This is a genomic window from Mycolicibacterium agri, from assembly GCF_002553505.1.
Classification (GTDB): Bacteria; Actinomycetota; Actinomycetes; order Mycobacteriales; family Mycobacteriaceae; genus Mycobacterium; species Mycobacterium agri.
Genome location: NZ_PDCP01000017.1, coordinates 56,871 through 107,114, shown reverse-complemented (window position 1 = coordinate 107,114; position 50,244 = coordinate 56,871). Strand labels below are relative to the sequence as shown.

The 50,244-nt window shown below is 66.1% G+C and carries 53 protein-coding genes and 1 pseudogene (1 of these 54 cut by a window edge); 28 read left to right on the top strand and 26 right to left on the bottom strand.

Features of this window, described 5'->3' with window-relative positions; all coding sequences use genetic code 11:
• Positions 1-118: 118 nt before the first annotated feature.
• The 3 genes from CQY20_RS12085 to CQY20_RS12075 all read right to left on the bottom strand — a co-directional run bounded on the left by CQY20_RS12085 (position 119) and on the right by CQY20_RS12075 (position 4,402).
• On the bottom strand, positions 119-1,261 hold the full coding sequence (locus tag CQY20_RS12085; RefSeq protein WP_097940320.1) for an acyl-CoA dehydrogenase family protein: 1,143 nt from the start codon (positions 1,259-1,261) through the stop codon (positions 119-121).
• A gap of 164 nt (positions 1,262-1,425) precedes the next feature.
• Positions 1,426-2,865, bottom strand: a complete 1,440-nt coding sequence (gene pntB / locus CQY20_RS12080; protein WP_097940319.1) for a Re/Si-specific NAD(P)(+) transhydrogenase subunit beta — start codon at positions 2,863-2,865, stop codon at positions 1,426-1,428.
• 1 nt (position 2,866) lies between these two features.
• Positions 2,867-4,402 (bottom strand): Re/Si-specific NAD(P)(+) transhydrogenase subunit alpha, encoded by a 1,536-nt coding sequence (locus CQY20_RS12075; protein ID WP_097940318.1) that lies wholly within the window; start codon positions 4,400-4,402, stop codon positions 2,867-2,869.
• Positions 4,403-4,649: 247 nt separating this feature from the next.
• Here CQY20_RS12075 and CQY20_RS12070 point away from each other — a divergent pair, with 247 nt between their 5' ends.
• Positions 4,650-5,156, top strand: coding sequence for a hypothetical protein (locus CQY20_RS12070; RefSeq protein ID WP_133119061.1), 507 nt, complete (start codon positions 4,650-4,652; stop codon positions 5,154-5,156).
• A gap of 45 nt (positions 5,157-5,201) precedes the next feature.
• Positions 5,202-5,351: a hypothetical protein gene (locus CQY20_RS34810; RefSeq protein ID WP_163701028.1), complete on the top strand. Its 150-nt coding sequence runs from the start codon at positions 5,202-5,204 to the stop codon at positions 5,349-5,351.
• A 52-nt stretch (positions 5,352-5,403) separates the two neighbouring features.
• Here CQY20_RS34810 and CQY20_RS35450 read toward each other — a convergent pair.
• Positions 5,404-5,511: pseudogene (locus CQY20_RS35450) on the bottom strand (CAP domain-containing protein); the annotation flags it as partial.
• A gap of 146 nt (positions 5,512-5,657) precedes the next feature.
• Between CQY20_RS35450 and CQY20_RS12060 the strand changes: the two are divergent.
• Positions 5,658-6,314 (top strand): TetR/AcrR family transcriptional regulator, encoded by a 657-nt coding sequence (locus CQY20_RS12060; protein WP_097940315.1) that lies wholly within the window; start codon positions 5,658-5,660, stop codon positions 6,312-6,314.
• A complete protein-coding gene (locus CQY20_RS12055) occupies positions 6,314-6,754 on the top strand; it encodes an SRPBCC family protein (RefSeq protein ID WP_097940314.1) in 441 nt (146 codons plus the stop codon). Before CQY20_RS12060 ends, CQY20_RS12055 begins: the two co-directional genes overlap by 1 nt.
• Before the next feature lie 7 nt (positions 6,755-6,761).
• On the opposite strand, the gene CQY20_RS12050 is transcribed toward CQY20_RS12055, so the two are convergent.
• The 12 genes from CQY20_RS12050 to CQY20_RS11995 all read right to left on the bottom strand — a co-directional run bounded on the left by CQY20_RS12050 (position 6,762) and on the right by CQY20_RS11995 (position 13,602).
• Entirely contained in the window at positions 6,762-7,049 is a 288-nt protein-coding gene (locus CQY20_RS12050) for a gas vesicle protein K (RefSeq protein ID WP_097940313.1), read from the bottom strand.
• A complete protein-coding gene (locus CQY20_RS12045) occupies positions 7,046-7,240 on the bottom strand; it encodes a gas vesicle protein (RefSeq protein ID WP_097940312.1) in 195 nt (64 codons plus the stop codon). The genes CQY20_RS12050 and CQY20_RS12045 overlap by 4 nt, the downstream gene beginning before the upstream one ends.
• 1 nt (position 7,241) lies before the next feature.
• Positions 7,242-8,021 (bottom strand): GvpL/GvpF family gas vesicle protein, encoded by a 780-nt coding sequence (locus tag CQY20_RS12040; RefSeq protein ID WP_097940311.1) that lies wholly within the window; start codon positions 8,019-8,021, stop codon positions 7,242-7,244.
• The gene (locus tag CQY20_RS12035; RefSeq protein WP_097940310.1) at positions 8,011-8,385 is read right to left on the bottom strand and encodes a gas vesicle protein; all 375 of its coding nucleotides are present in this window, start codon (positions 8,383-8,385) and stop codon (positions 8,011-8,013) included. Before CQY20_RS12035 ends, CQY20_RS12040 begins: the two co-directional genes overlap by 11 nt.
• Entirely contained in the window at positions 8,385-8,705 is a 321-nt protein-coding gene (gvpO, locus tag CQY20_RS12030) for a gas vesicle protein GvpO (RefSeq protein WP_097940309.1), read from the bottom strand. The genes CQY20_RS12035 and gvpO overlap by 1 nt, the downstream gene beginning before the upstream one ends.
• A 5-nt stretch (positions 8,706-8,710) precedes the next feature.
• On the bottom strand, positions 8,711-8,968 hold the full coding sequence (locus tag CQY20_RS12025) for a gas vesicle protein GvpG (protein WP_097940308.1): 258 nt from the start codon (positions 8,966-8,968) through the stop codon (positions 8,711-8,713).
• Positions 8,969-8,970: 2 nt separating this feature from the next.
• A complete protein-coding gene (locus CQY20_RS12020) occupies positions 8,971-9,759 on the bottom strand; it encodes a GvpL/GvpF family gas vesicle protein (RefSeq protein ID WP_097940307.1) in 789 nt (262 codons plus the stop codon).
• Complete coding sequence (gene gvpJ / locus CQY20_RS12015; RefSeq protein WP_097940306.1) at positions 9,756-10,169, bottom strand: gas vesicle protein GvpJ; 414 nt, start codon at positions 10,167-10,169, stop codon at positions 9,756-9,758. The genes CQY20_RS12020 and gvpJ overlap by 4 nt, the downstream gene beginning before the upstream one ends.
• Positions 10,166-11,299 carry an SRPBCC family protein gene (locus tag CQY20_RS12010; RefSeq protein ID WP_097940305.1) on the bottom strand — a complete coding sequence of 378 codons (1,134 nt, stop codon included), beginning with the start codon at positions 11,297-11,299 and terminating at the stop codon, positions 10,166-10,168. The genes gvpJ and CQY20_RS12010 overlap by 4 nt, the downstream gene beginning before the upstream one ends.
• Before the next feature lie 5 nt (positions 11,300-11,304).
• Positions 11,305-11,985 carry a hypothetical protein gene (locus CQY20_RS34805; protein WP_163701025.1) on the bottom strand — a complete coding sequence of 227 codons (681 nt, stop codon included), beginning with the start codon at positions 11,983-11,985 and terminating at the stop codon, positions 11,305-11,307.
• A gap of 1,090 nt (positions 11,986-13,075) precedes the next feature.
• Positions 13,076-13,378: a hypothetical protein gene (locus CQY20_RS12000; protein WP_097940303.1), complete on the bottom strand. Its 303-nt coding sequence runs from the start codon at positions 13,376-13,378 to the stop codon at positions 13,076-13,078.
• 20 nt (positions 13,379-13,398) lie between these two features.
• Positions 13,399-13,602: a hypothetical protein gene (locus CQY20_RS11995; protein WP_097940331.1), complete on the bottom strand. Its 204-nt coding sequence runs from the start codon at positions 13,600-13,602 to the stop codon at positions 13,399-13,401.
• A gap of 239 nt (positions 13,603-13,841) precedes the next feature.
• On the opposite strand from CQY20_RS11995, the gene CQY20_RS34800 reads away from it, so the two are divergent.
• On the top strand, positions 13,842-14,003 hold the full coding sequence (locus tag CQY20_RS34800; protein ID WP_165789253.1) for a DUF7218 family protein: 162 nt from the start codon (positions 13,842-13,844) through the stop codon (positions 14,001-14,003).
• 39 nt (positions 14,004-14,042) lie between these two features.
• Here the strand turns inward: CQY20_RS34800 and CQY20_RS11990 are convergent, their stop codons facing one another.
• Positions 14,043-14,735, bottom strand: a complete 693-nt coding sequence (locus CQY20_RS11990) for a GntR family transcriptional regulator (protein WP_371871041.1) — start codon at positions 14,733-14,735, stop codon at positions 14,043-14,045.
• 107 nt (positions 14,736-14,842) lie between these two features.
• Here CQY20_RS11990 and fadD5 point away from each other — a divergent pair, with 107 nt between their 5' ends.
• The 17 genes from fadD5 to CQY20_RS11905 all read left to right on the top strand — a co-directional run bounded on the left by fadD5 (position 14,843) and on the right by CQY20_RS11905 (position 34,870).
• Entirely contained in the window at positions 14,843-16,477 is a 1,635-nt protein-coding gene (gene fadD5 / locus CQY20_RS11985) for a fatty-acid--CoA ligase FadD5 (RefSeq protein ID WP_097940302.1), read from the top strand.
• A 212-nt stretch (positions 16,478-16,689) separates the two neighbouring features.
• On the top strand, positions 16,690-17,490 hold the full coding sequence (locus tag CQY20_RS11980) for an MlaE family ABC transporter permease (protein ID WP_097940301.1): 801 nt from the start codon (positions 16,690-16,692) through the stop codon (positions 17,488-17,490).
• Between the two features lies 1 nt (position 17,491).
• Complete coding sequence (locus CQY20_RS11975) at positions 17,492-18,367, top strand: MlaE family ABC transporter permease (protein WP_097940300.1); 876 nt, start codon at positions 17,492-17,494, stop codon at positions 18,365-18,367.
• A 3-nt stretch (positions 18,368-18,370) separates the two neighbouring features.
• Positions 18,371-19,678: an MCE family protein gene (locus CQY20_RS11970; RefSeq protein WP_097940299.1), complete on the top strand. Its 1,308-nt coding sequence runs from the start codon at positions 18,371-18,373 to the stop codon at positions 19,676-19,678.
• Positions 19,675-20,706 (top strand): virulence factor Mce family protein, encoded by a 1,032-nt coding sequence (locus CQY20_RS11965; protein WP_097940298.1) that lies wholly within the window; start codon positions 19,675-19,677, stop codon positions 20,704-20,706. The genes CQY20_RS11970 and CQY20_RS11965 overlap by 4 nt, the downstream gene beginning before the upstream one ends.
• Positions 20,703-22,298 carry a virulence factor Mce family protein gene (locus CQY20_RS11960; RefSeq protein WP_097940329.1) on the top strand — a complete coding sequence of 532 codons (1,596 nt, stop codon included), beginning with the start codon at positions 20,703-20,705 and terminating at the stop codon, positions 22,296-22,298. The genes CQY20_RS11965 and CQY20_RS11960 overlap by 4 nt, the downstream gene beginning before the upstream one ends.
• An 11-nt stretch (positions 22,299-22,309) precedes the next feature.
• The gene (locus CQY20_RS11955; RefSeq protein ID WP_097940297.1) at positions 22,310-23,953 is read left to right on the top strand and encodes a virulence factor Mce family protein; all 1,644 of its coding nucleotides are present in this window, start codon (positions 22,310-22,312) and stop codon (positions 23,951-23,953) included.
• Positions 23,953-25,104: a virulence factor Mce family protein gene (locus tag CQY20_RS11950; protein ID WP_097940296.1), complete on the top strand. Its 1,152-nt coding sequence runs from the start codon at positions 23,953-23,955 to the stop codon at positions 25,102-25,104. The genes CQY20_RS11955 and CQY20_RS11950 overlap by 1 nt, the downstream gene beginning before the upstream one ends.
• Before the next feature lie 3 nt (positions 25,105-25,107).
• Entirely contained in the window at positions 25,108-26,652 is a 1,545-nt protein-coding gene (locus CQY20_RS11945; RefSeq protein ID WP_097940295.1) for an MCE family protein, read from the top strand.
• Positions 26,622-27,293 (top strand): Rv1363c family protein, encoded by a 672-nt coding sequence (locus tag CQY20_RS11940; RefSeq protein ID WP_097940294.1) that lies wholly within the window; start codon positions 26,622-26,624, stop codon positions 27,291-27,293. The genes CQY20_RS11945 and CQY20_RS11940 overlap by 31 nt, the downstream gene beginning before the upstream one ends.
• Entirely contained in the window at positions 27,290-28,273 is a 984-nt protein-coding gene (locus CQY20_RS11935) for an RDD family protein (RefSeq protein ID WP_097940293.1), read from the top strand. Before CQY20_RS11940 ends, CQY20_RS11935 begins: the two co-directional genes overlap by 4 nt.
• Entirely contained in the window at positions 28,270-28,821 is a 552-nt protein-coding gene (locus tag CQY20_RS11930; RefSeq protein WP_097940292.1) for an Rv1363c family protein, read from the top strand. Before CQY20_RS11935 ends, CQY20_RS11930 begins: the two co-directional genes overlap by 4 nt.
• A 365-nt stretch (positions 28,822-29,186) precedes the next feature.
• Positions 29,187-30,005 carry a mammalian cell entry protein gene (locus tag CQY20_RS11925; protein WP_234816212.1) on the top strand — a complete coding sequence of 273 codons (819 nt, stop codon included), beginning with the start codon at positions 29,187-29,189 and terminating at the stop codon, positions 30,003-30,005.
• 11 nt (positions 30,006-30,016) lie between these two features.
• Positions 30,017-30,703: a YoaK family protein gene (locus tag CQY20_RS11920; protein WP_097940291.1), complete on the top strand. Its 687-nt coding sequence runs from the start codon at positions 30,017-30,019 to the stop codon at positions 30,701-30,703.
• Positions 30,704-30,712: 9 nt separating this feature from the next.
• A complete protein-coding gene (locus CQY20_RS11915; protein WP_097940290.1) occupies positions 30,713-31,558 on the top strand; it encodes an SDR family NAD(P)-dependent oxidoreductase in 846 nt (281 codons plus the stop codon).
• Positions 31,551-32,321, top strand: coding sequence for a fructosamine kinase family protein (locus CQY20_RS11910; protein ID WP_097940289.1), 771 nt, complete (start codon positions 31,551-31,553; stop codon positions 32,319-32,321). Before CQY20_RS11915 ends, CQY20_RS11910 begins: the two co-directional genes overlap by 8 nt.
• Before the next feature lie 392 nt (positions 32,322-32,713).
• Entirely contained in the window at positions 32,714-34,870 is a 2,157-nt protein-coding gene (locus CQY20_RS11905) for a hypothetical protein (RefSeq protein WP_133119060.1), read from the top strand.
• Between the two features lie 5 nt (positions 34,871-34,875).
• Here the strand turns inward: CQY20_RS11905 and CQY20_RS11900 are convergent, their stop codons facing one another.
• The 3 genes from CQY20_RS11900 to CQY20_RS11890 are packed head-to-tail and all read right to left on the bottom strand — an operon-like array spanning position 34,876 to position 39,045.
• Positions 34,876-37,041 (bottom strand): acyltransferase family protein, encoded by a 2,166-nt coding sequence (locus CQY20_RS11900; protein WP_097940287.1) that lies wholly within the window; start codon positions 37,039-37,041, stop codon positions 34,876-34,878.
• Positions 37,042-37,091: 50 nt separating this feature from the next.
• Positions 37,092-37,934, bottom strand: coding sequence for an alpha/beta hydrolase (locus CQY20_RS11895; RefSeq protein ID WP_097940286.1), 843 nt, complete (start codon positions 37,932-37,934; stop codon positions 37,092-37,094).
• A gap of 7 nt (positions 37,935-37,941) precedes the next feature.
• A complete protein-coding gene (locus CQY20_RS11890; protein ID WP_097940285.1) occupies positions 37,942-39,045 on the bottom strand; it encodes a phosphodiester glycosidase family protein in 1,104 nt (367 codons plus the stop codon).
• 171 nt (positions 39,046-39,216) lie between these two features.
• Between CQY20_RS11890 and CQY20_RS11885 the strand changes: the two genes are divergently transcribed.
• The gene (locus tag CQY20_RS11885) at positions 39,217-39,504 is read left to right on the top strand and encodes a GlsB/YeaQ/YmgE family stress response membrane protein (protein WP_097940284.1); all 288 of its coding nucleotides are present in this window, start codon (positions 39,217-39,219) and stop codon (positions 39,502-39,504) included.
• Here CQY20_RS11885 and CQY20_RS11880 read toward each other — a convergent pair.
• The 4 genes from CQY20_RS11880 to CQY20_RS11865 all read right to left on the bottom strand — a co-directional run bounded on the left by CQY20_RS11880 (position 39,501) and on the right by CQY20_RS11865 (position 43,770).
• Positions 39,501-40,823, bottom strand: coding sequence for a PQQ-dependent sugar dehydrogenase (locus tag CQY20_RS11880; protein ID WP_097940283.1), 1,323 nt, complete (start codon positions 40,821-40,823; stop codon positions 39,501-39,503). The two genes, CQY20_RS11885 and CQY20_RS11880, sit on opposite strands and share 4 nt — an antisense overlap.
• On the bottom strand, positions 40,801-41,526 hold the full coding sequence (locus CQY20_RS11875; protein ID WP_097940282.1) for a pirin family protein: 726 nt from the start codon (positions 41,524-41,526) through the stop codon (positions 40,801-40,803). Before CQY20_RS11875 ends, CQY20_RS11880 begins: the two co-directional genes overlap by 23 nt.
• Positions 41,527-41,547: 21 nt before the next feature.
• Positions 41,548-42,672 carry an NDMA-dependent alcohol dehydrogenase gene (locus CQY20_RS11870; RefSeq protein ID WP_097940281.1) on the bottom strand — a complete coding sequence of 375 codons (1,125 nt, stop codon included), beginning with the start codon at positions 42,670-42,672 and terminating at the stop codon, positions 41,548-41,550.
• A gap of 84 nt (positions 42,673-42,756) precedes the next feature.
• Positions 42,757-43,770 carry a sigma-70 family RNA polymerase sigma factor gene (locus CQY20_RS11865; protein WP_371871113.1) on the bottom strand — a complete coding sequence of 338 codons (1,014 nt, stop codon included), beginning with the start codon at positions 43,768-43,770 and terminating at the stop codon, positions 42,757-42,759.
• A 69-nt stretch (positions 43,771-43,839) separates the two neighbouring features.
• Between CQY20_RS11865 and CQY20_RS11860 the strand changes: the two genes are divergently transcribed.
• From CQY20_RS11860 to CQY20_RS11840, 5 genes are all read left to right on the top strand, one after another.
• Positions 43,840-44,682, top strand: coding sequence for an alpha/beta hydrolase (locus tag CQY20_RS11860; protein WP_097940279.1), 843 nt, complete (start codon positions 43,840-43,842; stop codon positions 44,680-44,682).
• Positions 44,661-45,668 (top strand): alpha/beta hydrolase family protein, encoded by a 1,008-nt coding sequence (locus CQY20_RS11855; protein WP_174814701.1) that lies wholly within the window; start codon positions 44,661-44,663, stop codon positions 45,666-45,668. The genes CQY20_RS11860 and CQY20_RS11855 overlap by 22 nt, the downstream gene beginning before the upstream one ends.
• Before the next feature lie 125 nt (positions 45,669-45,793).
• Positions 45,794-46,543 carry a DUF2786 domain-containing protein gene (locus CQY20_RS11850; RefSeq protein ID WP_097940278.1) on the top strand — a complete coding sequence of 250 codons (750 nt, stop codon included), beginning with the start codon at positions 45,794-45,796 and terminating at the stop codon, positions 46,541-46,543.
• Positions 46,540-47,034, top strand: a complete 495-nt coding sequence (locus CQY20_RS11845) for a TIGR04338 family metallohydrolase (RefSeq protein WP_097940277.1) — start codon at positions 46,540-46,542, stop codon at positions 47,032-47,034. Before CQY20_RS11850 ends, CQY20_RS11845 begins: the two co-directional genes overlap by 4 nt.
• Positions 47,035-47,044: 10 nt before the next feature.
• Positions 47,045-47,707 (top strand): O-methyltransferase, encoded by a 663-nt coding sequence (locus CQY20_RS11840; RefSeq protein WP_097940276.1) that lies wholly within the window; start codon positions 47,045-47,047, stop codon positions 47,705-47,707.
• A gap of 4 nt (positions 47,708-47,711) precedes the next feature.
• Here CQY20_RS11840 and CQY20_RS11835 read toward each other — a convergent pair whose 3' ends face one another.
• Both CQY20_RS11835 and CQY20_RS11830 read right to left on the bottom strand, forming a co-directional pair.
• Positions 47,712-49,007 (bottom strand): LLM class flavin-dependent oxidoreductase, encoded by a 1,296-nt coding sequence (locus CQY20_RS11835; RefSeq protein ID WP_207767266.1) that lies wholly within the window; start codon positions 49,005-49,007, stop codon positions 47,712-47,714.
• Between the two features lie 2 nt (positions 49,008-49,009).
• A protein-coding gene (locus CQY20_RS11830; protein ID WP_097940274.1) for an acyl-CoA dehydrogenase family protein crosses the window boundary here: on the bottom strand, positions 49,010-50,244 show its 3' portion. 1 nt of this gene lie beyond the right edge of the window; only the last 1,235 of its 1,236 coding nucleotides appear in the window; its start codon straddles the right edge of the window (only 2 of its three bases are visible, at positions 50,243-50,244); its stop codon occupies positions 49,010-49,012.

The window sequence follows — 50,244 nt, the reverse complement described above, 5'->3', positions numbered from 1 at the left end:
ATAATCCAGGGATAAGCCTTCAGATACACAACAACCTCCAACAAGGTGGCTGTTGCAATCACCCCCAGAAATCGCCCCAGGAAAGCCCGGACTTTAGCGTCTGCTCGCGCTAAGAAGGTCAGGAGGTGGCCAGGCCGCGGGCGATGACCAGCCGCTGAATCTGATTGGTGCCCTCGAAGATCTGCATGATCTTGGCTTCGCGCATGTAGCGCTCGACGCGGTAGTCGCGGGTGTAGCCGGCGCCGCCGAACACCTGCACGGCGTCGGTCGTCACCTTCATCGCGGCGTCGGTGGCGGTCAGCTTGGCGATGCTGGCCTGCGCGGAGTACGGCCGGCCCAGGTCGCGTCGACGGGCCGCGTCCAGATAGGTGGCCCTTGCGCCGGCCACCGCGGCCGCCATGTCGGCGAGCAGAAAGCCGAGGCCCTGGTGATCAATGATCTTGCGGCCGAACGTTGTTCGCTCGTTGGCGTAGCGAACCGCTTCGTCCAGCGCCGCCTGCGCCAGCCCGGTAGCGACCGCGGCGATGCCCAGCCGGCCGGAATCCAGTGCGCTGAAGGCGATCTGCAGGCCTTGGCCTTCGTCGCCGATGCGGCGATCGACGTCGACGCGGGCGTTGTCGTAGAACGCCGATGTCGTCGGCACCGCGTGCAGGCCCATCTTCTGCTCGGGCTTGCCGAAGCTCAGCCCCGGCAGGTCGCCGGGCACAAGGAAGCACGACACGCCGCGCGAACCCTCGCCCGTGCGGGCGAACAGTGTGTAGAAGTCGGCGCGGCCGCCGTGGGTGATCCACGATTTCGAGCCGTTGATGACATAGCCGCCCTCGGTCGGCGTCGCCTTGCACTGCAGCGCGGCGGCGTCCGAGCCGGCCTGCGGCTCGGACAGGCTGTAGGCGCCGATCTGCTCGCCGGACAACATGCCGGGCAGCCAGCGCTGCTTCTGCTCGTCGCTGCCGAAGGCCAGCAGCGGATGCGACGACAGGCTGTGCACGCTGACGGCGACCGCGACGGCCGCCCAGCGCGCCGCGATTTCCTCCAGCACCTGCAGGTACACCTCGTAGGGCTGGCCTCCGCCACCCCACTCCTCGGGCTGCGGCAGGCTCAGCAGCCCCGCCGCGCCCAGCTGCTCGAACACCCCTTCGGGGTACGTCTCGGCCTTCTCGTGCGCATCGACGATCGGGTCGAGCACCTTGTCGGCGAGGTCACGCGTCAGCGCGATGAGATCCTCGGCTTCTTGAGTCGGCAGCAACCGGTCGACAGGCATGGGACGACGATATGCGGGCCGCACCCGACTCAGCCAACCGACTTACACCCGCGAGCAGGCACGTATGCCCGCAAAAGCCCCCAGGAAAGTGCGAACATTTGCGTCTGCTCGCGGGGAAGGGGTGACCCAAGCGCTGAACAAGGCCGACGCTGAGAGGTTGTGTGTCAGACCTTTTCGGTGACCGAGAGCGCCGCGTTGATCGCGTCGACACGGTCCTTGGCGTCACCGAAGAGCATCTGCGTGTTCTCCCGGTAGAACAGCGGGTTCTGCACGCCGGCGTAGCCCGACGCCATCGACCGCTTGAACACGATCACGTTGGCGGCGTTCCATACCTGCAGCACCGGCATGCCGGCGATCGGGCTGCTGGGATCCTCTGCGGCGGCCGGGTTGACGGTGTCGTTGGCGCCGATGACCAGGACGACGTCGGTGTTCTCGAAGTCGTCGTTGATCTCGTCCATCTCGAGCACGATGTCGTAGGGCACCTTGGCCTCGGCGAGCAGCACGTTCATGTGGCCGGGCAGCCGTCCCGCGACGGGATGGATGCCGAACCGCACGTCGATGCCGCGCTCGCGCAGCTTGCGGGTCAGTTCGGCGACGCCGTACTGGGCCTGCGCCACGGCCATGCCGTAGCCGGGCGTGATGATCACCGAGTGGGCCGAGGCGAGCAGTTCGGCCGCGCCTTCGGCGTCGATCTCCCGATAGTCGCCGTAGTCCTTGTCGCCTGCCGGTCCGGCTTCGATCCCGAAGCCGCCTGCAATCACCGAGATGAACGACCGGTTCATCGCCTTGCACATGATGTACGACAGGTAGGCACCCGAGGAGCCGACCAGTGCGCCGGTGATGATCAGCAGGTCGTTGCCGAGCAGGAAGCCCGACGCCGCGGCGGCCCAGCCGGAGTAGCTGTTGAGCATCGACACCACCACCGGCATGTCGCCGCCACCGATCGAGGCGACGAGATGCCAGCCCAGCAGCAGCGCCAGCACGGTGACCACCACCAGCACCCACAGCTGCGGGTCGATGACGAACCACACCGTCATCGCAAAGAACACCACCAGCGCGCCGACGTTCAGGAAGTTCTTGCCGGGCAACATCATCGGCGCTGACTTGATGCGTGCCGACAGCTTGAGGTTGGCGACGATGGAGCCGGTGAACGTCACGGCCCCGATGAACACGCCGATGATCACCTCGGCCGAGTGGATGCCGAGCATGCCCTCGCCGGCCAGCGTCGCCGCCTCAGAGCCGGTGGGATCGCCTTCGACGTGCAGATAGCCGTTCCAGCCGACGAGCACGGCGGCGAGGCCGACGAACGAGTGCAGCAGCGCGATCAGCTCTGGCATGCCGGTCATTTCGACGATCTTGGCTCGCCACAGGCCGATCGCGGCGCCGATGGCCATGGCGCCGAACAGCAGTGCGACGCCGAGGGGTTCGATGTGGCGCGCAAAAGCCAGTGCGATCGTTGCGATGAGCGCGACCGCCATCCCTGCGATGCCGAAAGTGTTTCCGGCCTTTGACGTTTCGTGCTTCGACAGGCCGGCCAGCGCGAGGATGAACAGGATCGCCGCGACGACGTACGCCGCGGTTGCAGTGGTTTCCAGGATGGACACGTCAGCTCCTCGAGAACATGGCCAGCATGCGGCGGGTCACGGCGAAACCGCCGAAGACGTTGATACTGGCGAGCAATGTCGCCAACGTGGCCAGCACGGTGACGATGACCGGGCCGTGGCCGATCTGCAACAGCGCGCCGACGACGATGATCCCGGAGATCGCGTTGGTCACCGACATCAGCGGGGTGTGCAGCGCATGGTGCACGTTGCCGATGACGTAGTAGCCGATCACGATCGCCAGCGCGAACACCGTCAGGTGCACCTGCAGCGCGGACGGAGACAGCGCGATGAGCGTGAAGAGCACCGCCGCGGCCGCAAAGGTCAGCCCCAGCCTGCGGCCGGTGGTCAGCGGCTTCTTGGCGGGCTCCTCGACCTTGGGCGCGGTCGCCGCCGCGGCCGCGGGGGCCGCCGAGACCTGGACCGGCGGCGGCGGCCAGGTGATCTCACCGTCGCGCACCACCGTCACCGAGCGCTGCACCACGTCGTCCCAGTCCAGCATCAGCTTGCCGTCCTTTTCCGGAGTCAGCAGCTTGAGCAGGTTCACCAGGTTGGTGCCGTACAGCTGGGAGGCCGTCGCGGGCAGCCTGCCCGCTAGATCGGTGTAGCCGATGATCTTCACGCCGTTGTCGGTGACGACCAGCTCGTCCTTGACGGTGCCCTCGACGTTGCCGCCGTTGGCCGCGGCCATGTCGACGATGACGCTGCCCGGCTTCATCGAGGCCACCATGTCGGCGGTGATGATGCGCGGCGCGGGCTTACCGGGGATGAGCGCGGTGGTGATGATGATGTCGACGTCCTTGGCCTGTTCGGCGTAGAGCTGCGCCTCACGAGCCTTGTAGTCGTCGCTCATCTCCTTGGCGTAGCCAGTGGCCGAGACCTCGGCCTCCGGTGATTCGATCGAAAGATATTCGCCGCCAAGCGATTTGACCTGGTCTGCCACCTCGGGCCGCGGGTCGGTGGCCCGCACGACCGCGCCGAGGCTGCCCGCGGTGCCGATCGCCGCGAGACCGGCGACGCCGGCGCCGACGACGAGCACCTTGGCGGGCGGCACCTTGCCTGCCGCGGTCACCTGACCGGTGAAGAACCGGCCGAATTCGTGGGCGGCCTCGATGACGGCGCGGTAGCCCGCGATGTTCGCCATCGACGACAGCACGTCGAGCGACTGGGCCCGCGAAATCCGCGGTACGGCGTCCATGGCCAGCACCGTGATCGGGCGGGTGGCCAACTTCTCGACGAGTTCCGGCTTGAACGCGGGGGAGATGAGGCTGATCAGGGTGGCGCCGTCGCGCAGCTTGGCGATCTCGGCGTCGTCCGGCGCATTGACCTTGAGCACCACGTCGGCGCCCCACACCTGCTCGGCGGACCCGACGCTGGCGCCGGCGTCGGTGTAGGCCTCATCGGAGAAGCTCGAGGCGGCGCCAGCGCCGGACTCGACCACCACCTCATAGCCCAGCTTGATGAGTTGGCCGATGGTTTGCGGCGTGGCGGCGACGCGTGTTTCCCCGGGCAGCGACTCGCGCGGAATCCCGATGATCATCGATTTCGATCCGATCTAGGTTCTTGTCACGGTCCGGTCGCAGCGAGAGAGCGCTGCGACGCAGCCTCGTCGTGGGACGAGGGGGATACGTCAGTCTAAGAGCCCACCGAATCCGACAGCGCGCCCCACCCTGCTCCGGGGTTTCGAGGGGCGGGTCGCAGGGAACTTGAAATTGGCGGGCACGTTAACGGGCGTGCGGGCGCGTCACCGACGTCCCGGGATTCCCGCAAAGATGAAAGGGACCGCCATGGACAACACCACCGTCGTCTGGATAGTCGTCGCCATAGCGGCGCTGATCGTGATCGCGGCGCTGATCTTCGCCGCGCGCAACGCTCGGAACAAGCGCAGGCACGCAGAGGCCCAGCGGATTCGCGAAGACGTCAACGCGCACAGCTCGAAGCTGGAGAAGCGGCAGGCCATCGCCGACGAAACCGCTGCTCGTGCACGCGCCGCCGAGGCCGAGGCCGAGGCGAAGGCCGCCGAGGCCGCACGGCTCAAGGAGCAGGCCTCCGATCACCACGACGCCGTGAGCACCACGCGTGAGGAGATCGAGGAGCGGCGCAGGCATGCCGACCGCATCGACCCGAAGACGAAGGTCAAGGGCGACCGCGTGGACAACCCCGACACCCCGGGCCATCAGAAGGGCGCCGCGGACTCGCACGGGATGACCGATCCGCACATCGTCACCGATCGCGACGCCGCGCAGCGCCAGGGCGATACGCGGCCCCAACCCGACGTGCGCAAAGTGAGGTAGTCGTCTACTTACGTCCCCGCACCGCGGACCGGAAACGATTGCTTTATGCAAACAACTCCGGACGAGGTGCGGGACGGTGCGCCTCCCACGCTGAAAGAGTCGACGATCAAAGCGCTTCCCGCCGACGGCGAACTCGACCTGCTGCGCAAGCAGCGGATCCGCTTCGACGGGTATTTCACCGGCCCTACCTGGTAGACCCTGGTAGACCCGCCTACCTGGTAGGGCGGTAGATGCTCAGCTCGACCGATCAAACCGGGGGATACGCCGGCGGTGGATAGACGCCGCGAAGGATCCAGCCGAACCAGTTGGCGCCATACTCGAGCTCATCACTGGCGTCATAATCAGGGTTCGGATCCATGAGCTCACCCTCTCGCGGTTCGGCCGATGCGTTTGCAAGTCTAGACCCGCGGCGTCGGCATAGACACCCTCTGCACTTAGACTGGCCAACCAGTTGATTGATTAAATCCCGGACGGTCCGGGCCTGCTGCAGAGTGAGTCGCAATGTCGGATACGCCGAACGGAATGTCGCGCCGCGAGGAATTGCTGTCCGTCGCCACCAAGCTGTTCGCCGCGAGGGGCTACCACGGCACCCGGATGGACGACGTGGCCGAGGCCGTCGGCCTGAACAAGGCGACGGTGTACCACTACTACGCCAGCAAGTCGCTGATCCTCTACGACATCTACAAGACCGCCGCCGACTTCACCGTCGGGGCCCTGCACGACGACCCGTCCGCGTCGGCGCGCGAGACCATCTACCACTTCACCCGCAGGCTCCTGGTGGGCATCGCCAGCGACGTGGAACGCGCCGCGGTCTACTTCCAGGAGGGGCCCTACATCACGGAGTGGTTCACCGAGGAGCAGGTGGCCTACATCCGCGAGAAGGAAACCCAGGTCTACGAGCACGTGCGCGACGTCATCGACCGCGGCATCGCCAGCGGCGAGTTCTACGACTGCGACTCCCATGTGCTCGCGCTGGGCTACATCGGGATGACGCTAGGCTCGTATCGCTGGCTGCGCCCGCAGGGCCGTCGCACCGCGCAGGAGATCGCCGCCGAGTTCAGCACTGCGCTGCTGCGCGGGCTGATCCGCGACGAGACGGTGCGGGCTCAGTCGCCGCTTGGCATCGACGTAGACGACGCGGAGAAGGCTGCACAGTAATGCCGTTGGTGAGCAAGACCGTTGAGGTCGACGCGTCCGCAGAGGCGATCATGGGCATCGTCGCGGACTTCGAGAAGTATCCCGAGTGGAACGAGGAGATCAAGGGCTGCTGGGTGCTGGCCCGCTACAACGACGGGCGGCCCAGCCAGCTTCGCCTCGACGTGGTGGTGCAGGGGCAGTCGGGCACGTTCATCACGGCCGTCTACTACCCGGGCCCCAACCAGATCTACACGGTGCTTCAGCAGGGCGACCACTTCGCCAAGCAGGAGCAGAAGTTCTCGGTGGTGCCGATCGGATCGACCTCGCTGCTGACCGTGGACCTCGAAGTGGAAACCAAGCTGTCCATCCCGAAGACGATGGTGAAGAAGGCGATCTCCGACACACTCGACTACCTCGCCGACAACCTCAAGACGCGCGCCGAACAGCTGGCCGCCAAATAGCCGTCGCTCAGCGGTCGTTGGACAACAGCGGCCCGAGCGGGCCCAGGTCGATGTTGAGGTCTTCGGGTTCGAGCCCGAAATGCTCGCGAAGCTCAGTCATCTTCTCTTCCAACAACATCAGCGTGGTGCCGATGCGCTCGACCTGTTCATCGCTGAGGTCGCCGTGGTCGACCCTTCGGATCGCCTGACGTTCCATCAGCTGGCGCAGTAGCTCGATCAACGTCAGCACCAGGCTGGCCAGACCGCGTTCGACGGTCGCGGGATCGGCGTTGATGCGGTGCCGCGGCGCGGTCATCCGGTGTCCTCCAGGTCGAGATCGGCGAGCAACGATCCGACGGACGAGACGAGGGTGCGCAGCGAGATCACCACAAGGTCGACGTCGGCGATGGACAGCGTGATGTCGCCGCTGATGACGACGCCGCCGGCCAGCACGCGGTCGAGCAGGTCGACCAACGCGACTTCCCGGTTGTTGTCGGCAGGCAGCATGTCAGTCCTGGGTGACGACGTCGCCGGCGAACGAGTAGGGCGGCCACGGGCCCGTCACCTCGACATCGATACCGGGGATGTCGCGATCGAGCGCGTCGGCGACCTCAGTGAAGGAGTCGATGTCGTCGACGTTCACCAGATACGTGCCGTTCAGCACCGTCCAGTCGCTGCGGCCGGACAGGGCGCGGTCGCTGGCCGGCTTGCGTTTTCCGTCGACGGCGTGAGCGAGCAGTTCGGCGTGGATCCGCTCGGCGTGCTGCGACGCGACGCGGAAGGCGTCCTCCCGTGCGGTGAGGGCACGCCGTCGACGCATCAGATACGCCGTGCCGGACAGTTTTTCACCGGCGGGTACCGACTCCTGCGCTCCGGCGACGATTTCGGGATCGGCGTAGGCCTTGACCCCGAGCTCAGCCCGCCCTGTCACATGACGAAGTGCTGCGGCGAAGTCGTCCCGTCTGGTCTGCAGCAGATGTGCCACTCGGGTGTCGTCGAGGTAGACGGTCGCCATGCGCATGGGCACCACCGGCCCGAACCGGGCGATCGCGGAGATCACCGCGTCGTGCGCCCTCGCGGTGGCGGCCAACCAGTCGAGGTCCTCGAGGTTGCGGCGCAGTGCGTCCTCGCCGAACTGATCCAGGCCGACGGTGCCGACCACCGCGGCGATGTCAGCATGCCAGACCACCCGTACGGGTTCGCCTGCCACACCGTGCAATCCGGCGATGCGCGGCCCCGCATCCTCACCGCCGACCACCGCGTATGCCCAGACACCTTCAGTCGGCATCCTCGTACTCCGTGGTCTTGCCTCGCAGCGCTGGCCGCTGCCCGTTACCCGCTTCGAGCTCTTCGATCCGCTCGCGCAGCCGCTCGTTTTCCATCTGCAGCCGCGAACTCTTACCGCTGAGCCACGGATCGTTTTCCCACCAATCGATTCCGGCTTCTTTGGCCGTCTCCAGTGACGCGACGACCAACCGCAACTTGATTGTCAACAGTTCGATATCGAGGAGATTGACCCGGATGTCGCCGGCGATGACGATGCCGGTGTCGAGAACCCGCTCCAGAATGTCGGCGAGGTTCGTGCCACCAGACGCCGCCTGACCGCCCACCCGTTGAACCGGTGAGAAGTCGTCATTGGGAGAAAGTGTCACTACGCGCCACCACCATCGCCGGTCTGGCCGCGCATGTAGCGGCGAGTTCTGTGGTAGGCCAACATCTCTCCGTTCGAATCGAGCTCCACTTCGTAGAGCGCGAGAATGTCGGCCGACGATGGGATGCGGCGGTCCTCGACTGTCTCGACCTCGATGATCCAGCCGCCCTCGTCGGTCGGCGCCGCCGACGTCATGCGGGCCGGTTCCGCCTCGGTCATCTCGGTGATGTACTCCCGAACCAGTGCGACTGCTTCCCGCGCCGTCAACGGCTCCTCTCCATCAGGATCGGGCCGCGACCGCGATCGGGTGCGTTGTGTCATCTTCCTCACCTCGTATCCGGCGGAACGTCGGTCTCCGCCTTAGGAGCAACTCGGGTCTCGAGGATCTCCTGCTGCATCTCGCGTTCCTCTTCAGGCGTGATCTCGCCGCGCTCGCGCGCCTCCTCGAGGGCCTCCAGTTGGCGCCTCGTGTTCGCGGGATTGCGCATCTCCTGCTCGACCTGGCGCTGAATGACTTCCGCAAGCGCCACGACGCTGCGCACCGGAGCGAGTGGCAATTTGGCGATGCCGGAAAACAACCCCACGCTCAACCCCCAGGCTTGGCAGCGACGACGAAGTCATACGGCGCAAGCGGACCCAGCAACCGCACGCTGATCAGGTCGCGCCACTCTTCGTTGAGCCGCTTGACGACATCTTCGAGGTCGGCCTGCCGCTCGACCTCGGCGAGCATCGCGAGGTGCACGGCGTCCCATTCGTGCGTCGGGTCGCGCGGGTTCACCTGGGCGGCAAGCTCACCGAGAACTTCGATGACCTCGTTGGTGTGGGCTGCGCGTTGCTGCTCGATGACGTTGGCGATGAGCTCGCCGAGCGCGATTTGCGAGTTTCGGGACGCATCTTTCGGCTTGTTCTGGATGTCGTCGCGAAGCTGCGCAGCCTGCCGGTCCTGGGAAAGCAGTTGCGAGAGAAACTCTTTCTCGTTATAGCGGCCCTTGATGATGTATTCGGCCAGGCCTTCCAGTTGTTCCAGCGCCGCCGCGAATTCGTCGTGATGGGCTTGCAGCAGCTCGTCGGCCACGGAATCGGCGTCGGTCATCACGGCGCCGAACCGCAACGGCAGAACCGGAGCCACGCTCGCTGTGCCGTCGAGTAACTGCGCATGGGCCTGCAGATCCTCTGGTCTTCCGAGCGGCTGATCGAGCGGTACCTCACTGACCAGTGCGGCGATATCACCTTCATGGATGATGTCGACCGTGGCAGGCGGCTCGCCAACGCCTTTGGCGTTCTTCTGCACTTCCACGTCTCCCGGCACGATCCCGTACACGTAGACGGCGGTCTTGCTCTCCGAGCGAGTCTCCGTCTCTTGCGCTGTGCTCATCGGTCCTCCCGCCTGCTGCGAACACGAGTCCTCTTCCGTTCCGGCTCCTCCTCCGGATTGAGAATTTCGCCGAGCTTGTCGCCTGCGGCGTCGAGCACGCCCTTGGTCTTGCTTTCGGCTGCGCCGGATGTGACGTCGTCCACGATCTCCGGCAGGCCGGATTTCGGATCCTCTTTCGCGATGTCGAGCCGGTTGACCGCCTCCGCGAACCGGAGATAGGTGTCAACGCTGGCGATGACGACTCGCGCGTCGATCGTCAGCAGCTCAATCCCCACGAGTGAGACCCGTACGTAGGCATCGAGGACCAGACCCTTGTCCAGGATGGTGTCGATGACGTCGGCCAGGCCGCTCGAACTCGGGCCGCCGGCTGGGCCGTTGGCACCGGAAGCGGGTTGTACTGCTGTTGTCATGATCGGCTCCTCGACTTGGCTGCGGCGGCACGACGGCCGGAACCGGTGCGGCTCGAACTGCTTCGGCTGGACGCGGATCCACCGGTCTTGCGAGCCGGCGCGGTCTTGGTCGCCGTCCGGGCTGAGTCAGACCCGCTCGACTTGCGCGCGGCCGCCGACTTGGCGGTCCGTTGAGTGCTCGTGCGTCGTTGCTTGCCGTTCGACTCGGCTGACGATGACGTGTCGTCTTCCTCGCTTTCGTCGCTTTCGTCGCTGTCGTCGTCTTCGTCGGACGAGTTCTCGACGACTTCACCGTCGCGGATCTCGCCCTGCCAACCCTCGATGTCGTCGGGGTGCAGCAGCGCATCCGTCATCAATTGCCGCTGGAAATGCTTGAGCTCCAAACGAACGCGTCGACCTTGGGCCCGCCACAGGTTGCCGGTCCGTTCGAAGAAGCCCTGCGGGTGGTATTCCAGGACGACCACGACGCGGGTGAGGTTGGGTGCCAGCTCGTGGAAGGTGACCGCCCCGTCGATATGGCCTTTCTGGCCCTTCGAGCGCCACACGATCCGCTCGTTCGGGACCTGCTCGAGGATGGTCGATTCCCAGGTCCGGTGCGACCAGAACACCTGCGCCTTCCACTGCATCTTCTCGTCGGACACCTGCTCGACCTGCTCGAGTTTCTTCATGAATTTCGGCCAGTCCGCGAATTGCGTCCACTGGCGGTAGACAAGGTCGACAGGTGCGCCCATGTCGATGTGTTCGACGATGTTGGTGACCTTCGACTTCTTGCCGCCACCGCCTTTGCCCTTGCCGCCGAACAGCGATCCTGCGGCGTCCTTCACCTTGCTACCGGCATCGCCAAGTCCCTTCTTGACCATGGACTTGACGGGTGATGACACGTCCTCCAGGCCGGTGATCGCCGACAGAAATCCCTTTCCCCCGTCGCTTTCCGCATAGTCGGTTAGGCGAGTGGTGGCACTGCCCAAGCCGTTCGAGAGCGACGACATGGCGCGGTTGGTGACCGTCCCCGCGAGCTGCTGCAGGGAGGCCTGCAGTGGGCTGGCGGGCGCCGCATTCTGTGCTTGCTTACCGGCTTGATTGGTGGCGCGACCCGCTTGGCGTTTCGCCCCTTTTACTGCCTGCGTCATCGTTCTCACCGTCCTCGCCGTGCAGTTGACCGCGCAGCGGTGCGCTTCGTCGTTCGTGCCGATTTCCGTGGCGCACTGGGCCGCCGGGCCGTCCGCCGCCGAGTCACCGGGGGTTCGGGGGCCTCCTCGGGCTCGTCCTCATCGACGTCTTCGTCGTCGAAATCCGCGTCGTCTTCATCGGACTCGTCGAAGGCGGAATCATCCTCGTCGACGTCGTCTTCGTCGTCGTAGTCGTCGACCTCGTCGACGTCGAGTGGTTCGTCGTCCTCATCCGGTCCGCCGTAGTCCTCATCCTCATCGAGGTACTCGTCGTCCTCGGAGCGTGCCCGTCGCCGACTGACCTTGCCCACCGCTCCGCCGACGCCGTCGAGCGCCTCGTCCGCGCCGACGGCGGACGTCACGCCCTGCAGCCTGTTGTTGAGCGCGTCGATCTGACTCGTCGCCGCTGTCAGCGCGGCGGCTCTACCCGCATTGAGCAGTTCGCCGCGAAGCTGCTCGGTCAACTGGGTGACGTCGGCGTTCGCGCCAAGAGACTTCAACCCCTGCGCCACAAGAGCGGTCGGGGTCGTGGGGAACTTCCCCGTCACTCCGGCCGCCGCCAGCATGAGGGCCAACCGCATCTTGCGGGTTCTTCCAAGCATATAGCCGGCCCCGACGGCCAAAGCGACTTTCGCTCCGTTGGACATATCCCACTCTCCTTCTCCCATATAGGTATCTGTACGGCGCTGAAAATCTAAGAGACGCTTTCCGATCATTCCTAGCTCCACGACTCGCAATGCAGGGCTACCCAAATGCGGAACCGGCGAATCGGCTAAAACAAAAATGCCGTTAATTACCTCCGGTCGATCTCGACATTTACCGCTGGAGGTTGTCAACGTCGTGTATCCGCACGTCAACGTCCTCTTGGAAGTTGACATATCGGCGGTTATGTCGAGAGATTAGTGCTACCTAAGTTGAGTCAGCTAACGCTTTGAGCGGTTAAATTCAAAGCTGACCATAAACGTCTGTGGCCGCGGCAGAGAAATTAGAATTGCCTTTTGCGACGTTCGTAAGAAATTCAAGAAAGGGAAGAGTCCGCCCTGCTGAACCAGGCGAATAGGACGGAACTCGAGGGATTGCTGCGCGTGCTAACAACCACTTGCTGCGTAATAAGAGCATCAAATGCGCCGTGCGCGCCGCAGCGCCGGACGCGAAAACCGGCGATACGAGAACCCGGGACGCGCGCGCCGGTCGTTCCGGCCCAACGGGTGCCGGTCGAGCCGCCACCGAAGAATTGGTGAAACTCGGTGTATCGCAATAGGAGTCGCGGCAGACATGCACTGGCTGATGGAGAGACGACGCTCGCGGTGCGACTCAAGAACCCGTGCGGGCCGTACCCGCGACGGCGCTCGCGGTCGCCGGCTCTCGAACTGCCAAGAGTCCAGAAACCGACGCTGCCGTCAATTGTGACGGCGCTCACGTCGATAGCTGAACGAATGTTGCGTAGTCGCCTGACGTTTTGCCGGTACCGCCATACGACAAGTGGGCCTGTTCGCCGATGTGCGACGAGCGGAGCACTCATGATCGCGCGCCCCTGCTGACAAAAACCTGCAATGGCGTAAATAAATGACCTTGACCGGCGGAACCATGCGGCGCCGAACATGTTCTAGGTGGCAAACGCCGGCTTGTGCAACCGCGTCAGGCGCGACATCGATGAGCGTCGGCAAGAGGAACAAAGACAACCAAGTGCACCGGGGCGCCACTCGGCACGCCAACGCCCCTGTGGTGCAGGGTCTTTCAGGCGATGCGCTTACGCATCCTGCGCGCCGTCTTGCGGGCGCTCTTGGCGGTATCACTGGCTGTGCTCGATGCCGCCGATTGGATCTTGCGGTTCTGCTTCTTGGCGGCCTTGACCGGATGGGCCACTGCGCGGGGCAGCATCAGCTGCGCAGCGGTTCGCAACAAGTTGGCGGACAACCGCACCAGCGGTATGCCCAACGGAAGCAGGATGATCGTCACGCACAGGATCAGCCCGACGAGGCCGAGCAGCCCGCCGAGGATCCACAGCAGCGCGCCCCCGAGCCCTCGTAGTAGGCGCACGGCGGCCTCCTTCGATTGCGTTATATATGCATCAGGTCCCCGGCGAGCGACAGCAGGCGACGGCCCAACTTCATGACCGGAATCCCCAGGGGGATCAACAGAACTGTCACGCACAGCACCAAGCCGACGATCCAGACGAGCGCCGCCACGATTCCGAGCACCACTCCGAGCACGGCCCCGAGGATCCCCAGCACCACACCGAGTAGGCCATTCAACGCATGCATGATGACCTCCTTCTTCGGATGGAGATACCCGCCGGACACGAAATTAACCGCTCCGTCAGTCCACGCGCTCGCTCCGTCAGTCACGCACCCGGTCCGTCAGTCACGCACCCGGTCCGTCAGTCACGCACCCGCCCAACGTGAAGCCCTTGCGAAAATCCGGCACGAATCTCGCAGAGACTTCACGTTCGGCAGTTGATCACACCGGGTACTCCCTGCGGACAACACCGCAGGGAGGCGACATGGCCAAGGACCACGGCTCAAGTGTCAAGAACGACAAACAGTACGAGGGCCTACGCAAGAAGGGCATGAGCAAGTCGAGGGCGGCCGCGATCGCCAATACGCCGGACGCCTCGAAGAAGGGCGGCAAGAATTCCGGCAAGGGCTCGAAGAAGTCCAACTGACCAACTGAGGCCTCAAGCAACCAAGAAGCAACCAACGCCTCAGCTCCAGGCGCCGGCCTTCTCGAGTTGGGCCGTCAATCGCCGTGCGCCGTCGTCGAATTGCCATCCGGTCAGCCGGACGACTTCGTCGACATCGCGCCGGCGCAGGGCGGTGATCAGCTGGCGGTGGTTCTCCACCGCATCGACGCCCCACTGCGGATCGGACACATAGATCAGCGGCGGCATGTAGCGCGCCACGTGAAGCAGGAACCACGCCAACTTGATTCGGCCGGTGGCGTGGTTCAGGCAGCGGTGAAACGCGAACTCCGCGGCCGTGATGGCTTCGGCGTCACGGGTCGCGACGGCGGCGGCCAACTCGTCGTTGAGCCGCGACAGCATGTCGATTTCGTCGTCGGTGATCCGCTCCGTGGCCGCAACCGCCAGCTCTTTGGCGATGGTCGACTGCAGCCAGAAGATGTCTTCGATGTCGCGTCGGCTCAACGGCGCGACCACATGGCCGCGGTGCGGCTCGAGCAGCACCATGCCCTCACCCCGTAGCGTGCGCAGCGCTTCGCGCACCGGCGTGATGCTGACGCCCAGTTGAGCGGCTGTTTCGTCGAGCCGGATGAAGGTCCCCGGCAGCAGCGCGCCGGACATGATCGCAGCCCGCAGATGCCCCGCGACCTCGTCGGACATCTGCTCGCGGCGCACCGTCGGCCGGCGGCGGCGGACTGCTTTCGCCGGTGCGTTCACGTGGCCTCCATTCGAGGGGTTGTCCCCTGACCGCCAAGGCCATAGTGTGACCGGGACGACACCATGTTTGATCAAATATAAACACCCTGCTACCGGGAGCGCAGCCGTTGACCGATCAGCCGTCGCCGACCGATCAGCCGTATCTCGCGAGAAGGCAGAACTGGACCAATCAATTGGCGCGGCACGCGCTCATGCAGCCCGACGCGACCGCACTGCGCTTCCTCGGTCAAACCACCACCTGGGGTGAGCTCGACCGCCGCGTCACCGCGCTCGCCGGTGCGCTCAGCCGTCGCGGGGTCCGCTTCGGTGACCGGGTGATGATCCTGATGCTCAACCGGACCGAGTTCATCGAGTCGTTTTTGGCGGCCAACAAGCTCGGCGCCATCGCCGTGCCGGTGAACTTTCGCATGACCCCGCCCGAGATCGCCTTCCTGGTCAGCGACTGCGACGCCAAGGTGGTGATCACCGAGGCCGTGCTGGCCAGGGTGGCGACCGCGGTCAAAGGCATCGAGCCGACCCTCGAGACCGTCATCGTCGCCGGCGGGTCCACCGAGGACGGCGTGCTCGGCTACGACGACTTGTTGAACGAACCCGGTGACCCGCCCGCGCCGGTCGACATCCCCAACGACTCGCCGGCGCTGATCATGTACACCTCCGGCACGACGGGGCGGCCGAAGGGTGCGGTGCTCACCCACACCAACATCGCCGGACAGGCGATGACGTTCTTGTTCACCAGCGGCGCCGACATCAACAATGACGTCGGCTTCATCGGTATCCCGCTTTTTCACATCGCCGGCATCGGCAACATGATCATCGGTCTGCTGCTCGGCTCGCCGACGGTCATCTACCCGCTCGGCGATTTCGATCCCGGCGCACTGCTCGATGTTCTGGAAGCAGAAAAGGTCACCGGCATCTTTCTCGTGCCCGCACAGTGGCAGGCCGTTTGCGCCGAACAGCGCGCCAATCCACGCAGACTGCGGCTGCGTGTGTTGTCATGGGGTGCCGCGCCCGCATCGGACACGCTGCTGCGCGCGATGGCCGAAACCTTCCCCGGCTGCCAGATTCTCGCGGCTTTCGGCCAGACCGAAATGTCGCCGGTGACCTGTATGTTGTTGGGCGACGACGCAATTCGCAAACTCGGTTCGGTGGGCAAGGTCATCCCGACCGTCAGCGCCCGCATCGTCGACGACGACATGAACGATGTGCCGGTCGGTCAGGTCGGCGAAATCGTCTATCGCGCACCCACGCTGATGGCCGGCTATTGGAACAATCCGAAAGCCACCGCCGAAGCTTTTGCCGGCGGCTGGTTTCACTCAGGCGATCTGGTGCGCCAGGACGAAGAGGGCTACATCTGGGTGGTCGACCGCAAGAAGGACATGATCATCTCCGGCGGCGAGAACATCTACTGCGCCGAAGTCGAAAACGTGCTCGCAGCCCACCCCGCGATCGCCGAAGTGGCGGTGATCGGACGACGCGACGAGAAGTGGGGCGAGGTCCCGGTTGCGGTCGCTGCAGTCACGCAACCCGACCTCAGCCTGGCCGATCTCAAGGACTTTCTGAACGAACGGCTGGCGCGCTACAAGCACCCGAAGCATCTGGAAATCGTGGATGCTTTGCCGCGCAACCCGGCCGGAAAAGTGCTCAAGACAGAACTGCGAAACCGGTTCGGCGCCGCAAGGTCGGTTGACGCTAGCGAAAACTCCTCTGCGGCAACAGTTTCTGCCGGTAGGACCGAAGGATGAGGGAAAGCGGGGGGTTTGCTAACGGTTCAGGTCTCAATCCGCCGGATGCGGTGCGACTCGGCCGTGGCATCGGGTACAGTCCTGTGGTCCGTCTTACTACCCACGGGTAGGGAGAGGGTGCTCACATACATGGGTTTGGTGCAAGGAGGGGGCGTGCGACAGGGGCTGCCGTACCGCCGCGCTGGCCGTGGCGTGGGCGCAGGAGCGCGCTGGTGACAGCCACACAGCCGCGGCTTGGTGAGTACGTCACCAATCAGGCCCGGCCGGCGCTGGAGGCTGTCGGTGGCTTTGTGCGGATGTGTGTGCTCACCGGTAAGGCCCTGTTCCGTCCGCCGTTCCAGTGGCGCGAGTTCGTGCTGCAGAGCTGGTTCTTGATGCGGGTGGCGTTCCTGCCCACCCTTGCGGTTTCCATCCCCCTGACCGTGCTCCTCATCTTTACCCTCAACATCCTGCTCGCCGAGTTCGGCGCGGCCGATGTGTCGGGCGCGGGCGCGGCGATCGGCGCCGTCACGCAGCTTGGTCCGTTGGTCACGGTGCTCGTGGTCGCCGGCGCGGGCTCGACCGCGATCTGCGCCGACCTCGGTGCCCGCACCATCCGCGAGGAGATTGACGCCCTCGAGGTCCTCGGCATCGACCCCATCCACCGCCTCGTCGTTCCCCGCGTGGTGGCCTCCACGTTCGTGGCAGTCCTTCTCAACGGCGCGGTGATCACCGTCGGCCTGGTGGGTGGCTTCATATTCGGTGTCTATCTGCAGAACGTGTCCGCGGGCGCCTACGTGTCCACGCTGACGTTGATCACCGGCCTGCCCGAGGTCGTCATCTCGATCATCAAGGCGGGCACGTTCGGTCTGATCGCCGGGCTGGTCGGCTGCTACCGCGGTCTGACCGTCGCGGGCGGCGCCAAGGGCGTCGGCACCGCGGTGAACGAGACGCTGGTGCTCTGCGTGGTGGCTCTGTTCGCGGTCAACGTCGTGCTCACCACCATCGGTGTCCGATTCGGGACGGGGCGCTGATATGGCCACTACGAACGTCAACGTGCTGCGGGCACGCTTCCCGCGGGGCTATGCCCGCACCGAGCGGGCATTGGGTGCGCCGGGGCGGTTTCTCGACAGCGTCGGTCATGTCGCCTGGTTCGTCATCACGGCGATGGGCTCAATCGGCCACGCCCTGCGCTACTACCGCAGGGAGACGCTGCGGCTGATCGCCGAGATCGGCATGGGCACCGGCGCGATGGCGGTCATCGGCGGCACCGTCGCGATCGTCGGCTTCGTCACCCTGTCCGGTTCGTCGCTGGTCGCCATTCAGGGCTTCGCCTCACTGGGCAATATCGGCGTCGAGGCGTTCACCGGGTTCTTCGCCGCGCTGATCAACGTCCGCATCGCGGCGCCGGTGGTCTCGGGTCAGGCGCTTGCGGCGACGGTCGGCGCGGGCGCCACCGCCGAGCTCGGTGCCATGCGCATCGCCGAGGAGATCGACGCCCTCGAAGTGATGGGCATCAAGTCGATCTCGTATCTGGTGTCGACCCGCATCATGGCCGGCTTCATCGTCATCATCCCGCTGTATGCGATGGCGATCATCATGTCGTTCCTGTCGGCGCAGGTGACCACCACGTTCTTCTACGGCCAGTCGATCGGCACCTACGAGCACTACTTCCGCACGTTCCTGCGCCCCGACGACGTGTTCTGGTCGTTCGTGCAGGCGATCATCATCTCGGTCATCGTGATGCTCAACCACTGCTACTACGGCTACTACGCCAGCGGCGGCCCGGTGGGCGTCGGCGAGGCCGTCGGCCGGTCGATGAGGGCCTCGCTGGTGGCGATCGTCTGCGTTGTTCTGTTCGCTTCGTTGGCGCTGTACGGCACCGACCCGAACTTCAACCTGACGGTGTAGCGCATGACGGCACCGCTGAACGCTCCGAGGACCCCGCCATTCAAGCTGGCGGGGTTGGTGTTGACGCTCCTGACGATCGTCGCGATCGTGCTGGTGTACATGCAGTTCCGCGGCGACTTCCTGGACCGCGACAAGCTGATCCTGATGTCGGGTCGCGCGGGCCTCTCGATGGACCCGGGCGCCAAGGTGACCTTCAACGGCGTCGAGATCGGCAAGGTCGGCGCCGTCAACGCGACCACTGTCGGCGACGAGACGCGGGCCGAGATCACGCTCGAGGTGGATCCGAAGTACCTGCGGCTGATCCCCAGAAACGTCGACGCCAACATCAGCGCGACGACGGTGTTCGGCAACAAGTACATCTCGTTCTCGTCGCCGAAAGACCCGTCGCCGCAACGCATCGCGCCGGGCGACGTCATCGACGCGACACACGTCACGACGGAGTTCAACACTTTGTTCGAGACGGTGACGTCGGTGGCGGAGAAGGTCGACCCGATCAAGCTGAACCAGACGCTGAGCGCGACGGCGCAGGCCCTGCAGGGCCTCGGCGATCGGTTCGGCCAGTCGATCATCAACGGCAACGAGATCCTCGCCGACCTGAACCCACGGATGCCGCAGATCCGCGAGGACAACCGGCTGCTCGCCGACCTCGGCGACACGTACGCCAACGCTGCGCCGGATCTGTTCGACGGCCTGGAGAACGCCGTCACCACGGCCCGCACGCTCAACGAGCAGCAGGGCAACATCGACCAGGCGCTGATGGCCTCGATCGGCTTCGGCAACACCGGCGGTGAGATCTTCGAGAAGGGTGGCCCGTACCTGGTCCGCGGCGCTGAGGACCTGCTGCCGACCTCGGCGCTGCTCGACGAGTACAGCCCCGCGCTGTACTGCACGATCCGCAACTACCACGACGTGGAGCCGAAGTTCGCCTCGGTCCTCGGCGGCAACGGCTACTCGCTGAACACCCACTCGTTGGTTCTCGGCGCCAGCAACGCCTACGTCTACCCGGACAACCTGCCGCGGGTGAACGCCTCGGGCGGTCCGGAAGGCAAGCCGGGCTGCTGGCAGCCGGTGACCCGTGACCTGTGGCCGGCGCCGTACCTGGTGATGGACACCGGCGCCTCGATCGCGCCGTACAACCACATCGAGCTGGCTTCACCGTTCGGTTGCGCCGGCCTGCCGCCGTGCCTCATCCCGGCTGTTATTCCGGGACCGCCGCCGCTGGTGGCCGTCCCGCTACCAGTGCCGCTCATTTTCCCCGGCAGCGAATACATCTGGGGCCGTCAGTTGGGGGAGTTCACGATCAACCCATGAGAATCACCGGAACCATCATCAAGCTCGGCGCCTTCTCAGTGGTGCTGCTGCTCTTCACTGCGATCATCATCGTGGTGTTCGGTCAGATGCGGTTCGACCGCACGACCGGGTATTCGGCGATCTTCAGCAACGCCAGCGGGCTGCGTCCCGGCCAATTCGTCCGTGCCTCTGGTGTAGAGGTCGGCAAGGTGTCCAAGGTCGAGCTGATCGACGGCGGCAAACGCGTCAAGGTCGACTTCAACGTCGAACGCGACCTGCCGCTGTACCAGGGGACGACAGCGTCGATCCGCTACCTGAACCTGATCGGCGACCGCTACATGGAGCTCAAGCGCGGCGACAACGACCAGCGCTTGCCCGCAGGCGGCACCATTCCGATCGAGCGGACCGAGCCCGCGCTGGATCTGGATGCCCTCATCGGCGGCTTCCGGCCGGTGTTCCGCGCGTTGGACCCCGACAAGGTCAACAACATCGCCGAGTCGATCATCACGATCTTCCAGGGCCAGGGCGGCACCATCAACGACATCCTGGACCAGACGGCGCAGCTGACGTCCGCGCTGGCCGACCGTGACCAGGCCATCGGCGAGGTGATCCGCAACCTCAACGCCGTGCTGGACACCACCGTCAAGCACCAGAAGCAATTCGACGAGACCCTCGTGGACTTCGAGAAGTTGATCACCGGCCTGAAAAACCGGGCCGACCCGATCGCGACGTCGGTGGCCGACATCAGCGACGCGGCCGGCACGATCGGCGACCTGTTCGCCGAGAACCGGCCTCTGCTGCAGAGCACCGTCGGTCATCTGGAGGTCATCCAGCAGCCGCTGGTCGACCAGAAGGATCAGCTGAACGACATCCTGACCCGGTTGCCGACCGCGCTGAAGATCATCGGCCGCGCCGGCGGTGTCTACGGCGACTTCTTCAACTTCTATGCCTGCGACGTGACGTTGAAGCTGCCGGGTCTGCAGCCCGGCGGGCCGGTGCGCACGGTCAAGGTCTGGTCCCAGCCCTCGGGTAGGTGCACGCCGCAATGAGAGTCCTCGAGGGTGAGAACCGGGTTCGCAACGGTCTGAAGGGCATCCTCATCCTGGTCCTGGTGATCGGGGTGGGGCAGAGCTTCGCGAGCATGCCGATGTTGTTCGCCCAGCCGATGTACTACGCGTACTTCACCGACACCGGCGGGTTGAGCACGGGCGACAAGGTGCGCATCGCCGGCGTCGACGTGGGCCAGGTGCAGTCGTTCGCGATCGAAGGCGACAAAGTCAAGATCGGCTACACGCTCGGCGGCACCCAGATCGGCACCGAGAGCCGGGCAGCGATCCGCACCGACACCATCGTCGGCCGCAAGAACATGGAGATCGAGCCGCGCGGCACGGAGGCGCTGCGCTCCAACGGCGTTCTCCCGCTGGGGCAGACGACCACGCCGTATCAGATCTACGACGCGTTCTTCGACGTGACGAAGGCCGCCTCGGGCTGGGACACCGAGACGGTGAAGCGGTCACTGAACGTGCTGTCGGAGACGATCGACCAGACCTACCCGCACCTGAGCGCGGCGCTGGACGGGGTGGCACGGTTCTCCGACACCATCGGCAAGCGCGACGAAGAGGTCCGGCAACTGCTGGCCAACGCCAACAAGATCGCCGGTGTGCTCGGCGACCGCAGCGAGCAGATCAACGCGCTCCTGGTCAACGCGCAGACCCTGCTCGCCGCGATCAACGAGCGCAGCTACGCGGTGAGCATGCTGCTGGAACGGGTCAGCCAGTTCTCCGAGCAGGTCGCCGGGTTCGTCAAGGACAACCCGAACCTGAACCGGGTGCTCGAACAGCTGCGCAACGTCAGCGACATCCTGCGGGACCGCAAGTTCGACCTCGTCGACGTGCTGTCCACGCTCAGCAAGTTCACCGCGTCGCTGGCCGAGGCCATCGCCTCCGGCCCGTTCTTCAAGGTCATGCTGGTCAATCTGCTGCCGCCGTGGCTGCTGCAGCCGTTCGTCGACGCCGCGTTCAAGAAGCGCGGCATCGACCCCGAGAAGTTCTGGCGCGACGCGGGCCTGCCGTCGTGGCGGTTCCCCGATCCGAACGGAACCCGGTTCCCCAACGGTGCTCCCCCGCCAGGTCCCGAGGTGTTGGAGGGCACGCCCGAGCATCCCGGGCCCGCCGTGGTCGCCGGCCATCCGTGCTCGTACACGCCGGCAGCCGACACGGTGCCGCGGCCGGAGGACCCGCTGCCGTGCTCGCATCTGTCGACCGGACCGTTCGGACCGAACCCGTGGTCGAATCCGCCCGGGCAGGGCTACACGCCGCCGGATGTGGTGGCCTCACCGCCGAATCCGGGCGGCCCCGGCCCCTCGCCAGGGGTGCCCTCCGCGGCGATCCCCGGCCAGCTGCCGCCGGACATGCCGGGGGCGCCTGCGCCGTTGCCGCCCGCGCCGCCGGGTGCGCGCACCGTGCCGGTCGGCCCGCTGCCGCCCGAGGGACCTGACTTCACCCCGGGCATCGCTCCGCTGCCGCCGGCCCCGGTCGGGCCGCCGCCACCACCCGGACCGGGGCAGCAGGTGTCGCCCGCCGACACCGCCCCGCTGCCGGGCAATCCGCCGTTCCTTCCACCGGGTTCGCAGAACGGGTAGGGGGGTAACAGATGTCAACCATCTTCAACGTGCGAAACCTGAAGCTGCCGAACGTTTCTCGGACAGCGGTGGTGATCGGAACGGTGGTCGTGATCTTGGCGTTGATCGCCGCGATCGTCGGGTATCAGCTGTACAAGAAGCTGACCTACAACACCGTCGTGGCCTACTTCCCGCAGACGCTCGCGCTGTATCCGGGTGACAAGGTTCAGATCATGGGTGTCAAGGTCGGCACCATCGACTCGATCGAGCCGGCCGGCGACAAGATGAAGGTCACCTTCAACTACGCCAACAAATACAAGGTGCCCGCCGACGCGACAGCCTCGATCCTGAACCCGAGTCTCGTTGCGTCGCGCACGATTCAGCTGTCGCCGCCCTACACCGGCGGGCCGGTGATGCAGAACAACGCGGTGATCCCGATCGACCGCACCCAGGTGCCGGTCGAGTACGACGAGCTGCGCGACTCGATCAACCGGATCCTCACCGACCTCGGCCCGACGCCCGACCAGCCGAAGGGTCCGTTCGGCGACGTCATCGAGTCGTTCTCCGACGGATTGGCCGGCAAGGGCGATCAGATCAACCGCACGCTGCGGGGGCTGTCCGAGGCGGTCACCACACTCAACGAGGGCCGCGGCGACTTCTTCGCCGTGGTCAAGAGCCTGGCGCTGTTCGTCAACGCGCTCTACAAGAGCGACCAGCAGTTCGTCCAGCTGAACAACGATCTCGCGCAGTTCACCAGCTCGTTCACCAACACCGACCAGGAGCTGGCCACCGCGCTGCGGGATCTGAACGATCTGCTGTCGACGACGCGCCAGTTCATCGGCGAGAACGGTGAGGTGTTGGCGCACGACATCAACAACCTGGCCGAGGTGACCAACGCGATCCTGCAGCCCGAACCGCTCGATGGTCTGGAAACCGGTCTGCACGTGTTCCCGAACCTGGGCTCGAACCTGATGAACATCTCATCGCCGAACGCGGGCGGCATCGTCGGTCTGCCCGCGGTCACCAACTTCGCGAACCCGATCCAGTTCATCTGCAGCTCGATTCAGGCGGGCAGCCGGCTGGGCTATCAGGAGTCCGCGGAGCTGTGCGCGCAGTACCTCGCGCCGATCCTCGATGCGATCAAGTTCAACTTCCCGCCGATCGGCTTGAACCAGTTCGTCACCGCGATGACGCTGCCCAAGCAGATCTCGTACTCGGAGCCGCGGCTGCAGCCGCCGCCGGGATACAAGGACACCACCGTGCCGGGCATCTTCTCGCGCGACACGTTGTTCTCGCACGGCAACCACGAGCCGGGCTGGGTCACCGCACCCGGTATGCAGGGCATCGAGGTGCAGCCGCACACCGAGCGGAACCTGACGCCGGAGTGCCTGGCCGAGCTGCTGGGCGGACCGGACTGCGTGATCCCGCCTGCGCCACCGGCATTCGGCGTCAACAACGGCAGGCTGCCCGGCCCGCCGGACGCCTACGACGAGACCAACCCGCTGCCGCCGCCGTGGTACCCGCAGCCGGGACCGCCGCCCGGCCCGGCGCCGGGGGTGATTCCTGGCGATCCGCTCGGCGCGATCGCACCGGCACCGCCCGCCGCGCCTGCGGCCGCACCGGCGCCTGCCGGCCCGCCCGGACCGCCGCTGCCCGCTGAAGCAGGAGGGGGCTGATGACCAGACGGAGGTTCAGCCGCATCGCACGGCGCGCCGCCGGGCTGCTGGCGGTCGCACTCGTGCTGACCTCGTGCGGCAACTGGCGTGGTATCTCCAACGTGCCACTGCCGGGTGGTCCCGGCACCGGATCGGACCGGATGACGATCTACGTGCAGATGCCGGATACGTTGGCGCTCAACGTCAACAGCCGGGTGCGCGTGGCCGATGTCTATGTCGGCCGGGTCCGTTCGATTGATTTGAAGAACTGGGTCGCGACGCTGACGTTGGACCTCGAGCCCAACATCAAGCTGCCGAAGAACGCGTTGGCCAAGATCGGGCAGACCAGCTTGCTGGGCTCGCAGCACGTGCAGCTCGACCCGCCGCCGGACCCGTCGCCGGAGCTGTTGAAGAGCGGCGACACGATTCCGCTGAAAAACGCGTCGGCGTTCCCGACGACGGAGCGGACGCTGGCCAGCATCGCGACTATCGTGCAGGGCGGCGGCATCCCGAACCTGGAAGTGATCCAGACCGAGATCAACAACCTGCTGACCGGCCGCGCCGATCAGATCCGTGAGTTCCTCAACCGGTTGGACACCTTCACCGCCGAGTTGAACGAGCAGCGCAACGACATCACCCGGGCGATCGACTCGACCAACAGGCTGTTGGCGATCGTCGGCCAGCGCACCAACACGTTGGACCGGGTGCTGACCGAATTCCCGCCGCTGATCAAGCATTTCGCCGACACCCGGGATCTGTTCTCCGATGCGGTGGTGTCGCTGGGTCGCATCAGCAAGGCCGCCGATGCGGCGCTTGGCCCGGCCAGCGACAACCTGCACACCAACCTGCAGAACCTGCAGCGCCCGTTGCGGGAGCTGGGCAAGGCGTCGCCGTATCTGATTCAGGCGCTCAAGCTGCTGCTGACCGCACCGTTCAGCATCGAGAACGTGCCGAAGGTGGTGCGCGGCGACTACATCAACGTGTCGCTCAACGTGGACCTGACGCTGAGCTCGCTGGATCAGGGCTTCCTGTCCGGCACCGGTGTGGCAGGCATGCTGCGGGCACTCGAGCAGGCCTGGGGCCGCGATCCGAACACGATGATGCCGGACCTGCGTTACACGCCGAACCCGCACGACGTGCCGGGCGGACCGTTGGTGGAAAGGGGTGAGTGAGCGGTGCTGACACGGTTCATCAAGTTTCAGCTGGTGCTGTTCACCATCCTGACGATCCTGGCGCTGGTCGTGCTCGGTTGGTACTACCTGCGGATCCCGAGCCTGATCGGTATCGGGCAGTACACGCTGTATGCCGAGCTGCCCCGCTCGGGTGGTCTGTATGCGACGGCCAACGTCACCTACCGCGGCACGCAGATCGGCAAGGTCACCTCGGTGGTTCCGACGGAGACCGGCGCGCGCGCGACGATGAGCATCGACAACCGCTACCGGATTCCCGCGGATGCCACGGCCAACGTGCATTCGGTGTCGGCGATCGGTGAGCAGTATCTCGACCTGGTGTCGACCGGAAACCCGGGGCAGTACCTGCGCGACGGGCAGACCATCACACAGGGCACGGTGCCCAGTGAGGTGGGTCCGGCGCTGGACTCCGCCAACCGCGGTCTCGCGGTGCTGCCCAAGGAGAAGATCGACCAACTGCTGACCGAAACGTCGAAGGCCGTGGGTGGATTGGGCCCAGGGCTGCAGCGGTTGGTCGACGGCACGACGAATCTGGCGCAGGGCTTCCAGGAGAACCTGCCGCAGATCAACGACATCATCGAGAACTCGACGCCGATCCTGCGCAGCCAGGTGGACTCCGGCAACGCCATCGAGCAGTGGTCGCGTGACCTGAATATCCTTGCCGCGCAATCGGCTGCCGAGGATCAGGCGCTGCGCAGCGGGCTGCAGCAGGCGCCGCCCACGCTGGATCAGGTGACGGCGACGTTCAGCGATGTGCGCGAGTCGTTGCCGCAGACGTTGGCGAACCTTGAGGTCGTCATCGACATGCTGAAGCGCTACAACAAGGGTCTCGAGCAGGCGTTCGTGATCCTGCCGCAGGGCGCCACCGTCGCGCAGGCAGGCACGATCTTCGAGAACGAGGGCCTGCTGCACTTCGGCCTGTCGATCAACCAGCCGCCGCCGTGCCTGACCGGGTTCGTGCCCGCTTCGGAGTGGCGCTCGCCGGCCGACACCAGCATGGCGCCGCTGCCGTCGGGCACCTACTGCAAGATCCCGAAGGAGGCGCAGAACGTGGTCCGCGGCGCGCGCAACTACCCGTGCGCCGACGTGCCGGGCAAGCGCGCGGCCAGCCCGAGGGAATGCCGAAGCAACGAGCCGTACCAACCGGCGGGCACCAACCCCTGGTACGGCGACCCGAACCAGATCGTGAACTGCCCGGCCCCGGCCGCACGCTGCGACGAGCCGGTCAAGCCCGGTTATGTGATTCCGGCACCTTCGGTCAACAACGGGACGAATCCGCTGCCCGCCGACCAGCTACCGCCGGGCGGATCACCCCAGCCGGTCAGCGACCCGCTGACCCCGCCCAATCAGGGCACCGTGCAGTGCAGTGGACAACAGCCCAACCCCTGCACGTACACTCCGGCTCCAGGCAGTGCGGTCTACAGCCCACAGAGTGGCGAGGTCGTCGGGCCCGACGGTGTGAAGTACTCCGTCAATTCGAAGAACCCAGGAGACGACGGATGGAAGGAGATGCTGGCACCCGCCAGCTGAACCCCACCGATGCTGAGGGCGCGCCAGACGATTCGGTAGCGGTTTCCGAACAAGAGCAAAGCGACCCGACCAACCAGGACCCAGCCGCAGAGGAAACTCACGAGGTACCCGACGACGGCGCCGAGCGCCGTGCGCCCCGGCTGGGCCGTGGCTGGATGGGCAGCATCGCCGGTGTGCTCGTCATCCTGGCCGCCGCCGCGGTGGCGGGTGGCATCTGGCTGATCCGCGACACCCGCGAGACTGAGGCCATCGCCAGGGCGGACGAGGCCGCGATCGCGGCTGCCAAGGACTGTGTGGCCGCCACCCAGGCGCCGGACACCGCGGCGATGGCCGTGGCGCAGCGAAAGATCATGGAGTGCTCGACGGGCGCGTTCGGCGCCCAGGCCGCCATGTACGGCGGCGTGCTGGTGGAGGCCTACCAGGCCGCCAACGTCAAGGTCGCGGTGTCGGACATGCGTGCGGCCGTGGAGCGCCACAACCCCAACGGCTCGGTCGACGTGTTGGTGGCCTTGCGGGTGAAGGTGACCAATTCCGAAGTGGCCGACCAGGAGTCGGGTTACCGGCTGCGGGTGACGATGGCGCCCGACGAGAACGACGGCGGCAAGTTCAAGATCGACAAGCTGGAACAGGTCACGTCGTGACCGCTGTGCTCGACGCGAAGACGAACACGATCGCCGACGACGGGTCGTCGACGGTCGACTTGGCGTCCTTCGGGGCACGCGCCGGGGCCTTCGCGATTGACGTTCTGCTCGGCATCGGTGTACTGGCGGTGCTGGCCATCCTCGGAGTTTCGGCGATCACCGTGTCGCGGCCCGGGTGGTTGTGGATCGTCTACGCCGCGGCCGCTGCCGTCGTCTTCCTGCTGATGGCGATCAACCGTCTGCTGTTGCCCGCGACCACCGACTGGAGCCTGGGCCGCGGGTTGTTCGGCATTGCGGTCGTGCGGCGCGACGGTGGCGCCGTCGGCGCATGGCGGCTACTCGCGCGGGACGTGGCACACCTGCTCGACACCGCGGCGCTGTTCGTAGGTTGGCTCTGGCCGTTGTGGGACAGGCGGCGGCGCACTTTCGCGGATCTGTTGCTGCGCACCGAAGTTCGACGGGCCGACCCGCCGCAGCGCGACATGCGGCGGCTGACCGCGAAGGTGCTCGTGGCTGCGGTGGTGGTGTGCGCGGCCGCGGTGGCGTTGAACTTCTTCGTCGTCTACCGCCACGAGCAGGCCGTCAACCAAGCCCGGCAGGACATCACCGAAAACGGCCCGCGGATCGTCGAGCAGCTCCTGAGCTACCACCAGGACACGATGCAGGACGACTTCAAGCGGGCGCAGTCGTTGGCCACCGACAGCTACCGCTCGCAGTTGGCCGCCCAGCAGGAGACCGCCGGAAAGGCCGGCGCCACCACCAACGAGTACTTCGCGGTGAGCAGCGCGGTGCTCTCCGCGACGCCGGAGCGCGCCGAGATGCTGGTGGCGCTGCAGGGCCAGCGCGGCAATGACGTCGAAACCCTGCAGTTCATCACCGCGACGGTGCGCGTCGACTTCGTGAAGTCACGCGGCTCAGGCTGGCGCGTCTCCAACTTGACCGTGCTGAAGAAGCCGAACATCGGACAGGCGCCGCAATGAGCCCACGTCGCAGGATCACGGGGAAAGAGCCGGACCTCTACACCGCACCACCGCCGAAACCGCCACGCCGGTGGGGGCTGCCGATCATCTCGATGGTGGCGGGAGTTCTGATCGCGGCGGCGATCACCGCCAGCAGCCTGATGCTGGTGTCGCACGAAACCGACCGTCGCACCCAGAATCGCGACGTCGAGGTCCTCGGCTATGTGCAGTCGTTCATGACGACCTACACGACGCTGGACCCGTACCAGGCCAACTATTACGGCGACCGGATCCAGTCACAGGCCACCGGCGAGTTCGCCAAGATGTTCAAGGAGAAGATCAACGAGATCCTTGTGCAGGTGGCCCGCTCCGAGCCGACGCAGGGCAGCGTGATGGCCGCGGGCGTGCAGCGCTGGAACGACGACGGCAGCGCTGACGTTCTGGTCGCCACCAAAGTATCGACCAAGATGCCCGACGGTAAGACGATCGAAAGCGGAAACCGTTGGGTGGTAACGGCGAAGAAGGAAGGGCCGCTGTGGAAGATCAGCAACCTGATCCAGGTGATCTGACCACGGACACCGCCGAGGCGCCGCAGACACCACGCGGGCGTCACCGGATGCCGAGTGGAAAACGGCGCCGCGCCGCTGCGGCCTCCGCGAAGCCCACCGATGAGTCGATCGCGGAGTCGGCTGAAGAACCGGCCGCAGAGTCGGCTGAAGAACCGACCGCGGAGCCCGTCGACGACCCGACCACTAAGGCCGTGGAAGAACCGGCGGCGAAGGCAGACGACGAATCCAGCGCCTCGGAAGAGCCCGCCGCATCGGAGAAGCCGGCCGCATCGGAGAAGCCCGCCGAGGAAACGCCGACGTCCGAGGACGCGCCGGCCGCTGTTGACCAGGCGGACTCGACTGGAAAGAAGCGGCGGTGGAACCTCCTGCGGCGCCGTAAGAAGGAGGCGTCGACAACAGGCGACACTCCGCCGGAGTCAGCGCCCGTCGCCGAGCAGGCAGAAGCCGCAGCCGAGGACGAACCCGCCGCCGAGACGCCCGCGGTCGAGACTCCCACTGTCGAGACTCCCGCGGGCGATGGACCGGCCGAATCAGCCAACGATGAATCAGTCACCGAGGAATCGGTCAGCGACAGCGAAACCGGCACGGACGCAACCGAAGCCGAGTCCAAACCGGAATCGGACCGGGAGGCAACCCCGGAGGAAGCGCCGATGCTGGTGCCGCACCGGCCGGCCGGCAAGAAGTTGAAGATCGCCGCAGCCGTGGCAGCGGTGTTGTTCGTCGGCGGCGGCGCATTTCTGGGCGCGACTGCCCAACCCGTGATCGCGAACCGCGCACTGGTGGAGACCAAGCTGAACATCGCCCGCACGGCCGCCGATGCGATCACGACGCTGTGGTCCTACACGCCGGAGAACATGGACTCGCTGGCCGACCGCTCGGCGAGGTATTTGTCGGGGGATTTCGCGGATCAGTACCGCAAGTTCATCGACTCGATCGTGGCCACCAACAAGCAGGCTCAGGTCACCAACACAACGTCGGTGCTGGGCACAGCGGTGGAGTCGGTGAGTGGTAACGAAGCTTCGGCCGTTGTGTACACGAATTCCATTGCCACCAGCCCGGTTTCGAAGAACATACCGTCCTTGCGGTATCTGTCTTACCGATTGGAGATGAAGCGCGACCGCTCTGATTGGCGCATCGCCAGGATGACGACAATCACCACGCTGGACCTCACCCCGCAGCTGTAGGGCAGACGCTCGTGGCCGTCACCTCACCGGTCTCCGAACCGTTGACGGTGACGGGGCTGCTGGTACTGACATTCAGCACGGGCCTCGTCGACGCGATCAGCGTGCTGGTGCTGGGCCACGTGTTCGTCGCGAACATGACTGGCAACGTGATCTTCCTCGGCTTCTGGTTCGCCCGCCAAACCGTGGTGGACATGACCGCCGCGGTGGTCGCTTTCGGCAGCTTCCTGATCGGCGCCGCGATCGGCGGCCGGTTCGTTCGGCACCTCGCGCATGACACCCGCCGCTGGGTAAGCGTCGCGTTGTTGGTGGAATGCGTTGTGCTGGCGGTGTTGTCGATCCTGGCGGGTACCGGTGTGCTCGACTATCACGACAACACGAAGCTGATTCTCATTGCGGGCCTGGCGCTCGCCTACGGAAGTCAGAACGCGACGGCGCGCCAGTTCGGCATTCAAGAGCTCAGTACCACGGTGCTGACGTCGACGATCGTGGGCATCGGAGTCGACAGCAGATTGGCGGGTGGGCGCGGAGAGCGCGAGAAGTTGCGCTGGTCGGTCGTGTTGACGATATGCGCGGGCGCGGTGGTGGGAGCGACATTGTCGCGGTTCACCGTCGCGCCGGTGATCGCGCTCGCAGCGGTATTGGTGGCCGTGGCGGCCGGAATCTTCATGTTCGGACCACCCGCCGCGCAGAACGACTAGGGTGCGGCCATGCCGTCAGTACTTGTCACCGGGGCCGCGCGGGGGATAGGGAAGGCGATCGTCGAACAGCTCGCCTCGTCGGGATGGGACGTCATCGCCGGAGTCAGAACCGAAGAGGACGCCGCAGCGGTCACGGGGGTGAACCCGCAGCAGGTGTCGGCCGTCATCCTCGATGTGACCGACGCGGGCCACATCGAGAAACTGCCTCAGGCGCTGCCGCCACAGCTCGATGCGGTGGTGAACAACGCCGGCATCGCCGTCGCGGGCCCGGTGGAAACGGTCACGCCCGAGCAGTGGCGAGAGCAGTTGGAAGTCAATGTGATTGGGCAGATCGCGGTGACCCAGGCGGTGCTGCCGCAGCTGCGCAAATCACGCGGGCGGGTGGTATTCATCTCCAGCGTGAACGGCCGAATATCGATGCCACTGTTGGGTCCGTACTGCGCGTCGAAGTTCGCCCTGGAGGCGGCGGCCGACGCGCTGCGGCTCGAGGTGAAGGGATGGGGTGTTTCGGTCGTCGTCGTCGAGCCGGCTCAGACCGACACCGACATGTGGCGCACCGCCGACGACATGGTGCGACAGATCGAGGATCGGATGTCAGCGGAGCAGCGCACGCTGTATGCCAAACACATCGCGGGGATGAAGAAGTTCGTGCCCGCGGCGCGCAAGATGGCGGTGCCGACGGACAAGGTGGTCGCCGTCGTCTACGAGGCGTTGACCGCGCGACACCCGCGGGCGCGCTATGTCGTCGGCCTCGGTCCCAAGGTACAAGCGGCACTGGTGACGAACTTGCCGACGCCAATTCGGGATCGGCTGATGGCGACGATGGTCGGACTGCCGCGCAGAGTCCGTGGCTGAGTTCGTCAAGACGAATCACAATGCGCCGCCGGGCTTTTTCGCGTTGGAAGCGGCCGGTCTGCGGTGGCTGGCAGTCCCGGGCGGGGTCCCGTGTGCGCGTGTGATCCGCTATGACGACCATTCGCTGACATTGGAGCGGTTGGCGTCGGTGGTTCCCACGCGGGATGCCGCGCGGGACTTCGGGGCGCGACTGGCGGTGACGCACGACGCCGGGGCACGGTACTTCGGCTCAGGGCCCGACGGTTGGTACGAGGACGGCTATTTCGGCCCGTTGTCGGAGCCGCTGCCGATGTCGTTGTGGGGTCACGATTCGTGGGGAGAGTTCTACGCCGAGGAACGGCTGCGTCCGATGGCCGAACTCGCCGGGTGGCGGCTCAGTGAACGGGCGAGGCGGCTGATCGAGACGGTGATCGGCCGGTGCCTGGTGGGCGACTTCGATGACGGCGATCCGCCGGCTCGGATTCACGGCGATCTGTGGAGCGGCAATGTGATGTGGACGCCCAATGGCGTCGTGCTGATCGATCCGGCCGCGCACGGCGGGCACCGGGAGACGGACCTGGCGATGCTTGCGCTGTTCGGTTGTCCGTATCTCGAAGACGTGTTGGCGAGCTATCAGCAGGTCCGGCCGCTGCGAAAGGGGTGGCGCGAGCGGGTGGCACTGCATCAGTTGTACCCGCTGCTGGCGCATGTGGTGTTGTTCGGAAGCGGCTATGCCGGGCAGACGGAGGCGGCCGCAGCCGCTGCGTCGGAGATAGCCAGCTAACGACGAATCGGTGTTTGCTGGCGACAATCGGTAGCTAGCCGGCCGGGTGATCTGGCAGTGTCCCGCAGATGGGACAGCTACTTCGCGATAGGTAAGCTCCTACGAAATCCGAAGTCGCGCGGAATTCTGACACAGCTGGCAACCGTGTCGAAAAACCGCCTGTTTAGCAACTTAGTCTTTGCAAGGATGCCCAGTTGCTGAACTGGGACGCTACGTGGCTCTGATTGCAGTTCAAGCAGCGGATTTAATTTGACGCAGCCGTTATTAAAGCGTTTGCTTCATCGCCGTGCACCCCGGCCGTCGCCAACTACCAGCAATTTTGTGATCACGATCACAAGGGTGTTAGGGTCCCTGAGAAGAACCTGAGACGGTGGGCGAAGGGACAGGTCACGATGTCGAAGCATCGCAAGCTGAGTAAAAGGTCGCAGAAGTTCGCGGCAGTCGGCGCGACAACCGCAACAGCGGCCGCACTCACCGTCGGCTTCGTCCCCGCGCCAGAAAAAGCAATGACGTGGCGCGACATCCTTCTCACTGCGGGCCCGAACTACACCCAGTTGATCACGGACTGGTCGAACAGCCTCGACAACATCCTGATCGCGCAGGGAAACATCCAAGGGGGAGCCGCGTCATTCTGGAACCCGATCGCATCAGCGTCGGGCGGACTGCTCCCGACCTTCACTGCGGGCACGACTCAGACTGACCTAGCGACGATTTCGGGCATCATCACTGCGCTCACGGATGCACTCAACAATGCCTCGGATCTGGGCGTCGTCCCAGGACTGTCGGCCGATGCAGCAGCGATCGTGCTCGGGGGCGTCCTGCAAGGCTTGATTCCCATTGAGGGTGTCGACGATGTGTTGACCGGTGCGGCCGGTCCGCTACTCGAAACCCTGGCGGTGCTGCAAGTTGTTGGCGGCGTGCTCGGACAACTTCAGGCGATTAACGACCTGTTGGAGCCCCTGGGTGTCGAGATCGACAATCTGCCTTCGCTCACTGACCTTCTGGGCTTAACCGCAACTCAGACCGAGTACAACTCAAGCTACGCGTGGCCGATCTTGGGCATGGATGGCCAGACGTCCGTCGGCAACACGTTCGTCAATCTTCCGGAGTTGACGCTGTCCGACGTGCTCGCGAACGTGGCCAACATCGATCTCGACATCCCGAACGTCGATCTGGGCGAACTCACGGGTCTCGATGCTATTCCGGGGTTGTCGCAGGTCTTAGATCTTCTTGGCCTCGGAGATAGCTCGCCGCTCGACCTACTGATAGACCCGTTGTTGGCCGGACTTGGTACCCAACTGGAATTACTGGATGACCTTGTTGCGACACCGAGCGTCACCGCCTGGGTTCCCGTTGGTTCAGGCGCCTACAACTTCCCGTTCGACGCGTCGATCGGGTGGTTGGCAGCGATGCCGACACTCGCTCTTGGACCGATTCCTGCCCTCTCCGAGATCGACCTACCGATCGACTTGGGCATCGACCCAAGCGCCGAAACCGTTCTGATGATTCCCATCGCGGCGACGGGCGGGCAGCTTCCATTCGGGTTGGCGTCGTTCGGCTCGGTGAACGCGGGGCTCGTTTTCCCGACTGCCACAGGCGTTACGACGCTCGGCGGCACCACGCTCAACACGTTCGGCCTGCCCCTCCTCGGGGTCAGTTACAGCAGCCTGAATGTCGGTCAGGCCAACTACGTCGGAACCAACGGGTTCAACATCAACACCGGGACGACGGTCGGCGCATTGGTGACGCCGCTCGGACCTGTCCCGCTCGTGTACTCGCTCGGTGCCGTCAATGCCGGCAACAGCGGCATCGGTGTGACGCTGCCGTCGCTGTTCGGTGTCGGCCTGCTGCCACCGATCCAGATCGGCGAACCCGTGGGCCAGGAGTCCTCCGACGGCCTCATCGGTAAAGACATCCTGAACCTGGGTCTCGCGGTCCCGACCCAAGTCACGAGGGTCGCGGACCTCGTCGGCATGGGTGCGGTGTTCACACCCGCCGAGGAAGTCGGTACGGCGGTGTGGAATGCGACGGTCAGGCCGGTCGGCGAGCAGGTCACCGCGGCACTGAATGACGTCAACGGGCCGATAACCAACGGCCTTGCAAGCGGTTTCGAACAGTTCACCGGCGCCATCGCTGACGCAACCGGCGGCGCACCGGCGACGACGTCCACGCTGGCCGCATCGGCACAACCCACCGCCGCCCCCGTCGCCAAGTCGACGACCGAGCCCAAGGCAGCGCTCAGCGCGAAGGACATCACCAATGTCAGTGCGCGACTCGACGAACGGTTGCAGTTGGCGAACCAGCGCATTGCGACGGCGACACTCAACGCCCGCAATCGGACCCAGGCCGCCGTGGAGAGGACCCAGGCCCAACTCAACAACATCGCGGCCGAGGGCCAGAAGGCGATCAACAACACCGTCAACGGTTTGAAGAAGACGGTCAACGACACCGTCAACACCGTCAAGGGTGCCACCGACAACCTCACGAAGAAGAAGGACGCAGACTCCAAGAAGGGCGCAGACTCCAAGAAGGACAACGACGCCAAGTAGCGGTCCTAGCCTCGGCGCAGCGCCTGTTCCACCTGCTCTGCCACCAGCGGCGCGAGCGCCGTGGCGTACTCGGTCGTGATGTGGTTGTCGTCCCGGAACACCAGGGTGTTGCCGACGATGACGGGACACCGTTCGCCGGTGCAGAACAGGTCCGACAATTCGAAGTAGTGTCCGCCGCCGACCGTCGTCGCCGCTGCTTCGGCCGCAATCCCCGCGTCGTTCAATCCGTCGGTGCGAGCGGGCGCGCACGCGGTGGCGTCGTCCATATGCCCGGACACGCACGTCGGCACCGTCGAAGGCGGATCGGGCACCTGACTGAGCACCAAAACGTCTGTGCCGCTGGCCTTCAGCTGCTGCACCAACCGCGTCAGCCCGTCGAGCCAGGCCCGGTCGTAGCTGACGAAGCCAAAGTCCGCGCCGTACCGTCGCGACATGTCGATTACGACCAACGCCGGACGCTGTTGCGCCAGTTGCGCCAGCACGTCACCGCGCCACTGCTCGCATTCGGTGAACGCCCGCCCGAGATACGGGCTGTTGATCGGCAGCTCCATCAGCGGACACAGCACCTTGCTGAATGTCTGGAGACGCCAATGCTTCTTTTGAGCAATCGGTTCCAATGCCGGCTGCCACATCGCCGCATGCGAATCGCCGACCAACGCCACCGTCGTCGGCGACGCGACATCACCCGACACGCAGTCGGGCTGCTGCACATCCCGCCATGACAGCACGCAACCGTTGACGAAGACCTCAGGCTTGGCCACCGCGCCGAGCGGCGGCGTCAGATTCTCCGGCACCGGACGCGGCTCGGTCGACTCGTTTACCGCGACCATCAGCTGATCGCGCACTGACATCGGCTGCGGCGCAACAGCGTTCGGCGCCTTCTGTGCGCCGGCAGTGACGGCGACCGGCGCCGCCGCAACACCGACACCCGTCGGCACCGGGCGAATCATCAACAGCACCAGACACACCCCGACCGCGGTCGCCGTCAACGCACCGCCCACCGCCAGGCTGCGCTTGTCGGACTCCTTCAACGACTCGGCGAACCGCGCCGGGTTCTCGACGAGATGCAACGTCAGGATCGCCAGGCCCAGCGACATGACCACCATCGCCAACCGACCGGCCAAGCCGATGTCCCCACCGAACAACACGGGCGCCAGCAGCAGCGTCGGCCAATGCCACAGGTACCACGAGTACGACAGCCGACCGATCGACCGCATCGTCGGCTGCGACAGGAAGCGCCCCACTCCCAGATCCGGTGTCGCACAACCCGCTCCGATCACCAACGCGGTCCCCAGCACCGGCAACAACGCCGCGGTACCCGGAAACGGTGTTGATGAGCCGACCTGCGTGCACGTCACCGCGATCAGCCCCAACCCGCCCCAGCCCACCACCGCGGCCGACGGCCCCGGCAGCTGCCGCCACATCCCTGCCGTCAACGCCACCAGTCCGCCCACGGCCAACTCCCACGCGCGCGTCGGCAACGAGAAGAACGCCCACGACGGCGAGTCGTCGGTCAACACCACCGAAACCGCGAACGACACCGCAGCCAGCACCGCCAGCACAGCGGCGTAGGGCGCGACCGAACCGGTCAGCGATCGCCCGGTCCGCGCCGCCACCCGCGCGAGCACCCACGCCGTCGCGATGATCAGCGCCGGCCACAGGAGATAGAACTGCTCCTCCACGCCCAGCGACCAATAGTGCTGCAGCGGCGACGGCGTCGCGTCGGTCGCCAGATAGTCGGTGTCTTGAATCGCGAGCCGGTAATTGCCTACATAGAGCGCGCTGGCGATGCCCTCACCGATCACACTGCGCGCCTGCAGCGGCGGAAGCAGCAGCACCGAGGCCGCGCACGTCCCCACCAGCACCGTCACCGCCGCGGGCAGCAACCGCCTGGCCCGCGCGGCGTAGAAGCGAGCCAACCGGACGGTGCCGGTGTCGGCCGCCTCCCGCCACAGCAGCCCGGTGATCAGAAACCCGGAGACGACGAAAAAGACGTCCACGCCGATGAATCCGCCGCCCAACCCCGGCATGCCGGCGTGAAACAGCACGACCGCGATGACCGCGACCGCCCGCAGCCCTTCGATGTCGCGTCGAAAATGCAGGCCGGTCTGGCCGCGTGTCGGCGAGAGGCGCCGAGCAGCGGGACGAGGTGGCGTCGAAACTCTGTTCACTCGAGCAACGATCGTCTCACGCGACCCAGGCCAAACCCGGGATCAACGCGCTACGTCGCCAGCCAGGCCAACTGCCGCGGCAGCTTCTCCTTCCACGCCGCCACGTCGTGCCCGCCTTCGAACGACACCCCCGCCGGCGGCTTGTGCAACGACGCGACGAACTGCTTTGTCGCCTTGAAGTACTGATCGCTCGCGCCGCAGTCGATCCGCAACGGAATCTCCGACAGCGCCGGCGTGCCGTACACCGAATAGGCGAACCAGTCGGCCGGACCGTCGAACGCGCCGGCGGCCAACGCCTCGCCGTAGTCCGAATACAGCGCGGGCGCGACGGCACAGATCGCCGCCGTGCGTTTGGCGCCCAGCGCACCGCCGAGCAGCAGCGCGCCATAACCGCCCATCGACCATCCGATGAAGCCGACCCGCGAAACGTCCAACCCCTTGGTCGGAAGCATCGGCAGCAGTTCGTTCAGCACCATCGCGCCGGAATCCTCGCCGGTCACCCGTCGGTGCCACCACGTGTTTCCGCCGTCGACGGCGACCACCGCGAACGGTGGATAGCCGGCCCTGGCCAACTGGGCCAGGCCCGCCTCGATGCCCATATCCATCACGCCAGCGGCGTCCATGTCGCGGCCGTGCAACGCGATCACCGGCCGCAGCGGCCCCGCGTGGCCGGGTGGCCGCGCAATGATCCAGTTCGTCTCGATGCCGCCGCGGGCCGCCGACACGAACGATCCCGACATCCTCGTCGGCATCCCGGTCGCCGACGACGGTGACGGTTGTTCGCCGCCCGGCGCTGCCGTCGCAATCCCCAACCGCCATAACGGATCAAGCGCACAAGCTCCGGCGACTCCGGCCCCCAGCCGCAGCAGCGTGCGGCGCGTCAGCGCTGTCATCTGCGGGTCAGCCGAACGCCAGCCAACTGGGCAGCGCGCGTTCGCGGGAATCGCACAGCACCTGGCGGGTATCGCAGCTGCCCTTGGGAACGCCTGCGCCGCTCCACATTCCGCCGGTGTCGCGCCGCAACACGATCGCCGACGACCCGCCGCCGTCCAGCAGCACCGCGGTGTCGGAGCCCAACCCGCGGAACAGATCCTGGATCTGATCCGGCGTGTAGCTGCCGCCCTGGAACACGTACAGCTGGTCGTTGTTGCGGTTGTAGGCGATCGCGGTGCGGGCCGCGCTCGGTCCGTTGTCGTTGAGCTGGCCGGTGTCGCCTGGCGCGAGCAGCCCGATGCCCGCGACCGCCACGAAGCGCGCGTTCTGATCCAGCAGCTTCTGAATCTCCGGTGACGCCGCGTCGTAGTCGTTCGGCCCCTTGGGCATGATCACGTACGGCCGCCCACCGGCCGGAAGGATCATGGTGGCCAACGACGACCAGTGCTCGTTGCCGCCCGACAGCCCCTGCTTGCCCGCATAGGCCAGCGTGCCGGTCACCGCCGCGTTGGCCCGACCCTGGCCGCGGGTGTTGTCGACGTAGGCGCCCAGCGGAGAACTGCACTTCGTGTCGCGCCATGACCCACCCTTCTGCCCGCGCACGTCGAAGAAGTTCGCGTTGATCGCGATCGTCGGCTGACCCAGCACCTGCCACGCCTCCAACGGCGTGTAGATCTCCGACGCCTGCCAGAGGCCCTCGGCGGTGCGCGCCCGCGGATCCCGCTCGCAGCGGGCTTGGTAGCCCTGATGGGTGTCGACCAGGAGCCGCGGCCGCAGGCGGCTGGAGGCGTTCTTGATCGTCATCAGGTGCCCGCCGTTGTTCATCTCGTACCAGCCGCCGTCGGCGTTGAGCAGCGGCGCGGGATGGCCGGGGCCGAAGTTGTAGACGAGGTAGGACCCCTTCGTGTTGGCGATCGCGCCTGCGAGCAACGTCCTGGCGTCGGCACGGGCCGGGGCGGCGCCCGTCGTCACCAGCGCAGCACAGATCGTCAACACAGAAGCGCACGCCAGAAACCTGCGGCGCGTGCCTTGCGCCGCGAAACGCCGGCGGACGGCGACCGGTGTCGACACGAGTGCCCCTCTAGCAAAAACCCAGGTAACGCGAACACTCTAATCACACCAATCACACAGTCAACTTTCGTAACACCACGATCACGATTGAGTATCGGCGTGCAAGCGGGTGAATTCGGCGCGCAAGTGGGTAGACACTCAAGGTCGGGACCACTTAGGGAAGGGACCAATATGATCGGAACGATTATCGGCGCGCTAGTCATCGGCTTGATCGTCGGTGCGCTCGCCCGGCTCATCATGCCTGGCAAGCAGAACATCGGCATCATCATGACGATCCTGCTCGGCGCGGTCGGCTCACTCATCGGGTCGTGGCTGACCTACCAACTGGGTTATTCGAACTCCAACGGCGGATTCGAGATCATTCCGTTCCTGGTCGGGATCGTCGTGGCGATCGTGCTTATCGCGATCTACCTCGCCATCACCGGCAGGCGCGGCACCAAAACCCCGATGGCGCACTAGCGCCCAGGCGGGACCAGTCGATAGACGGCGCCGGCGTAGTCATCCGTGACGTACACGGCGCCGTCTGGTCCTGTCACGGCCGCGACCGGCCGGCCCCACCGCGACCCGTCGTCGGCCTGAAAGCCGCCAACCAGCGTCTGCTGATCACCCAGAGTGCCGTCGCGCCAACGGAAGAACGACACCTCGGGCGCCCGCGGCGGCTGCCGGTTCCACGACCCGTGGATTCCGACCAGGGCGCCCTCTTCATACGGCGTCGGCAACACTCCAGACGTGAACGAGAGCCCCAACGGCGCGGCGTGTGCCCCCATGCTCTGCTCGACGGGCGGTAGTGCGGCGCAGTCCATTCGCGACCCGTCACTGTTCGTCGACATGTCACGGATGAAGGGCAGATTCGCCGGGCCTCCGTCGGGATTGCAAAACGGCCAGCCCAATTCGCGGCCCGGGGTGAGGCGGGCCAACGACTCGGGCGGATGCTCGTTGACGTACTCGACATCGACATTGCCGTTCGGATCTGGCACATTGTCGCGGTTGTTCACCGCCGTCCAGATCGAACCGTCCGGTGCGACGGCCAACCCGGTCCCGTTACGCACGCCCGTTGCGAACGGTTCCGCGGGCCCACCGCCCGGCGGGATCCGCATGATCGTCGCCCGCGGCGGATCGGCATCGCGGTCAGCGGCCGAGATGTTGCCGGTCGAGCCGATCGAGAAGTACACGGCGCCATCGGGTCCGACGGCGACGCTCTTCAGCGCATGCGCATAGGCGCCGCGCAGATCGGAACTGCGCGCATCGGGCAGACCGTCGACGAAGGTGCGTCGATTGACGGCGTTGCCGTCGGCGTAGTCGTACGCGTCGATCTGATCGCTTTCCGCGACGTACAGCGTCGATCCCGCGAACGCCATGCCGTGCGGCTGGTCGAGCCCGTCGAGCAGTGTCGACTGTTCCGGCGCGGCACCGGCTTTCGGTGTCAGCTTCACGATCTGGCCGCTGGACGGGACCGACACCAGCAGTGCGCCATCGGGTGTCCACGCCGCCAGCCGGGCCTTGGGAATCCGGGCCCACACCGACATCGTCCAGCCCTCGGGGATCAATGCCTGTCTGGGCTGATCGAGCGGCGCCTGCGCGAGGTCGTCGGGAACGTGCACGGCAACCGGCGCCAGGTTCGCCGACGCGGGCGCTGGTTCCGCCGGTCGCGTCGACGCGGGCGGCGCGTCGGTCGGCGAGGGCGCGCTGGATGGCGGCGGCTCGTCGGAGCAGCCGGCCAACACCGTCAGGCCGGCGATGACGACGACGAGCCCGTTACCCGCCGGACAGATCCGCATGCATTTCCCAGATGAGGATCTCCGACTGCTCGACGGCGGTGACGCGGCGGCCACCCGACGCGGTGAGTCGCACCGCATCACCCTCGTGAAGTGGGCCGACACCCTCGAGCGTCACCTCACCGCGCGGCACGAACAGATGCACGAACGGCGCGTCGGGCACTTCGACGGCTGCGCCGGACTCCAACCGCGCACCGTGCAGCGCGGCGCGCTTGTTGTGGATCGTGATCGCCGCGTCGTCGGTCGAGCCGGACGCGATGGTGACCAGCCCGCCGCCGAGCAGCGCGTCGTTGATCTCCAGCTGTTGGTATTCGGGGGCGATACCGGTTTCGTCGGGAATCACCCACATCTGCACGAAATGCACTGGTACTTCCGGAGATTCGTTGCGCTCCGAGTGCAGCACGCCGGATCCAGCCGACATCCGCTGCGCCAGCCCGGCGTAGATCAGCCCGGAGTTACCCATCGAGTCCTGATGCGACAGGCTGCCGTCGAGCACCCACGTGACGATCTCCATGTCACGGTGCGGGTGGGTGTCGAAACCCGTGCCGGGTGCCACCCGATCGTCGTTGTTCACCAGCAGCAGGCCGTGGTGGGTGTTCGCCGGGTCGTAGTAGTCGCCGAACGAGAACGAGTGCCTGGAGTCAAGCCAGTCGGTCGACGTGACACCCCGGTCCTCGGCGCGCCGGATGTCGACGAACGGGGTCATGCCCCCAGGGTAGCGACCGGCCTACCAGTCCGACTCGGTGAACTTGATGACGCCGCGGATGTTCTTGCCGTCGAGCATGTCCTGGTAGCCGTCGTTGATGTCGTCCAACGCGTAGGTGTTGGTGATCATCTCGTCGATCTTCAGCAGCCCCGACTTGTACAGCGCCGCCAGTTTCGGCGTCTCGACGTGCGAGCTGCCGCCGCCGAAGATGTTGCCCTTCAACGTCTTCTGTAACATCGTGAACAGGAACAGGTTGAGCTTGACGTCGACATCGGTCATCGCGCCCATTCCGGTCACCACGCACGTGCCGGTCTTGGCGGTCAGCGTCATGGCCTCTTCGATGTACTCGCCGCGCATCTCGCCGACGGCGATGATCGTCTTCTCCGCCATCACGCCGTGCGTCAGCTCGATCAGCGGTGCGATGGCCTCGGCCATCGACGGGTAGACGTGCGTGGCCCCGAATTTGATGGCCTGATCCCGCTTGAACGGCACCGGGTCGATCGCGACGACGTTCTTCGCGCCCGAGATAACCGCGCCCTGCAGCGCGCTCATGCCGATGCCGCCGACGCCGACGATGACGACGGTCTCGCCGGGCTGCACTTCGGCGACGTTGGTGGCCGAGCCGAAGCCGGTCGGCACGGCGCAGCCCATGATCGCGGCCGACTCGAACGGGATGTCGGGGTCGATCTTGACGACGGAGTCCTTGTGCACGGTCATGTACGGCGCGAATGTGCCGAGCAGGTTCATCGGCGACACCTCGGTGGTGCCTGCGTGCACACGGGAGGTGCCGTCGGCGATCGCCTTGCCGCCGAGCAGCACCGCGCCGCGGTCACACAGCGACCGGAAGCCCTTCAGGCAGGGCTGGCACTGCCCGCAGGCCGGGATGAACGCCAGGATGACGTGATCGCCTTCGGCCAGTCCGGTGACGTTCTTGCCGACCTTCGTGATGACGCCCGAGCCCTCGTGGCCGCCGAGCGCAGGCAGCGCGATCGGGGTGGCGCCGGTGGTCAGGTGGTAGTCCGAATGGCACATGCCCGCCGCGTGCACCCGGATCTGCACCTCGTCCTCGACCGGGTCGCCGACATCGATCTCGTCGACTCGGAACGGCGAGTTGAGCTCCCACAGCAGCGCGCCTTTGGTTTTCATGACCGGTGATCATAGAACAGGTTTCAAAACACCTGTCAAGAAACCCTGTTAGCTGCGCAAATACGGTGTTACACCGCGTAACCGTCAAAGTGTCGCGGGCAGGCCGAACTTCGCGAAGATCGCCGGCTCGCCGAACGCGACGACATGGGCGACGGCGCCGTCCGTCACGTCGAGCACGTGAAACTGGAACGCCTCGTGCACGCCGCTCTCCTTGTTGCGCATGTAGAGCCCGGCGGCCGGTTGGCCGTTGGCGGTGGTGGGCACCAAGCGCATATCGCCGGCCTTCTCGGCGGGGCAGTGCGTCTTGATCAGCCGGTGGATGTGGGCCGGGGACTGATACCAGCCGTCGAACGGCGGCATCTCCCAGACCGCTTCCTCGGTGAACATCTCCACCAGCTTGTCGATGTCGTAGGCCTCGAACGCGGCGATGTAGCGGTCGAGCAGATCCTTGGCCTCCGGCGTGCCCGGCGGGTCCAATTTGTCGTCCTCGCTGGGTCCGACGGCGTCGAGCTGCGCACGGGCGCGTTGCAGCAGGCTGTTCACCGCTGCCGTCGACGCCCCGATCGCCTCGCCGACCTCGGCGGCCTTCCACTGCAACACGTCGCGCAGGACCAGCACGGCGCGCTGCCGCGGCGACAAGTGCTGCAGGGCTGCGACGAACGCCAGCCGGACCGACTCGCGGGAGCCGACGATCGTCGACGGGTCGGTGGGGTCATCCGCCCCGTCGGGCAGCGGCTCCAGCCACGGCACCTCGCCGCGTTGGGTCAACTCGTCGGCGGGATCGGCGCTGGCTTGGCCCAGCCCGGTCGGCAGCGGCCGGCGCTGCTTGCCCTCCAGCGCGGTCAGGCAGGTGTTGGTGGCAATGCGGTACAGCCACGTGCGCACCGAGGATTTGCCCTCAAATCCCTTGTAGCTCTTCCACGCCCGAAGATAGGTTTCCTGGACGAGATCCTCAGCGTCGTGCAGCGAACCCGTCATGCGATAGCAGTGCGCCAGCAGTTCGCGCCGGTACCGCTGCGCATCGGCGAGAAAAGCGTCTGCATCTTCTGGGCCGGCCCGTACGCCGGCTGGTTCCAAGCCCTCCGCGAGCACGCTCACGCCGACGAGCTTACGCAGCGCACCGACAACCGGCACCGAGGTTTTCCTCCGGTTGGTTAGTCTGCGCTGATGGTCAGTTGTCGAACTCAGCGGTCCTTCGACGGCGTCGGCGGCGTCCGGATCGTGTACGACGTGTGGGAGCCCGCGGAACAGGATTGCCGCGGCGTGGTAGTGCTGTGCCACGGCTATGCCGAGCACGCCCGCCGCTACGACCACGTCGCGCACCGGTTCGGGGCATCCGGGCTGGCCCTTTATGCACTCGATCTGCGTGGGCACGGCCGCTCCGGCGGTAAGCGGGTCTACCTGCGTGACATCTCCGAATACATCGACGACTTCCGCACCCTGGTCGACATCGCGTCCCGCGAGTACCCGGAGGTCGAGCACGTCGTGCTGGGGCACAGCATGGGCGGAGGCGTGGTCTTCGCCTACGGTGTCGAGCACCCCGACGACTACGACGCCATGGTCTTGTCCGGGCCGGCGGTCAATGCGCAGGACGGGGTGTCGCCGATCATGATGGTGGTGGCCAAGGCGCTCGGAAGGGTCCTGCCGGGCCTGCCGGTCGAGGAACTGCCCACCGACGCGGTCTCGCGCGACCCGGCCGTGGTGGCCGCCTACAACAACGACCCGCTGGTGTATCACGGCAAGCTGCCCGCCGGCATCGCGCGGGCGCTGATCGGCGTCGGGGAGACGATGCCGCAGCGGGCGCCCGCTCTGACGGCACCGCTGCTGGTGGTGCACGGCGAGCAGGACAAGCTGATTCCGGTGGAGGGCAGCAGGCGGCTGATGCAATACGTCGGATCGCAGGACAAGGAACTCAAGGTCTACCCCGGGCTGTATCACGAGGTGTTCAACGAGCCCGAGCGCGACAAGGTGCTCGACGACGTCGTGGCATGGATCGAGGCGCGGATTTGAAAGCCCTTGCCGTAGCGGTTCTTTCGCTGCTGCTGGTGCTCACCGGGTGTTCCGATGACGGAAGCAAGCAGCAGTGGGTCGAAGACGAGGTCAGCTTCGAGGCCGACGGGCTGACCATCTACGGCACCTACCGCCACCAGAAAGACGCCGCGCCGGGGCCCGCGGCGCTGCTGATCTCCGAGAGCGGCGGCACCGACCGCAACGGCGACAACACCGTCGTCGGCAAGATCGGCAACATGCGGCAACTGGCCGAGCTGTTGTCGGAACGGGGCGTGGCGACCTTGCGCTACGACAAGGTCGGCACCGGCAAAACCGGTCTGGGGCCCTACCAGAGCAGGCCCACCGACGTCGTCTCCGCGGTCTACACCAGCGGCGCCAAGGCAGCCGCCCGGTTCCTCGCCGACCAGTCGGGCACCGACAAGGAGCGGCTCTCGGTGTATGCCGTCGGGGAGGGCGGGATCCACGCGATGGCGCTGGCGTCGGACACGACGGCGGGCGCGCCGAAGATCGGATCGCTGGGTCTGCTGCAGCCACTGTCCGGGCGCTACCTGGACATCATCACCGACCGTGTGCGCTCCGACGCCAGCCCCGAGACGCTGAAGACCTGGCTGGCCGCCGTGGACGAGGTGCGCACCAAAGGCACCGCGCCCAAGGATCTTCCGGAGGGGCTCAGCGCGATCCTCAACCCGGGCAACGCGAAGGCGATCGCCGAAGCGGACAAGATCGACCCGCTGGCCCTCGCCGCGAAGATTCCTGCCGGCACGCCGGTGCTGTTGACGTGTTCGGACACCGACCGCCAGGCCAAATGCGACACGATGCGACCGCTGATCGACGCGCTTGCGCACACCGCGCTGACCGTCGTCGAACTCAAGGGCGTCAACCACGTGCTGCGCGACGACCCGACCGACAGCATCGCCAACCTCAGCAAAGAAGGGCCGCTTTCTCCACAACTTGTGGATGCGCTCAACGGGTTTGTCGGAAAGTAGCTTTAGGCTGGTGCCCGACGAGATGCGAGCGAGTAATCGAGTAACGAAGTGGATCGCGTATGACGGCAAGCGAGTAACGAAGTGGATCGCGTATGACGGCAAGCGAGTAACGAAGTGGATCGCGTATGACTGACGACAAGATGCTGGCCAAGATCGCGGCGCTGCTGCGCCAGGCCGAGGGCACCGACAATCCGCATGAAGCCGAGGCGTTCATGGCCGCCGCGCAGCGGTTGGCGACGGCGACGTCGATCGACCTCGCGGTTGCGCGTTCACATTCCGAGAAACGCACCAAGGCGCAGGTGCCGGTGCAGCGCACCATCACGATCGGCAACGCCGGCACGAAGGGCCTGCGCACCTATGTGCAGTTGTTCGTGGTGATCGCCCACGCCAACGACGTCAAATGCGACATCGCGTCGAACTCGACGTTCGTCTACGCCTACGGTTTTCCCGAGGACATCGACACCAGCCATTCGCTGTACGCAAGCCTGGTGATGCAGATGGTCAAGGCGTCGGAGGCCTACATCGCCTCCGGTGCTCACCGGCCGACCCCGACCATCACCGCGCGCATCAACTTCCAATTGGCGTTCGGCGCGCGCATCGGGAAGCGCCTGGCTGAGGCGCGAGAGCAGGCCCGGCAGGAGGCGACGGAGAGCGAGACCGGCCGCCCGGGCACCGCGATCGCGTTGCGCAACAAGGACCTTGAGCTCAAAGATTTCTATCGGCAGACCTCCGATGCGCGCGGCACGTGGCGCGCCACCAGCGCGACGGCCGGGTATTCGTCGGCGGCGAGGCGGGCCGGCGACCGCGCGGGGCGACGGGCGCGGCTCGGACCCACCGAGGAGCTCAGCGGCGCGCGTGCCGCCCTGAACCGGTGACGGCTCGAGATACCCAGCGCGCCAAGGTATACGCCGCAGAGGAATTTGTGCGGACCCTGTTCGACAGGGTGGCCGAGCACGGCAACCGCGCGATCGAGTTCTTCGGCACGAACCTCACGTTGCCTCCGGAGGCCCGATTCGCGTCGGTGGAGTCGGTGCAGCGCTACGTCGACGACGTCCTCACGCTCGGGTCGGTTCGCGCGCGCTGGCCGACGGCGGGGGCGCTGAGCGTTCGACCGCGCCGGGGCGCCACCGCCGCGCATTATTCGCGTGACGACGCCGGCGCCGTCATCGCCGTGCCGGACCGGCACACCACCTGGGCGTTGCGCGAACTCGTGGTGCTGCACGAGGTCGCCCATCATCTGTGCGACGCCGAGCCGCCGCACGGCCCGCAGTTCGTGGCGACGTTCTGCGAGCTCGCCGAGGCGGTGATGGGTCCCGAGGTCGCCCACGTGCTGCGGGTGGTCTACGCCAAGGAGGGCGTGCAGTAACGTCGGATAAGTGAGTGAACCCGACGCCCAGGCCCTCGACGAGCTTTTCACCCGCGTGCTGCACACCGAGGACGACGCGTTGCGCGCGGCACGGGAATCCGCTGCGGCGGCGGGCATGCCGGCCATCGAGGTGTCGGCGCAACACGGCAAACTGCTGTCGCTGCTGGCGACGATGACGCACGCCAAGCGGGTGTTGGAGATCGGCACGCTGGCCGGTTACAGCACGATCAACCTGGCCCGCGGTGTCGGCCTCGACGGCCGTGTCGTCACGCTGGAGTACGAGCCACGGCATGCGGAGGTGGCGCGCGCGAATTTCGAGCGGGCGGGCGTGGCCGACCGCATCGAGATCATCGTCGGGGCCGCGCTGGACACGCTGCCGACGTTGGCCGACCGCGGCGAACCGTTCGACATGTTCTTCATCGACGCCGACAAGGAGAACAACACCGCCTACGTCGAGTGGGCGCTGAAGCTGGGCCGACCGGGCTCAATCATCGTGGTGGACAACATCGCTCGGATGGGGCGTGTGCTGAATCCGGCCGACGACGACCAACAGGCCAAGGGGGTGCGCGCGATGTTCGACATGATCGGCGAACACCCGCGGCTGGAGGCCGCGGCGATTCAGACCGTCGGCACCAAGAACTGGGACGGCTTTGCGGTCGCGCTGGTGACATAGCGGCTCACGGGATCGGCAGCCCGAGGTGCTCACGCAGCGTTGTCCCTTCGTACTCGCGACGAAACAGACCGCGGCGCTGCAGTTCGGGGACCAGCTGGTCGACGATGAGGCGCAGGCCGTCCGGGAAGTAGTCGGTGTTCAGGTTGAACCCGTCGGCGCCACGGGTGGTGACCCATTCCTCGATGGAGTCCGCGATCTGCTCCGGCGTACCGACGATCATCCGATGGCCGTTCGGGTTGCGCTCCAACAACTGCCGCACGGTCAGTCGCTCCCTTCGCGCCAGGTCCAGCAGCGCCGAGGCGAACCCGACACCGGCACGGCTCGACGCGACGTCGTCGATCTTGTCCCACGGCAACTCGGCGTCCAGCCGCAGGTCGCCGACATCGAGATTCAGTGCGGCGCTGAGCATATGGAGATCCTGGTCGAAGCCGCCGACGTCATCCAACCACTGTTTGCGGTCGCGGGCCTCCTTCTCGGTGCTCCCGAGCACGGGAAAAAGGCCCGGCAGCACGACGATCTCGTCGGGGTTGCGCCCATAGCCCGCCGCCTTGGTCTTGAGCGTGCGATAGAACTCCTGGGCCGCGGGCAGCGTGTGGTTGACCGTGAACACCGCGTCGGCGTGGCGTGCTGCGAGATCGACCCCCTGCGGTGAGCCGCCGGCCTGCAGCAGAACCGGGCGTCCCTGCGGCGACCGCGGCACGTTCAATGCCCCGACGACGCGGAAGTGCTTGCCGGTGAAGTCGATTGGATGGATGCGGGATACGTCGACGAACTTTCCCGACGACTGATCGGCGATCACTGCGTCGCGGTCCCACGTGTCCCAGAGCGCGGTGACGACCCGCACCGCCTCTTCGGCGCGCCCGTAGCGTTCCTCGGCCGGGGGTTGTTCGTCGTATCCGAACAGCTTCGACGAGGCGGCTGCACGGGTGGTCACGACATTCCACGCCGCGCGGCCGCCCGAAATGTAGTCCAGCGAGGCGATCTTGCGGGCGATCGTGTACGGAGGCTCGAAGCTGGACGACACCGTCGCCACCAGCCCGATTCGTTCGGTGGCCCTGGCCACTGCGGTGAGCGGGACGATCGGGTCGAATGCCTGCCACGGCCGCGCGACCGCCGGTGCCCCGTAGTCGAATCCGTCGGAGAAGAACACCGCGTCGAGCCGCCCGGCCTCGGCGATCTGCCCGATTTCCTCGTAGAAGGAGGGTTTGAGGAATGCCGTCGGATCGTCGGCCACCCGCCATGAAGCGGGGTGGCGGCCACTGCTGTTCACGTTGATGTTGAGGTGGATCTGTCGCGTCATCGTCATTCTTCCCCGATCTGATCGATGTTCGAGAGGTCCCGCAGGGGGTGCGCCAGCGTCCACGGGTCGGCGGCCTGATCGTCGATTAGCCACCGGCCGACCGCGTACGGTTTCCAGCGCACGGCATCGTGCAGCGTGTGGGTGCGTGCGTCGCGCCAATACCGGTCCAGCCCGAGCGCGGGTTTGGTCGAGCTGGCGCCGCCCACGTCGAACAGCTTCGACGTGACCTCGAGCGCCGCGCGGGCCCCGACCACCTTGGCCTGTACCACCTCGTAGAACGCGTCCAGTACCGCGGCGAGGTCGGAATCGTCTGTCAGACGGGCCAATTGGCGTGCCGCCGACTCGACGCCGCGACGCGCCAACCATGTGGTGATCTTCAGCTCGCCGAGCGTGGCCACGCCCAGCGCATCGTCGCGGAAGGCGCGGGCGTTGGCGCCGCGGCCCGCGTGCACGGTGCGGGCGAGCGCGACGGCTTGGTCGAAGGCGCCCTCGGCGAGTCCGACGTCGATGGCGGCGTGCACGATGTGGTTCAGCGCCGAATGCCGATAGGTCACCCTCGTACCCTGCAACCGCGGCAGTATCTGACCCGGCTCGATGGTGACGTCGTCGAATTGCACGCTGCCCGACGCGGTGGTGCGCTGACCGAAACTGTCCCAATTGTCGTGGATCACGACGCCCGGTGTGTCCCGCTGAACCACCACGGCGGTGGGGGTGCCGCGCTCGTCGCGGGTCAGCACGTGCACCAGGTCGGCCAGCAGCGCGCCCGTCGCGTACACCTTGCGGCCGGACAACGTCCACCGGCCGTCTCGTGCCCGCAGGCTCGTCTCGGCCTCCCCTGGTGGGCGCTCACCCGGCTCCGCTGACGCGTTGCCGAAGAACGCGCCCGCCCCGACGGCGGTGAGGAAATGCGTCCGCTGCGGGGATGGCGGCAACAATCGCAGCCGCTCGACGGTGCTGAAGTGGTTCTGCGGTATCTGCCCGAGGCTGCCGTCGGCCGAGCTGACCGCGAGAATCGCCTGCACCAGCACCTCGTGGTCGAACCCGAGGCCGCCGAACTCGACCGGCGTTGTCAACGCCCAGAAGCCGATCCCGCGCAGGCGTTCGATGGCCTCCACCGCGTAGCGGCGCTCTCGGTCGCGTCGTACCGCGTCAGCGCGAATCTCAGTGACGACCTCAGCGAGCTCGGCTAGAAACGCCTGCGGGGTCGTGTGTTTCGTGTCGGCGCTGCTGACGGACA

Coding starts and splice junctions, on each gene's coding strand:
- CQY20_RS12085 (WP_097940320.1), bottom strand. CDS start 1,261: ATGCCTGTCGACCGGTTGCTGCCGACTCAAGAAGCCGAGGATCTCATC.
- CQY20_RS12075 (WP_097940318.1), bottom strand. CDS start 4,402: ATGATCATCGGGATTCCGCGCGAGTCGCTGCCCGGGGAAACACGCGTC.
- CQY20_RS12070 (WP_133119061.1), top strand. CDS start 4,650: ATGGACAACACCACCGTCGTCTGGATAGTCGTCGCCATAGCGGCGCTG.
- CQY20_RS34810 (WP_163701028.1), top strand. CDS start 5,202: ATGCAAACAACTCCGGACGAGGTGCGGGACGGTGCGCCTCCCACGCTG.
- CQY20_RS12060 (WP_097940315.1), top strand. CDS start 5,658: ATGTCGGATACGCCGAACGGAATGTCGCGCCGCGAGGAATTGCTGTCC.
- CQY20_RS12055 (WP_097940314.1), top strand. CDS start 6,314: ATGCCGTTGGTGAGCAAGACCGTTGAGGTCGACGCGTCCGCAGAGGCG.
- CQY20_RS12050 (WP_097940313.1), bottom strand. CDS start 7,049: ATGACCGCGCCGCGGCACCGCATCAACGCCGATCCCGCGACCGTCGAA.
- CQY20_RS12045 (WP_097940312.1), bottom strand. CDS start 7,240: ATGCTGCCTGCCGACAACAACCGGGAAGTCGCGTTGGTCGACCTGCTC.
- CQY20_RS12040 (WP_097940311.1), bottom strand. CDS start 8,021: ATGCCGACTGAAGGTGTCTGGGCATACGCGGTGGTCGGCGGTGAGGAT.
- gvpO (WP_097940309.1), bottom strand. CDS start 8,705: ATGACACAACGCACCCGATCGCGGTCGCGGCCCGATCCTGATGGAGAG.
- CQY20_RS12020 (WP_097940307.1), bottom strand. CDS start 9,759: ATGAGCACAGCGCAAGAGACGGAGACTCGCTCGGAGAGCAAGACCGCC.
- gvpJ (WP_097940306.1), bottom strand. CDS start 10,169: ATGACAACAGCAGTACAACCCGCTTCCGGTGCCAACGGCCCAGCCGGC.
- CQY20_RS12010 (WP_097940305.1), bottom strand. CDS start 11,299: ATGACGCAGGCAGTAAAAGGGGCGAAACGCCAAGCGGGTCGCGCCACC.
- CQY20_RS34805 (WP_163701025.1), bottom strand. CDS start 11,985: ATGTCCAACGGAGCGAAAGTCGCTTTGGCCGTCGGGGCCGGCTATATG.
- CQY20_RS11995 (WP_097940331.1), bottom strand. CDS start 13,602: ATGCATGCGTTGAATGGCCTACTCGGTGTGGTGCTGGGGATCCTCGGG.
- CQY20_RS34800 (WP_165789253.1), top strand. CDS start 13,842: ATGGCCAAGGACCACGGCTCAAGTGTCAAGAACGACAAACAGTACGAG.
- CQY20_RS11975 (WP_097940300.1), top strand. CDS start 17,492: ATGGCCACTACGAACGTCAACGTGCTGCGGGCACGCTTCCCGCGGGGC.
- CQY20_RS11970 (WP_097940299.1), top strand. CDS start 18,371: ATGACGGCACCGCTGAACGCTCCGAGGACCCCGCCATTCAAGCTGGCG.
- CQY20_RS11965 (WP_097940298.1), top strand. CDS start 19,675: ATGAGAATCACCGGAACCATCATCAAGCTCGGCGCCTTCTCAGTGGTG.
- CQY20_RS11960 (WP_097940329.1), top strand. CDS start 20,703: ATGAGAGTCCTCGAGGGTGAGAACCGGGTTCGCAACGGTCTGAAGGGC.
- CQY20_RS11955 (WP_097940297.1), top strand. CDS start 22,310: ATGTCAACCATCTTCAACGTGCGAAACCTGAAGCTGCCGAACGTTTCT.
- CQY20_RS11950 (WP_097940296.1), top strand. CDS start 23,953: ATGACCAGACGGAGGTTCAGCCGCATCGCACGGCGCGCCGCCGGGCTG.
- CQY20_RS11940 (WP_097940294.1), top strand. CDS start 26,622: ATGGAAGGAGATGCTGGCACCCGCCAGCTGAACCCCACCGATGCTGAG.
- CQY20_RS11930 (WP_097940292.1), top strand. CDS start 28,270: ATGAGCCCACGTCGCAGGATCACGGGGAAAGAGCCGGACCTCTACACC.
- CQY20_RS11915 (WP_097940290.1), top strand. CDS start 30,713: ATGCCGTCAGTACTTGTCACCGGGGCCGCGCGGGGGATAGGGAAGGCG.
- CQY20_RS11905 (WP_133119060.1), top strand. CDS start 32,714: ATGTCGAAGCATCGCAAGCTGAGTAAAAGGTCGCAGAAGTTCGCGGCA.
- CQY20_RS11895 (WP_097940286.1), bottom strand. CDS start 37,934: ATGACAGCGCTGACGCGCCGCACGCTGCTGCGGCTGGGGGCCGGAGTC.
- CQY20_RS11885 (WP_097940284.1), top strand. CDS start 39,217: ATGATCGGAACGATTATCGGCGCGCTAGTCATCGGCTTGATCGTCGGT.
- CQY20_RS11880 (WP_097940283.1), bottom strand. CDS start 40,823: ATGCGGATCTGTCCGGCGGGTAACGGGCTCGTCGTCGTCATCGCCGGC.
- CQY20_RS11875 (WP_097940282.1), bottom strand. CDS start 41,526: ATGACCCCGTTCGTCGACATCCGGCGCGCCGAGGACCGGGGTGTCACG.
- CQY20_RS11870 (WP_097940281.1), bottom strand. CDS start 42,672: ATGAAAACCAAAGGCGCGCTGCTGTGGGAGCTCAACTCGCCGTTCCGA.
- CQY20_RS11860 (WP_097940279.1), top strand. CDS start 43,840: ATGGTCAGTTGTCGAACTCAGCGGTCCTTCGACGGCGTCGGCGGCGTC.
- CQY20_RS11855 (WP_174814701.1), top strand. CDS start 44,661: ATGGATCGAGGCGCGGATTTGAAAGCCCTTGCCGTAGCGGTTCTTTCG.
- CQY20_RS11850 (WP_097940278.1), top strand. CDS start 45,794: ATGACTGACGACAAGATGCTGGCCAAGATCGCGGCGCTGCTGCGCCAG.
- CQY20_RS11835 (WP_207767266.1), bottom strand. CDS start 49,007: ATGACGCGACAGATCCACCTCAACATCAACGTGAACAGCAGTGGCCGC.